Here is a 56,143-nt window from a genome sequence, read left to right as displayed (position 1 = left end):
CTCGCCAGGCTCGACGCCGTCGACGCCGGCATGGTCCAGCGGCGTCCGGGCGCGGTGAAGCAGTCGCTGGAGGCGCTGTGGGATCGCGTCGCGCCGCAGTTCGGCCAGTCCGGAGGCGTGGTCTTCTCCGGCGCCACCGGCGCTGGCGGCGTCACCGCCGAGGAGCTTGAGGTCATCGCCGCCCGCGCGCCCGGCGCCCGGACGTGGTTCACGGGAGACCTGTTCGGCCATCTGGTCGAACCGCAGTTTCCCGCTGGCGTGGGGCTGGCGGCGGCTGCGCTCGCCCGGGGGCTTTTTGATGAAGCCGTTGTTACCGGCGTGGGGCACAGACGCGGCGAGGGCGTCGCGCGCCTGTCGCGCGTCAGTTCGCGCTGACTTCCAATCAAACCGGCGGAGCGCTTCAAATGACAACGCCTCATCGGGACAGGGCCGGGCGACCTCTCGTGGCGGTGACCGGCATGGGCATCGTCACTTCGCTCGGCGAAGGCAAGGAAGACAACTGGGCGGCGCTCACGGCCGGCCGTTCCGGCGTTCACCGCATCAACCGCTTTCCGGTTGAAGGCCTGAAGACGACCATCGCCGCGACCGTCGATTTCATCGACGTCGATCCGCGCTGTGCGCCGATGCTGTCCCAGGAGATGGCCGTTCGCGCCGCCAGCGAGGCCATTGGGCAGGCGAATATCGGCGCGCCGGGCGACTTTCCCGGACCGCTGTTTATTGCGGTGCCGCCGGTCGAGATGGAGTGGCCGCACCGGCGGGCGCTGGCTGAAGCCGGCGCGGACGGGCAGCCGGTGACCTACGCCACGCTGCTCGCCGGCGCGCGCACCGGCAAGTTCACGTCCTGGTGCGACCTGTTCATGTTTGGCACTGTCGCCGAGAACGTCGCCCGCCGTTTCGGCGTGAAAGGCTCTCCCATCTCGCTGTCGACCGCCTGTTCGTCCGGCGCCACCTCCATCCAGCTGGGCGTCGAGGCGATCCGGCGCGGGGAAACCCAGGCGGCGTTGTGCATCGGCACCGACGGGTCCGTTCATCCCGAGTCGCTGATCCGTTTCTCGCTGCTCTCGGCGCTCTCGACCCAGAACGATCCGCCGGAGGGGGCGTCGAAGCCGTTCTCGAAGAATCGCGACGGCTTCGTCATGGGCGAGGGCGCGGCGGCGCTGGTGCTGGAGGACTATGACCACGCCCGCGCCCGGGGCGCGAAAATCCTCGGTTTCGTGCTGGGCTGCGGCGAAAAGGGCGACAGCTTCCACCGCACCCGGTCGAGCCCGGACGGAGCGCCGGCCATCGCCGCCATCGAGGGCGCGATCCGGGACGCCGGCCTCTCGCCGGACGATATCGATTATGTGAACGCCCACGGCACCAGCACGCCGGAAAACGACAAGATGGAGGCGCTCGGCCTGCTCGCCGTCCTCGGCGAGCGCATGAAGAACGTCCCGATCTCCTCCAACAAGTCGATGGTGGGGCACACCCTGACCGCAGCCGGCGCCGTGGAGGCGGTGGCCTCGCTGCTGACGATCGCCCATGGGCGGGCGCCGCCGACCATCAATTACAACGTGCCTGATCCGTCAATTCCGCTTGATGTCGTGCCCAATGTGGCGCGCGATGTGAACGTGCGGTACGTTCTGTCCAATTCATTCGGTTTTGGCGGCCAGAACACCTGTCTGGTGTTCGCGGGAGAGCCCTGCTGACGGTTTCGTCCGGCACGCGCCCGCGGGCGCGTCCCGGGCTTTTGATCTGTCGCATTTTCGCGGCGGAGCCTTGCCTCTACTTTCGCAACGTTGCGCCGGCAGGGCGATGGTTGAGACGCGGCGCCTCCGGCGCCGCGTTCATTTAAGGGAACATGCATGAGCAGGCGGGTTCTGGTTACTGGCGGCGGCAAGGGACTGGGCGCTGCGATCGTCCGGGCGCTGGCGGCGGCGGGATATGACGTCGATTTCACCTACCGCTCGTCTGGCGCGGTTTCCGCGGAGCTGGTCGCCGAGCTGGGCGGTCTCCATCCGCAGCAGACGTTCCGCAGCTTCGCCCTTGACCTTGCGGACCGGCAGGCGGTGGAGGCGTTTTGCGCGGCCCGTGAAGACGAGGTCTACTACGGCTACGTTCACAACGCCGGCCAGTCTTACGACACCCTCGCGGCGACGATGTCGCTCGACAAGGCCGACGCGGTCATGCAGGTCAACTTCTGGTCCCTGACGGCGATCGCCAAGGCGCTGCTGCGGGGCATGCTGCGCAACCGCTCCGGCCGCATCATCGCCATCGGCTCGATCACGGCGTTTCACGCCAACGCCGGCAATGGCGCTTACGCCGCCTCCAAGGGCGCCATCGCGTCCTGGCTGCGCACGCTCGCCATCGAAACGGCCCGGCGCGGCGTGACAGTCAACACGATTGCGCCCGGATACATCGATACCGACATGATGGCGCGCTACGCCCGGCACCGTGAGGCGCTGGAGAAGCAGATCCCGGTGGGACGTTTCGCCCGTCCGGACGAAGTGGCGGCCATGGCGGCGTTCCTCATGGGCGACTCCGCGTCTTACGTCACCGGCGCGGTCCTGCCGGTGGACGGCGGCCTTTCGGCGCAGATCAGCGCCCACCGGTCCTGACCGGCCTGGCGCGCGGCGGCCTTGTGGCCGTCGCGCCGGTTTTCACATGCAACGGGGCGAGGTCGCGACCGCGCGCGGCAGCTCCGCAGGATCACAGGCGCCCCGCTGGCGGGCGCGACAGGAAACGTCATGCGCGCATTGCAGCTATTTGGAGACCGTGATCTCCGCCTCACCGACATCGAGCCGCCGCCGCCGCCCGCCGCCGGCGAAGTACAGATCCGCACGCGCGCCATCGCCCTGAACTATCTCGACGTCTGGGGTTTCCGCGGCATGGCCTTCGCGCGCCGGAAGATGCCGCAGGTCGCCGGCGTCGAAGCCTCCGGCGAGGTGGTGGCCGTGGGCGCGGGCGTCTCCGGCTTCCGTCCGGGCGACAAGGTCGTCATGTATGGCGCCGAAACCTGCGGTCACTGCCGCGCCTGCCGTGAGGGCCGCGACAATCTCTGCGAGAATGTGGGCGGCATTCTCGGCTTCCATGTCGACGGCTTCGCCCGCGAGCTGATCAATCGTCCGGAGCGTCTGGTCATCAGGGTTCCGGACAACGTCAGCCTTGAGGACGCCGCATGCGCTCCCATCGGCTTCGGCACCGTGCAGCACATGCTGTTTGACAACGCCAGGCTGGAGCCGGGGGAGACCATCCTGGTCCATGCCGGCGGCTCGGGCATCGGCACCGCCGCCATCAAAATGGCCAAGGACATCGGCTGCTACGTGTTCACCACTGTTGGCGACGATGAGAAAGCCGAAAAGGCGAAGGCCCTCGGAGCCGATTTCGTCATCAACTACCGCAAGGACCGGTTTGAGGGCGTGGTGCGCAAGCAGACCGGCCGCAAGGGCGTGGACGTGGTGTTCGAGCACGTCGGCGTCGACACCTGGAACGGCAGCCTGTTGTGCCTGAAGCGCGGCGGCCGTCTGGTCACCTGCGGCTCGACCTCCGGCATCTCCACCACCATGAACCTCATGCAGCTGTTCCAGCAGCAGTACCGCATCACCGGTTCGTTCGGCTGCAGCATCGCCAACATCCGCCAGTCGCTGGACAAGATGGCCCGCGGCGTCACCCCGGTGATCGACTCCACCTTCGAGCTGCCGGATTTCCTCAAGGGGCTGGAGCGCCTTGAAGGCCGGCAGGCGTTCGGAAAGATTATCGTCCGGTTCTGATCGCACGCGTGATGGCGACGCCCGGACGCGGCGTCGCCTCCCTGTCCGCCGGCCGGCGCATGTTCCGCGTCCGCCCGGCCAACTCCGTGAGCAGGCTGATGACCACCGCCAAATCGCAAAAGACTGATCCCGGTCGTTTCTTCGAGCACTTCCGCATCGGCGAAGTCATTCGCCACGCCACGCCGCGCACGGTCACGACCGGCGACGTCGCGCTTTACACCGCGCTGTACGGGCCGCGCTTCGCCGTGCAGTCCTCGGACGAATTCGCCCGCAGCATCGGCTATGAGCGCAGCCCCGTAGACGACCTGCTGGTGTTCCACATTGTCTTCGGCAAGACCGTGCCGGACGTGTCGCTGAACGCCGTGGCCAACCTCGGCTATGCGGAAGGCCGTTTCCTGCGCCCGGTGTTTCCCGGCGACACCATCTCCACCGTGTCTGAGGTCATCGGTCTCAAGGAGAACTCCAACCGCAAGACCGGCGTCGTCTATGTCCGCTCCACCGGCTACAACCAGCGCGACGAGGCGGTGCTGCAGTACGTGCGCTGGGTGATGGTGCGCAAGGCGGACGAGAACGCCGCGCCGCAGGGCGAGCTCGTGCCCCAGCTCAGGAAGGCGGTTGCGGCGGAGGAGCTCGGCGCTGCGGTGCCGCCCATTCGCGTGGACGGCTGGAACGACGCGCTGTCCGGCAGCCCCTACCGGTGGGGCGACTATGAGGTGGGCGAGCGCATCGACCATGTCGACGGCATGACCGTGGAGGAGGCCGAGCAGCAGATCGCCACGCGCCTCTACCAGAACACCGCGAAGGTTCACTTTGACGGCTACGCCGCCAGGGACACCAGGTTCGGCAAGCGTCTCATCTATGGCGGCGTCGTCATTTCGCTCGCCCGCGCGCTGTCGTTTAACGGCCTTGGCAACGCCTTCCACGTCGCCGCGATCAACGGCGGCCGCCACGTGGCGCCGCTGTTCTCGGGCGATACGGTCTACGCGTGGTCCGAAGTGCTGGACAAGGCCGTGCTGCCGGGCCGCACTGACGTCGGCGCGCTGCGCCTGCGTCTCGTCGCCACCAAGAACCGTCCCTGCGCCGATCATCCGTACCGGAACGGCGAGGAGATGGATCCGTCGGTGATCCTCGATTTCGATTACTGGGTCGTGCTGCCGCGCTGACGCCGACAGCCAGACCGTCCGCCCGCCGCGCCGGTTCGGCGTGAGCCCGCGCGCCCGGCCAGGCCCGCCGCCTGGCCGGGTTTTCCTTATTGCCCCGTAAAGGCTGTGGCCAGCGGGGTCACGGCGCTGCGGGGCGATGCTGCGAATCAGGCGCAGCGCGCAGGTGGTCCACCAGCTGCCGGGCGAGGGGAGTGAGCCGGTCATAGCTGCGCACGCAAAGGTGCAGCTCCCGCTCCGCCCAGGCGTCGCTCAGCTGGATCACCTCAATGGCCATGACCTGCCGGGACCGCAGGGCGGTTGTCTCCGGCACCACGCCGACGCCGACGCCGCACTCCACCAGGCGGCAGACGCCGTCAAACGAGCGCAGCTGGACACGCAGGCGTATGGGCCGGCCGGCGCGGGCCGCCTTGCCGGCGAGAAACCGCTGCAGGGCGCTGTTCCTGTCCAGCCCCACGAACTCATGGCCCAGCGCGCTGGAGAAGGGGACGGGGCCGCCGGCGCGGACGGCCGCTTCCGCAAGCAGCGGATGATTGCGACCGGCGACCAGCACGAAACGGTCGCGCCGGAACGGAAAGGTTTCCAGCTCGCCGCTGTCCACCGTGCCGGCGACAATGCCGATTTCCGCCGCGCCCTCGGCGATCAGCCCGACGATTTCGCCCGAGAGACGCTCTTCCAGATCGACCGAGACGTGTGGATTGCGGGCAAGAAATGACGACAGCGCCTCCGGCAGAAACTCCGTGAGCGCGTTGGTGTTGGACAGCAGCCGGACGTGGCCGGCCAGTCCTTCGGCGTAACGCCCCATGTCTTCGCGCAGCCGCTCGGTCTGCTCCAGCAGCGTACGCGCATGTTGCAGCAGCGTCAGGCCCGCCTGCGTCAGGCGCACGCCCTGGCGGCTGCGCACAAACAGTTTCGTGCCAATGGCTTCTTCAAGGTTTCGCATGCGGGTGGACGCGGCGGCTAGGGCGAGATGGGTGCGCTCCGCGCCATGGGTGATTGAGCCCGCTTCGGCGATATTGCGGAACAGGATGAGGTCGGTGAGATCGAAACGCATGGTCCATCCTTCGCCGTTGACGAAGGATGGGTACATGAATTGCTCATTGTGCGCCAGACAATCCAGTTTAACCTCATTCTAAATAACTGCAGCCAGGGCGACGGTTGCGCGCCGTCGCGTCGGGGGCTGCCCGTCGCCGTCGCGGCGGCGGCGCGCGCCGCAGGGTTCATCCGGCATCCCCGGGGGAAGATGACCGGGCCGGAATGGACGACATGTTTCAGACGCGGCTTCCGCAACGAAATCGCTCGTTGCAGGTGCGTCTGACATTCGTTAGGAACCATTCCAAAATGGGCTGCCGCCTGCGCAGCCTTGAGGGCCGGCGCGCCGCCGGTTCCGGTCCGGGGCCGCGCCCCGGCTTTCATGTCATTTGCGGCTTACGCCGCGCGGGTTCAGTGGAGACGTCTTCATGGCGGAGGTTCAGGCGAAAGCGCCCGCAAGGCGGCTGGAGGAAATCCGGCCCCTGTCGCCGCATCTTCAGATCTACAAGTGGACATGGACCATGGCCATGTCTGTGTTTCATCGCCTCACGGGCATTGCGCTGTACTTCGGCACGATCCTGATCGTCGGCTGGCTCGCCGCTCTCGCCGCAGGTCCGGGGCCCTATGAGTGCGCCCGCTGGCTGATGACCTCCATCATCGGCAAGCTTGTGCTCATCGGCTACACATGGGCGCTGTTCCATCATCTGCTTGGCGGCGTGCGCCACTTCATCTGGGACACGGGCGCGGGCTTTGAGCGCAACGCGCGCATGACTCTCGCGAAGCTCACGCTGGTGGGCTCCATCGTGCTGACCGTCGTCTTCTGGGCGATCGTCGCGCTTGCGGGTTGAGGAGATTGGACATGGCTTCCGCACACCGGTCTTTCCGTACGCCGCGCGCCGCCATCACCGGCCTTGGCGCCGCCCATCACGGCACCGAGCATTTCTGGCGCCAGCGTCTCACGGCCATCGCCAATCTTCTGCTGACCGTTCCCTTCCTGTGGGTGCTGGCGCTCGCCTATGGCGCGGACTTCCAGAACGCCGCCGCGGTCATTTCGCATCCGCTTTCGGCGATCGTGCTGCTGCTGATGGTGATCTCGGCGTCCATTCACATGCGCCTCGGCATGGCGGTGGTGATCGAGGACTACGTGCCGGAGAAGGGGCGGCGGGCGGCTCTCGTCATCGCCAACACCTTCTTCTGCGCCCTGATCGGTCTGGTCGGCGTCTTCGCCGTTCTCAAGCTCAGCCTGGGCCGGTTCGTCTGATCGCCGCCGGCGGGCGCGCCCGCCGGAGCCTGATTGTCTGGATTCACGCATTCCTGGCGCGTGAAGCGCATGGCGCTTCCCTGGAAATGCATTTACGGGGTGATCGATGTCAGCCTCTGCTACCTTCAATATTAACGGCCGGGCCTACCCGATCACCGACCATACGTTCGACGTAGTCATCGTTGGCGGTGGCGGCGCGGGCCTGCGCGCCACGGTCGGTTGTTCCCAGGCCGGCCTGCGCACGGCCTGCATCACCAAGGTTTTCCCGACCCGTTCCCACACCGTGGCGGCGCAGGGCGGCGTCGCCGCCTCGCTCGGCAACATGGGCGAGGACAACTGGAAGTGGCACATGTATGACACCGTCAAGGGGTCGGACTGGCTCGGCGACCAGGACGCGATCGAGTATCTCGTTCGCAACGCGCCCGCCGCCGTCTACGAGCTGGAGCACTGGGGCGTGCCCTTCTCCCGCACCGAAGACGGCCGCATCTACCAGCGTCCGTTCGGCGGCATGACCACCGATTTCGGCAATGGTCCGCCGGCCCAGCGCACCTGCGCCGCCGCCGACCGCACCGGTCACGCCATGCTGCACACGCTGTATGGCCAGGCGCTGCGCAACTCGACCGAGTTCTTCATCGAATACTTCGCCATTGACCTGATCATGGACAATGGCGCGTGCCGCGGCGTCATCGCCATCAAGATGGACGACGGCACCATCCACCGCTTCCGGTCGCACCTGACCATCCTGGCCACGGGCGGCTACGGCCGCGCCTATTTCTCGGCCACGTCGGCGCACACCTGCACCGGCGATGGCGGCGGCATGGTGCTGCGCGCCGGCCTGCCGCTGCAGGACATGGAGTTCGTGCAGTTCCACCCCACCGGCATTTACGGCGCCGGCTGCCTCATCACCGAGGGCGCGCGCGGCGAGGGCGGCTACCTGACCAACTCCGAAGGCGAGCGTTTCATGGAGCGCTATGCGCCGTCCGCAAAGGATCTCGCCTCGCGCGACGTCGTATCGCGCGCCATGACAATCGAGATCCGTGAAGGCCGCGGCGTCGGCAAGAACAAGGATCACATCTACCTGCACCTCGACCACCTCGAGCCGGCGATCCTCGCGGAGCGCCTGCCGGGCATTTCCGAGAGCGCCAAGATCTTCGCCGGCGTCGACGTCACCCGTGAACCGATCCCGGTGCTGCCGACGGTGCACTACAACATGGGCGGCATCCCGACGAACTATCACGGCGAGGTGCTGACCAAGGTCGGCGGCGATCCGGACGCGGTGGTGCCGGGCCTGATGGCCATCGGCGAGGCCGCCTGCGTGTCGGTGCATGGCGCCAACCGCCTCGGCTCCAACTCGCTCATCGACCTGGTGGTGTTTGGCCGCGCCGCCGGCCTGCGCGCCGCCGAGCTGGTCAGGCCCGGCCAGAAGCACGCCGAACTGCCCGCTGACTCGGCCGATATGGCGCTGTCGCGTCTCGACCGCTTCCGCTACGCCAATGGCGGCACGCCGACGGCGGAGCTGCGCCTGCGCATGCAGAAGACCATGCAGTCCAACTGCGCGGTCTTCCGTACCGGCGAGGTGCTGGAAGAGGGCAAGAAACTCATCCACGAGGTCTGGCGGGCGGCGGACGACATCCGCGTCACCGACCGCTCGCTGGTCTGGAATTCGGACCTGATCGAGACGCTCGAGTTCGACAACCTCATCGCCCAGGCTGTCGTCACCATGGAGGGCGCGCTCAACCGCAAGGAGTCGCGCGGCGCCCACGCCCGCGAGGACTACCCGGAGCGCAACGACGAGGAGTGGATGAAACACACGCTCGTCTGGGCCGACGTGGACAGCCGCAAGGTGACCATCGATTACCGTCCGGTGCACACCTACACGCTGACGGACGAAATCGAGTACATCAAGCCGAAGGCGCGCGTGTACTGAGCATCCCGTCCGGAGCCCGGACGTTCGTTGACACGGCCAGGCGGAAAATTCCGCCCGGCCATGGCATTGCCGGCGCAGGCGGGGCAGCCCGCCGTCAGGCCAATGCCCCGTTCAATGGCTGGAGCGCCGCCGCGCGCATGACGCGCGCCGGCGCGCTCCGGAGACGAGATTGAGGCTGGACGCGAGATGGCCGAATTTTCACTGCCCAAGAACTCCCGGATTTCCGAGGGGAAGACCTGGCCGAAGCCTGCATCGGCCACCCGCATCACCACGTTCCGCATCTATCGCTGGAACCCGGACGACGGCAAAAACCCGACCATCGACACCTATTACGTCGACCGGGATGACTGCGGCCCGATGGTGCTCGACGCCCTGCTCTGGATCAAGAACAACGTCGACGCCACCCTGACGTTGCGGCGCTCCTGCCGTGAGGGCATCTGCGGTTCGTGCGCCATGAACATCAACGGCGCCAACACGCTGGCCTGCACCATCGGCATTGACGAATGCGCCGAAAACGGCGTGGTGCGCATCTATCCGCTGCCGCACATGCCGGTGGTCAAGGACCTGGTTCCCGACCTCACCACCTTCTACGCCCAGCATGCGGCGATCGAGCCTTACCTCAAGACCGTCACCCCGCCGCCGGAGAAGGAGTGGCGCCAGTCGCCGGAGGACCGCCAGAAGCTCGATGGCCTGTACGAGTGCATCCTCTGCGCCTGCTGCAGCACCTCCTGCCCCAGCTACTGGTGGAATGGCCAGCGTTACATGGGGCCGGCCGCCCTGCTGCAGGCCTATCGCTGGCTCATCGACAGCCGCGACGAGGACACCGGCGGCCGTCTCGACCGCCTGGAGGATCCGTTCCGCCTCTACCGGTGCCACACCATCATGAACTGCGCCAACGTCTGCCCCAAGCATCTGAACCCGGCGAAAGCCATCGCCGAGATCAAGAAGATGATGGTGGCGCGCCAGATCTGACGGGCGTTCCGCAACGCGATGAAAAAGCAACGGCGCCGGCCTTGTGTCCGGCGCCGCCTTGTATTGTAAAGGCGGGTACGTGATTATCCGCTGGAACGGCGCCGCGCCGGCCCTCGCGCGCGACCCGCCTCCCGAAAAAAAGGCGATCTGCCAGAAGGTTCGGAACGCACTGATGCGGCTCAAACTCTCTGAAACCAGCACGGGCCCGCGGGCCATCCGTATCGCCGCCGCCCTGTCTCTCGCATGTGCGCTCGCCGCCTGCCAGTCCGCCCGGTTTGACAGCGGTTACGGCGCTCCGCCGCCGCGCGCGGCGACGCCCGCGGCCTCCGACCTTGAGCCCGATATCGGAACCGGTCTCGGTGGTCGCGTTGAAACCAGCCCGCTGCCGCCGGCGCCGGGCGCCGTTACGGCGCCTGATCCCGCCCTGTCGCAGGGGCAGCCGCCCGGCTCCGCCACCGTCGCCGGTCTGCCGCCGCAGGCGGCGCCGACGACGCCCGCCGCGCCGCCGCCCGCGACGCGCTCCAGCGCGGTCGGCCGCTGGACGGCGAAGGAAGCCGCCGGCTCCTGCAGCGTCACCCTGTCTTCAACCCCGGCGCTCGATCTCTACCGCGCCAGCACGTCGGGCTGCTCCAGCAAGGATCTGCAGAGCGTCAACGCCTGGGAGTTCCGCGACGGAGAAATCTACCTTTACGCGCGCGGCGGCGTGGTGGCGCGGCTGCGCGACGCCGGCGGACAGTTCAACGGCGTGCTCGCCAAATCTGGCGCGCCGCTGACGCTCAGCAAGTAACAGCCTGCGGCCGCCGGCCCGCCGGCGGCCGGCGCGGGCGGTCTTCGGGATCACCATGCCATCGGGACACCACGCCGGCCCGGGATCAGTCCGGGCGCGATATGACGCGCTCGTCGCGGCGGGCGCCATCGAGCGCGATCCGGCGCAGCTCGACCTGGTGGCGCGCCTTGACGGTCTGGCGGCGCGCCTGCGGGCTCCAGGCGCCGCCGGCGGCGGGCTGCTGGGGCGCCTGTTCGGCCGCCGCCAGGAGCTGGCGGCGGCGCCGCGCGGCCTCTACGTCTGGGGGTTCGTGGGCCGCGGCAAGACCATGCTCATGGACCTCTTCTATGAGGAGGTCGCCGGGGTCAGCAAACGCCGGGCGCATTTCCACGAATTCATGGCCGACGCGCACGACCGGATCTTCGCCTTCCGCCAGAAGGTGAAGGAGGGCAGGACCCGGGACGTGGACCCCATTCCGGTCGTCGCGGCGCAGCTGGCCAGCGAGGCGCGGCTGCTGTGCTTCGACGAGTTCACCGTCACCGACATCGCCGACGCCATGATTCTCGGCCGCCTCTTCAGGGCGATGTTCGAGCGCGGCGTCACGGTGGTGGCGACGTCCAACGTCGAGCCAGGCCGGCTTTACGAGAATGGCCTCAACCGCGCGCTTTTCCTGCCGTTCATCGACCTGATCCTGGAGCGGATGGACGTGGTGCGGCTGGATTCGCGCACGGATTTCCGCCTGGAGAAGCTGGCCGGCGCGAGGGTGTTTCATCATCCGGCGGACGCCGCCGCGGCCGCCGCCCTGCGCGAGGCGTTTCACCGGCTCTCCGGCATGGCGCAGGGCCGTCATTCATCGCTGCCGGTCAAGGGCCGGCGGGTGGAGATCCCGGAAGCTGGTCCGGGCGTGGCGCGTTTCGGTTTCGCTGACCTGTGCGCCCGCGCATATGGCGCCTCCGACTACCGCGCCGTGGCGGAGAACTTCCACACCGTCATCATCGAGAACATCCCGGTGATGGGGCTTGAGAACCGCAACGAGGCGAAACGCTTCATCACGCTGGTTGATACGCTGTATGAATACAGGGTGAAGCTGCTGGCTTCGGCCGAGGCGCCGCCGGCGGAGCTGTATGTGGCGACGTCCGGGCGCGAGGCCTTTGAGTTCGACCGGACGGTGTCACGCCTGATCGAAATGCAGTCGGAAGCCTATCTTGCCCTGCCTCACGGCCGCCCGGCCGGCGAACCCGCGCCGGAGGCGGATGAGGCCGCCGCGGAGTAAGCCCGTCATGACGCCGCCGCCAGCCACGCCGGGAGCCGACCCACGCAACCGTCTGCTGGCGATCGCTGGCGAACATCTGCGGCGTTCCGGAAAGACGCGCGTGCGGCTGGTCGCCGTCGCCGAAGAAGCCGGCATGACCCACGCCAACGTCTACCGCTATTTCGCATCCCGGGAGGAGCTGCTGGACGCGGTGGCGGCGCTGGCGCTGAAGCCGGTGGAGCGGCTGCTTGCCGATCTTTCCGGCGCTCCGGACCCGGCGGATGACAAGCTTGAACGGATGATCTTCGCGCTGGCGCGCGGCTACCGCGACCTGCTCGACCGGGACCGCGAAGCCTTCATGCTGTTCGCGGACGCGGTGCGGGAGAATCGCGCCGTCGCCCGCCGGCATCTCGGGCGGGTTCGCCGGGCGTTTACGGAAGCGTTCGAGGACGGCATTTCCGAAGAACTGTTCGCCGTAAGCGATCGTGAGGCCGGCCTTGCCTTTCTCGTCGACGCGCTGCACCGCTTTATTCACCCGGTTTCGGTGGCGCAGGACGCGGACCGGCCGCGGAGCGTGATTGACGGGCGCCTGAAATCGGTGGCCGCGGTAGTGATGCGGGCGCTGCGCGGCGGTCTGGTCTGACAAATTACAATTTCTGTAATTTGTAACATGCGGGGCCATGGTCCGGTCCCGCCGGGTTCCGGAGCCGATTTTTGAAATTCTTTATCAATTTCAATCGATTGTGACAACGCCCAGCCGTTTCGCTCTTGCGCCGCTTCCGGTGAGGGCGTCCCTTCAGCGTTGAAAAACTGGAAAAATTCGCGTTACCGGAAACGGAACGTCCGCATGTCGGCTCTGGCCGGCGCCGTGGACCGCAGGCGTGGGGCGCTTCGGCGGCCGTTCCGTCGCCCGGTTTGCGCCCGGGCGCGGCCGATGGCGATGACACGCAGCCGGTCCTGCGCTATTCGACACGGGCTGATGCTTCCGGCCGGCTCCCTCCATCATCTGGAGGGCGACGGCGGGGAGGTCAGGACAGGCGATGCGCCGGACGGCGGGCGGGCCGGAGTTCCAGGCCTGCCCGGCGACTGGCGGCGTCGCATGCGCTCCGGGCGATCCGGAGCGGATGTTGCGACTGGCGCGGCTGCTTGCCGGCGAACCGGGCCGGGCGTGTTGTCGCCCGGCCTTGTGGCGTTGTCGAAGCACGCCGCGTCCGGCGCACCATCGGACCTGGGTCCGGGTGGCGCGCGGCGCCGGCCCGCCAGGCGACGCCTGGCCGCTGGCGCATCGCGCGCGGACGGCGCCCTGTGCGCCGTCCGGACCGGAACGGCGCCCTGATGGGGCCCGGAACCCGGTTGCATGGCCTTCATCCGGGCCGCTGCAATCACCACGGAAGCCCCATCGGGCATAGAGGGACGCTTCGTATGAATATCCACGAGTACCAGGCCAAGGCCGTCATCAAGGAGTTCGGCGCGCCGGTCTCCCGCGGCAAGGCGATTTTCTCCGCTGATGAAGCCGAAGCCGCTGCGCGTGAGCTCGGCGGTCCGTTGTGGGTCGTGAAGAGCCAGATCCATGCCGGCGGTCGCGGCAAGGGCAGGTTCAAGGAGGCTTCCGCCGGCGACAAGGGCGGCGTGCGCCTCGCCACCTCGGTCGAGCAGGTCCGCGAGTACGCCCAGCAGATGCTCGGCGCCACCCTCGTGACTGTGCAGACCGGCGAGGCCGGCAAGCAGGTGAACCGCCTCTACATCGAGGACGGCTCCGACATCGAGAAGGAGTTCTACCTCTCGATGCTGGTCGACCGCAGCACCGGCCGCATCGCCTTCGTGGTCTCCACCGAGGGCGGCATGGACATCGAGCAGGTCGCCCATGACACCCCCGAGAAGATCGTCACCTTCTCGGTCGATCCGGCCACCGGCATCATGCCGCATCACGGCCGCCGCGTCGCCAGGGCCCTGAACCTGACCGGCGACCTCGCCAGACAGGCGGGCAAGCTGGTGGAGTCGCTCTACGCCGCCTTCACCGCCAAGGACATGTCCCTGCTGGAGATCAACCCGCTGATCGTCACCAAGCAGGGCGAGCTGAAGTGCCTCGACGCCAAGGTCAGCTTCGACGGCAACGCGCTCTACCGGCATCCGGACATCATGGAGCTGCGTGACCTCACCGAGGAAGACCCGAAGGAAATTGAGGCCTCCAAGTACGACCTCGCCTATATCGCGCTGGACGGCACCATCGGCTGCATGGTCAACGGCGCCGGCCTCGCCATGGCCACCCTCGACATCATCAAGCTCTACGGCGAGGAGCCGGCCAACTTCCTGGACGTTGGCGGCGGCGCGTCGGAGGAGAAGGTGACCGCAGCGTTCAAGATCATCACCGCTGATCCGAACGTGAAGGGCATCCTCATCAACATCTTCGGCGGCATCATGAAGTGCGACGTCATCGCGCGCGGCGTCATCGCCGCGGTGAAGGCCGTCGGCCTCAAGGTTCCGCTGGTCGTGCGCCTCGAGGGCACGAACGTTGAGGAAGGCAAGAGGATTATCCGTGAGTCGGGTCTCAACGTGATTCCGGCGGACGATCTTGACGATGCGGCCCAGAAGATCGTGAAGGCCGTGAGGGAGCAGGGCTGATGGCCATTCTGATTGACAAGAACACCCGGATCCTGACCCAGGGCTTCACCGGCAAGACGGGCACCTTCCACTCCGAGCAGGCGATCGCCTACGGCGCGACCCTCGTCGGCGGCACCGCGCCGGGCAAGGGCGGCTCCACCCATCTGGGCCTGCCGGTGTTCGACACCGTCGCCGAGGCCGTTGAGAAGACCGGCGCCAACGCCAGCGTCGTCTACGTGCCGCCGCCGGGCGCCGCGGACGCCATCTGCGAGGCGATCGACGCCGGGATCCCGCTGATCGTCTGCATCACCGAGGGCATTCCGGTGCTCGACATGGTGCGCGTGAAGCGCGCCCTCGAGGGTTCGAATTCGCGCCTGATCGGCCCGAACTGCCCCGGCATCGTCACCGCCGGCGAGTCGAAGATCGGCATCATGCCGGGCAACATCTTCAAGCCCGGCAGCGTCGGCATCGTCTCCCGCTCCGGCACGCTGACCTATGAGGCGGTGTTCCAGACCTCCAACGAGGGGCTCGGCCAGACCACCGCCGTGGGCATCGGCGGCGACCCGGTGAAGGGCACCGAATTCATCGACGTGCTCGAGATGTTCCTCGCCGACCCCAAGACCGAGTCGATCGTCATGATCGGCGAGATCGGCGGCTCGGCCGAGGAGGAAGCGGCCCAGTTCATCAAGGACGAGGCCAGGCGCGGCCGCAAGAAGCCGATGGTCGGCTTCATCGCCGGCCGCACCGCTCCGCCCGGCCGCCGCATGGGCCACGCCGGCGCCATCATCTCCGGCGGCAAGGGCGGCGCCGAGGACAAGATCGAGGCCATGGAGTCCGCCGGCATCCGCGTGTCGCCGTCGCCGGCCCGCATCGGCAAGACCCTGGTTGAGGTCCTGAAGGGCTGACCAGCCCGGCAAGACTGGCGGCGATGACCATATCGTCGCCAGTTTTGGGGTTCAGTAACCCCATGGGGTTACGCTCCAGACTCGGCGAACCGGCCAGCGGCTGGCCGGTTCGCGCTCCGCATCCCGGACCGGAGGGACGCGGACAGGGACCGCGAGGTTCTGATGGCGCCACGCTGGCGTGGCGGCAGGTGCGTTCCGGCAGGGACAGACAGTTATGGCGCGACAGGACGACAACGCTCTTTTTGCCGATACGGCTTTTCTCTACGGAGGAAACGCCGCCTATCTTGAGCAGCTCCAGGCCAGGTACGAGAACGACCCGGCTTCCGTGGACGCCGAGTGGCGGGAGTTTTTCGGCAGGCTGAAGGACGATGCGTCCCTCGTGCGCAAGAACGCGGCGGGCGCGTCGTGGCGCCGGCCGGACTGGCCGGTGACCGGCGGCGGCGAGCTGGTGTCCGCCCTCGACGGCGACTGGCCGGCTGAAAAACAGGTTTCCGACAGGCTGCGCCAGAAGGCCCAGGAGAAGGGCGTGGAGCTCTCGGACGCCTCCGTGGCCCAGGCCACCCGCGACAGCGTCCGCGCCATCATGATGATCCGCGCCTACCGCATGCGCGGCCACCTGCACGCGGATCTCGACCCGCTGAAGCTGGCGCCGCGCGGCGATCACATCGAGCTGCATCCCTCGTCGTACGGCTTCGATGAATCCGATTACGACCGCAAGATCTTCATCGACAACGTGCTCGGCCTGGAGTTCGCGACGCTCCGCGAGATGCTGGAGATCCTGCGGCGCACGTACTGCCAGACCATCGGCTTCGAGTTCATGCACATCTCCGATCCGGCCGAGAAGGCCTGGATCCAGGAGCGCATCGAGGGGCCGGACAAGGAAGTCACCTTCACGCCGGAAGGCAAGCGCGCCATCCTCAACAAGCTCATTGAGGCTGAAGGCTTCGAGAAGTTCCTCGACCTCAAGTACACAGGCACCAAGCGCTTCGGCCTCGACGGCGGCGAGTCGATCATTCCGGCGCTGGAGCAGGTCATCAAGCGCGGCGGCGCCCTCGGCGTGCGCGAGATTTCGCTGGGCATGGCGCACCGCGGCCGCCTGAACGTACTCGCCCAGGTGATGGGCAAGCCCCACCGCGCCATTTTCCACGAGTTCAAGGGCGGTTCCTTCAAGCCGGACGACGTCGAGGGCTCGGGCGACGTGAAGTATCACCTCGGCGCTTCGTCGGACCGGGTGTTCGACGGCAACCAGGTGCACCTGTCGCTGGCGGCCAATCCGTCGCACCTCGAAATCGTCGACCCGGTGGTGCTCGGCAAGGTGCGCGCCAAGCAGGACCAGCTTGACGACCGCGTCGAGCGCTCCAGGGCGCTTCCGCTGCTGATCCATGGCGACGCGGCCTTCGCGGGCCAGGGCGTGGTGGCGGAGTGCTTCGGCCTCTCGGGCCTGAAGGGGCACCGCACCGGCGGCTCCCTCCACTTCATCATCAACAACCAGATCGGCTTCACCACCAATCCTCGCTTCTCGCGTTCGTCGCCCTATCCGTCCGACGTCGCGAAGATGGTGGAGGCGCCGGTCTTCCACTGCAATGGCGACGACCCGGAGGCCGTGGTGTTCGCGGCCAAGGTGGCCACCGAATTCCGGCAGCGCTTCCACAAGCCGGTCGTCGTCGACATGTTCTGCTACCGGCGGTTCGGGCACAACGAGGGCGACGAGCCCAGCTTCACCCAGCCGCTGATGTACAAGGCGATCCGCAACCACAAGACGACGCTGGACATCTACGCCGAGAAGCTGATTGCGGAAGGCGTGGTCACCCGCGAGCAGGTTGAGGAGCGCAAGGCCCAGTGGCGCGCCCATCTCGACGCCGAGTTCGAGGCGGCGCAGACCTACAAGCCCAACAAGGCTGACTGGCTCGACGGCCGCTGGTCCGGCATGAAGGCGGTGCGCGAGGACAGCGACGATCCCCGTCGCGGCCACACCGGCGTCGCCATCGAAACCCTGAAGCAGATCGGGGAGCGCATCACCCAGCTGCCGAAGGACTTTACGCCGCACCGCACCATCGTCCGCTTCCTCGAGAACCGCCGCAAGGCGATCGAGAGCGGCGAGGGCATCGACTGGGCCACCGCCGAGGCGCTGGCCTTCGGCTCGCTGCTGCTCGAGGGCCATCCGGTGCGCCTGTCCGGCCAGGACGTGGAGCGCGGCACCTTCTCGCAGCGCCATTCGGTGATCATCGACCAGGAGACCGAGCGTCGCTACAAGCCGCTCAACAACCTGGGCGAGGGCCAGGCGCGCTATGAGGTCGTCAACTCCATGCTGTCGGAGGAGGCGGTCCTTGGCTTCGAATACGGCTACTCGCTGGCCGAGCCCAACGCGCTGGTGATGTGGGAGGCCCAGTTCGGCGACTTCGCCAACGGCGCCCAGGTGGTCGTCGACCAGTTCATCTCGTCCGGCGAGCGCAAGTGGCTGCGCATGTCCGGCCTGGTGATGCTGTTGCCGCACGGTTATGAAGGCCAGGGGCCGGAGCACTCCTCGGCCCGCCTTGAGCGCTATCTCCAGCTGTGCGCCGAAGACAACATGCAGGTGGCCAACTGCTCCACGCCGGCCAGCTACTTCCACATCCTGCGCCGCCAGCTGAAGCGCGACTTCCGCAAGCCGCTGGTGCTGATGACGCCGAAGTCGCTGCTGCGCCACAAGCGCTGCGTGTCGTCCCTGGCCGAGATGGCGGAAGGCTCCACCTTCCACCGCATCCTCCATGACGACGCCGAGCGATATCCGGAGAGGAACGCCATCCGTCTGGTGAAGGACGAGCGCATCCGCAGGGTGATCGTCTGCACCGGCAAGGTTTATTATGACCTGCTGGAGGAGCGCGAAAAGCGCGGCGTCGACGACATCTATCTGCTGCGCGCCGAGCAGCTCTATCCGTTCCCGGTGAAGTCGGTGACCAGCGTCGTCAGCCGCTTCCCGAACGCCGAGCTGGTGTGGTGCCAGGAGGAGCCGAAGAACATGGGCGCCTGGACCTTCGTCCAGCCGTACCTTGAGTGGGTGCTGGAGCACTGCAACGCTCCGGTGAAGCGGCCGCGTTATGTCGGCCGTCCGGCGGCCGCGTCGCCTGCCGTTGGCCAGATGTCCAAGCATCTCGCCCAGCTGCAGGCGTTCCTCGACGACGCCTTCGCGTCCTGACCGGACGACGCGTCGTCCGTTGCGACGGCGCGTCCCGGGGATGTCGCGACGCCGCTGCGGGGCAGGACGCGGGTTCTGCTCCGGAACGGACGACGAAACTGGCGGCATGGGGCGGGAGACCCGATGCCCGATCCGAAATCTGACCGCGCCTGTCCTGGTCTGGTCGCATGGCGAGACGGCGGGCGGGTCGCTGAGAGAAAGACCGACTGATCATGGCGACCGAAATTCGCGTTCCAACCCTCGGCGAGTCGGTGACCGAAGCCACCATCGGCCGCTGGTTCAAGAAGCCCGGCGACGCGGTGACGGCTGACGAGGCGCTGTGCGAGCTCGAGACCGACAAGGTGACGCTCGAGGTGAACGCGCCGGCTTCAGGCGTTCTCGCCGAGATCGCCGCCCAGGAAGGCGAAACCGTCGCCCCCGGCGCCCTGCTTGGCATGATCGCGGAAGGCGCCGCCGCCGCTGCTTCCGCGCCCGCCCCGGCGAAGGCTCCTGCGCCTGCGCCGCAGCCGGCGCTTGCTCCGGCCCCCGCCGCCCAGCCGGCGGCGCATGGCCCGGCCGTGGCCCGCATCGCTGCGGAGACGGGCGTCAATCCGGCGTCGGTGCCCGGCGCCGGCAAGGATGGCCGCGTCACCAAGGGAGACATGCTGGAAGCGGTGAGCCGCCTGTCCGCCGCGCCGGCGCAGCCGGCCGGTCCGGCCGCCGTCCGCGCTCCGTCCGCGCCGGACGACTCCGCCCGCGAGGAGCGCGTGCGCATGACGCGCCTGCGCCAGACCATCGCCCGCCGTCTGAAGGAAGCCCAGCAGACCGCCGCCATGCTGACGACGTTCAACGACGTCGACATGACCGCGGTGATGGAGCTGCGCGCCCAGTACAAGGACGCCTTCGAGAAGAAGCATGGCGTTAAGCTCGGCTTCATGGGCTTCTTCGTGAAGGCCGCGGTGCAGGCGCTGAAGGAGATTCCGTCGGTCAACGCCGAGATCGACGGCGAGGACATCATCTACAAGAACTACTACCACATCGGCGTGGCCGTCGGCACGGACAAGGGCCTTGTCGTGCCGGTGGTGCGCGACGCCGACATGCTGTCGATCGCCGAGATCGAGAAGAAGATCGCCGACTTCGGCCGCCGCGCCCGTGACGGCCAGCTGAAGATCGAGGAGATGCAGGGCGGCACCTTCACCATCTCCAACGGCGGCATCTACGGCTCGCTGATGTCGACGCCGATCCTGAACGCGCCGCAGTCGGCCATTCTCGGCATGCACCGCATCGAGCAGCGCCCGGTCGTTTACAAGGGCCAGATCGTCGCCCGGCCGATGATGTATCTGGCGGTCAGCTACGACCACCGCATCATCGACGGCAAGGAGGCGGTCACCTTCCTCGTGCGCATCAAGGAAAATCTCGAGGATCCGGCCCGTCTGGTCCTCGATCTCTGAGCGTCACGCGCAAGTTGCGTCCTGCCTCCGGCGGGACGCGTCCGTTCACGCAGTTCCGAGAGAAGCACAATGAGCTACGATCTCGTCGTCATCGGTTCCGGCCCGGCCGGTTACGTCTGCGCCATTCGCGCGGCCCAGCTGGGGCTCAAGACGGCGGTGATTGAAAAGCGCAAGACGTTCGGCGGCACCTGCCTCAACGTCGGCTGCATCCCGTCCAAGGCGCTGCTGCACGCGTCCGAGGTGTTCGAAGAAGCCGGCCACGGCATGGCCGCCCTCGGCGTGAAGGTGGGCGAGCCTGAGCTCGACCTGGCGCAGATGATGGCGCACAAGTCCGAGACCGTCTCGGCCAACGTGAACGGCGTGTCCTTCCTGTTCAAGAAGAACCGGATCGACAGCTATATCGGGACCGGCCGGGTGCTGGGCGCCGGCAAGGTCGAGGTCACCGGCGCGGACGGCGCGACGCAGGTTCTTGAAACCCGCAACATCGTCATCGCCACCGGATCGGACGTCATGCCGCTGCGTGGCGTGGAGATCGACGAGAGGCGCATCGTCTCCTCCACCGGCGCGCTGGAGCTGGAGCAGGTGCCCGGCAAGCTGGTGGTGATCGGCGCCGGCGTCATCGGCCTCGAACTCGGCTCTGTGTGGCGCCGTCTTGGCGCTGAAGTGGAGGTTGTCGAGTTCCTCGACCGCATCCTGCCCGGCATGGACGGCGAGGTGGCCAGGCAGGCCCAGCGCCTGTTCGAGAAGCAGGGCATGGCTTTCCGCCTTGGCGCCAGGGTCACCGGGGCTGTCGCTTCCGGTGACGGCGTCACGCTGACCGTTGAGCCTGCGGCGGGCGGCGAGGCCGAGACCATCTCCGCCGACGTGGTGCTGGTCGCCATCGGCCGCCGCCCCTACACCGAAGGCCTTGGCCTGCAGGAGGCGGGCGTCGCCCTCGACGGGCGCGGCCGCGTCGTCATCGACTCCCGCTACCAGACCACCGTTCCGGGCATTTTCGCCATCGGCGACGTGGTGGCCGGCCCCATGCTCGCCCACAAGGGCGAGGATGAGGGCGTGGCGCTGGCCGAGCTGCTCGCCGGCAAGGCCGGCCATGTGAACTACGACGTCATCCCCGCGGTGGTGTACACCCGGCCGGAGATCGCCTCGGTCGGCAAGACCGAGGAGGAGCTCAAGGCCGCGGGCGTCGTCTACAACGTCGGCAAGTTTCCCTTCACCGCCAACGGTCGCGCCCGCGCCAGCCGCGCCACCGACGGTTTCGTCAAGATTCTGGCGGACCAGGCCACGGACCGGGTGCTTGGCGTCCACATCATCGGCGCCAATGCCGGCGAGATGATCCACGAGGCGGTGGTGCTGATGGAGTTCGGCGGTTCGGCCGAGGATCTGGCCCGCTCCACCCACGCCCATCCGACCCTGTCGGAGGCCGTGCGCGAGGCGGCCCTGGCGGTCGACAGGCGCGCCCTGCACATCTGACCGTCGCCTGCCGCGCCGCCCGCCTGGGCGCCGGCGCCGGAGTGACGCCCGGGACCGGAAGCCCCTTCGCTGGCGCGGAGGGGCTTTTCCGTCAGCGCGGCTGCGGCCGCGTCCGCCGGCGCTCATGCCCGCGGATGCGCCTGCCGGTAGGCGTCGAGAAGGCGGACGGCGTCGATCTTCGCATACCCCTGGGTCGTGGACAGGGAAGCGTGGCCGAGCAGCTCCTGGATGCTGCGCAGGTCCGCGCCGCCGCCCAGCAGGTGGGTGGCGAAGGAGTGGCGCAGCGCGTGCGGCGTGGCGCTGTCCGGCAGGTTGAGCGCGCCCCGCAGCTGCTGCATGGCCAGCTGGATGACGCGGGGCGAGAGCGGCCCGCCGCGCACGCCAACGAACAGGGGCCCGTCGTCCGGCAGTGGCCAGGGGCACTGCCTGATGTATGCGGCCACCAGAGCCGCGGCCTGCGGCAGCACGGGAGCGGTTCGCGTCTTGCGCCCCTTGCCGGTCACCGTCACGGAATCAACGCCGGGCACGGGCGCGTCGCGCCGTTTCAGCGACAGCGCCTCGCTGATGCGCAGGCCGCTGCCATAGAGCAGGGCGAGCACCGCCGCGTCGCGGGTGAGCGCCCATTCCGGCCGGTCGTCCCCGGCCCGTGATTCGGGGCGCGTCACGGCGACCGCGGCGCTCGCCGTCAGCGGCCGGGGCAGGTTGCGGTTGAGCCGGGGCCCGCGCACCGCCGAAATGGCGCTCAGCGTCGCAAGGTTCTCCCGTTCGCAGAAGCGGGCGAAGGAACGGATGGCCGAGAGCTGGCGCATCAGCGTGCGGTTGTCGACGCCGTCACGCCGCCGGGCCGAAAGAAAGGCGCGCAGGTCAGGCGGGCGCAGCCGCGCCAGCGCCGGCAGGGTTGGCGGCGCGCCCAGATGCATGGTGAGGAAACCGAGAAACTGCCGCAGGTCCCGGCCGTACGCTTCCAGCGTCAACGGCGAGAGCCGGCGCACGCTGGCCTGATGCTCCAGCCAGCGCTGGAACGCCTCCTGTACGTCGCCCGACATGATCATGGCCGGATGTCTCCTCTCGCCGCCGGCGCGCCGCATCGCCCGCAGGGGCGAATCGATGCTATCTGGACCGGATGAGCGCATCATCCGGCAATTTGATGAACGGGACGTCGCCAGCGGCCGGAGCCGGGACGCGGCGGCAGATCGTCGACGTGCTCGCGCCCCTCGCCCTCGACGCAGTCTGGTCCTATTACGCGCCGGCCGGCGACGCCCTGGCTGAAGGCGACGTGGTGCGCATTCCCTTCGGCGCGCGCGAGGCGTGGGGCGTGGTCTGGAGCGTGTGGCCGCCCGATGCGCCGCCGCCGGAGCGGCGGCTGAAAACCGTTCTCGGCCGGATTGACGTTCCGCCCCTGCCTGCGGGGCTGCGCCGGCTGCTGGACTGGGTGGCCCGCTACACGCTGGCGCCGCGCGGCCAGGTGCTGCGGCTGGCGATCCGCGCGCCGGAGCGGGTTCCGCCGGAGCCGCCGCGCGTCGGCGTCGTGCTTACCGGCAGGACGCCGGCCCGCATGACCGCGGCGCGAAAAAAGGCGCTGGAGGCGATGGCTGGCCGCGCGATCATGGACCGGCGCGAGCTGGCGAAGGCGGCGGGCGTCAGCGCCACGGTGATCAGCGGCCTCATCGACGACGGTTCGCTGGCGACCGCGCCCATGCCCGAGCTGCAGGCGCCGCGGCCGGACCCGGATCACGCGCCGGCGCAGCTGTCCGGCGCCCAGGCCGCAGCCGCCGAGGCGCTGCGCGCCGCGGTGCGCGACAACGCTTTCTCGGTGACCCTGCTGCAGGGCGTTACCGGCTCGGGCAAGACCGAGACCTATTTTGAGGCGGTGGCCGAAGCCTTGCGCCACGGCCGGCAGGCGCTGGTCATGTTGCCGGAGATCGCCCTGACGGCGCAGTTTCTCGACCGTTTCGCCGCCCGCTTCGGCGTTCGCCCGGCCGAATGGCACTCGGCGCTGACGCCCCGCCAGCGCGAACGCACCCTCGCGGGCGTGGCGAACGGGGACGTGCGCGTGGTCGCCGGGGCGCGCTCGGCCCTGTTCCTGCCCTACGCCAGCCTTGGCCTCATCGTCGTGGATGAGGAGCACGAGGCGGCCTACAAGCAGGAGGACGGCGTTCACTATCACGCCCGCGACATGGCGGTGGTGCGCGGTCGGATCGAAGGGTTTCCGGTGGTGCTCGCTTCGGCGACGCCGTCGCTGGAGAGCCTCGTGAACGCGGAGCGCGGCCGCTACCGGCTGCTGCAGCTGCCGGAGCGTTTCGGCCAGCGCGTGATGCCCGGGCTCAGCGTCGTGGACCTGCGTCGTCATGCGCCGCCGCGCGGAAAATGGGTTTCGGAGCCGCTGCTGGCGGCGGCGCGCGAGACGCTGGAGCGCGGCGAGCAGGTGCTTTTTTATCTCAACCGTCGCGGTTACGCCCCGGTGACGGTCTGCCGCTCATGCGGCCACCGGGCCGGTTGCCCCAACTGCTCGACGACGCTGGTCGAGCACCGCTTCCGCCGGGCGCTGATGTGTCACCACTGCGGCCATGTGGAGCGCCGGCCGGACGCATGCCCTGCGTGCGGCGAGGTCGATTCGCTGGTCCCCGCCGGCCCCGGCGTGGAGCGGCTGGCGGAGGAGGTCGCCGGCTATTTCCCGGGCGTTCCCATCGTCACCCTGTCCAGCGATCTCGCCGGCGGGACCGCCCGTATCCGTGAGGAGCTGGCGGCCGTCGCCGAGGGGCGGGTCCAGATCGTGGTCGGCACCCAGCTCATCTCCAAGGGCCACAATTTCCCGCAGCTCACCCTGGTCGGCGTGGTGGACGCCGACGTGGGGCTCGCCTCCGGCGATCCGCGCGGCGCCGAGCGCACCTTCCAGATGCTCCAGCAGGTGACCGGCCGCGCCGGCCGCGGCGACCGGCCGGGGCGGGCCATCCTGCAGACGCACCAGCCCGACCACCCGGTGATGACCGCCCTGCTTTCCGGAGACGCCGGACGGTTCTACCGGGAGGAGATGGCGCTGCGGCAGGCGGCGGGGCTGGCGCCGTTCGGGCGGCTGGCCGCGATCATCGTCGCCGGTCCGGACCGCAACGAAGCCGAGGCGCACGCCCGCGCCCTCGCCCGCGCCGCCCACGCCCTTTCCGCTTCCCGCACGGGGGACGGCGACATTCTCACCCTGGGGCCGGCCGAGGCGCCGCTCGCTGTGGTGCGGGGGCTGCATCGCTTCCGGCTGCTGTTCAAATGCGACCGGGGCGTCGACCTGCAGGGGTTCCTGCGCCGCATGCTGGCCCAGGCGCCGCCGCCGTCATCGCGCGTGCGGGTGACTGTCGACATTGATCCACAGAGCTTCCACTGAAAGCGGCGGTCGCGACGACCGGCCGGGTTGACGGCGCCGCCCGGAAAAGCCTGACTTCCGGCGTTACGGAGGCGCTGAATCACCATCGTCGCCCGCTGTCGCCCCGCGCAGCGCGCGGACGCGTTGCGCCAGACGCAATCTGGTTCGCCGCGGCCATGCGAAAATTGGGCGTAAACGTGACGCTCCTGCGACGTTGAAGCGTCTGCAGGCGGTTGCGCGTCCATAGTCACCATGATAGGTGACCTGCCAACGGGTCGCTGAAAACGCCTCCCGCTCCCTGTCCATGTGCTCGCGCGATGCGGCGCGTCACGCAAGGTGACGCTGCGCGTGCGAACGTGAGCCTGAAAGTGAGACGCCGACGTGGCCGAACAGCCTTCATTGACAGGTCCGATTTCAGGGGTCGCAGCCCGTTACGCCTCCGCCTTGCTTGAAACGGCGGCCGAGGCTGGCGCGGCGGCGATCGATCAGGTTGAAGCTGACCTCAGCCGATTCGACGCCCTGGTGAAGGAGAGCGCCGACCTGCAGCGCCTCGTCCGGAGTCCGGTGTTTTCGGCGGACGAGCAACTTGCGGCTGTCACCGCGATCCTTGATCGGTCCGGCATTAGCGGTCTTGCCGCCAATTTTCTGAAACTCGTCGCATCCCGTCGCCGGCTGTTCGCAGTCCAGCAGATGATTGCGGCGTACAAGGCGATGGTCGCAGCCCGCAAGGGCGTGGTCCGCGCTGACGTGACGCTGGCGAGCCAGCCCTCCGACCAGGTCATCGCCGACCTGAAGCAGGCGCTGCGCGATGTCGCCGGCGGCGATGTCGACCTGCATGTGAAAATCGACCCGTCGATCATCGGCGGGATTATCGTCAGGCTTGGCAGCCGGATGCTGGACGCCAGCCTGCGTAGCAAACTCAATTCGATCCGTCTCGCGATGAAAGAGGTCGGCTGATGGACATTCGGGCCGCAGAAATTTCCGCCATTTTGAAAGAGCAGATCAAGAACTTCGGTCGCGAGGCTGAGGTCTCCGAGGTCGGCCAGGTTCTGTCCGTCGGCGACGGCATCGCCCGCTGCTATGGCCTGGACAAGGTGCAGGCCGGCGAGATGGTCGAGTTCGAATCCGGCGTGCGCGGCATGGCGCTCAACCTTGAGAGCGACAACGTCGGCGTCGTGGTGTTCGGCAACGACCGCGAGATCGCCGAAGGCCAGACCGTGAAGCGCACCGGCGACATCGTCAGCGTGCCGGTCGGCAAGGGTCTGCTCGGCCGCGTCGTCGACGCCCTCGGCAACCCGATCGACGGCAAGGGTCCCATCCAGGCGACCGAGTTCCGTCAGGTCGACGTCAAGGCCCCGGGCATCATTCCGCGCAAGTCGGTGCATGAGCCGATGGCGACCGGCCTGAAGGCCATCGACGCGCTGATCCCGATCGGCCGCGGCCAGCGCGAGCTGATCATCGGCGACCGCCAGACCGGCAAGACCGCCATCGCGCTCGACACCATCCTCAACCAGAAGCCGCTCAACCAGGGCGACGACGAGTCGAAGAAGCTGTACTGCGTCTACGTCGCCGTGGGCCAGAAGCGTTCGACCGTCGCCCAGTTCGTGAAGGTGCTGGAGGAGAACGGCGCGCTCGAGTACTCGATCATCGTCGCGGCCACCGCTTCTGATCCGGCCCCGATGCAGTTCCTGGCGCCGTTCTCCGGCTGCGCCATGGGCGAGTACTTCCGCGACAACGGCATGCACGCCGTGATCGTGTACGACGACCTCTCCAAGCAGGCCGTCGCCTACCGCCAGATGTCGCTGCTGCTGCGCCGTCCGCCGGGCCGTGAAGCCTATCCGGGCGACGTGTTCTACCTGCACTCCCGCCTGCTCGAGCGCGCCGCCAAGATGAACGACGAGAACGGCGCGGGCTCGCTCACCGCCCTGCCGGTCATCGAGACCCAGGCCAACGACGTGTCGGCCTACATCCCGACGAACGTCATCTCGATCACCGACGGCCAGATCTTCCTTGAGACCGACCTGTTCTTCCAGGGCATCCGCCCGGCGGTGAACGTGGGTCTGTCGGTGTCGCGCGTGGGCTCCTCGGCCCAGACCAAGGCGATGAAGAAGGTCGCCGGCAAGATCAAGGGCGAGCTGGCGCAGTACCGCGAAATGGCGGCCTTCGCCCAGTTCGGCTCGGATCTCGACGCCACCACCCAGCGCCTGCTGAACCGCGGCGCCCGCCTGACCGAGCTGCTGAAGCAGCCGCAGTTCGCTCCGCTCAAGATGGAGGAGCAGGTCGCGGTCATCTACGCCGGCGTGAACGGCTATCTGGACCCGCTGCCGCTGTCGCGCGTCCGGGAGTTTGAGGAGACGCTGCTCGGCGCCCTGCGCGGCAAGCATGCGGACATTCTCGAGGCCATCCGCGTCACCAGTGACCTGAGCGACGAGGTCGCCGCGAAGCTTCAGGCCGTCGTCGAAGACGTGGCCCGGACCTTCGCCTGATTTGAAGGGCGCCAGGCATGGCCTCGCTGAAGGATCTCCGCAATCGAATCGCCTCGGTGAAGGCGACGCAGAAAATCACCAAGGCCATGCAGATGGTCGCGGCGGCGAAGCTCCGCCGCGCCCAGAGCGCGGCCGAGGCTGCGCGTCCGTTCGCCGAACGCATGGGGCAGGTGCTCGGCAATCTCGCCGCGGGCGTCGCCGGTCAGCCGGGGGCGCCGCGGCTTCTGGCCGGCACCGGCTCGGACAGGGTTCACCTCCTCGTGGTCTGCACGGGCGAGCGCGGCCTTGCCGGCGCGTTCAACTCGTCGATCGTGCGCCGCGCCCGTGAAGACGCACAGCGGCTCATCGCCGAGGGCAAGACGGTGAAGCTCCTGCTGGTCGGCAAGAAGGGCCATGACGCCCTGCGCCGCCAGTTCGAGGGTCATATCGTTGACTTCGTCGAGCTGCGCGGCGTCAAGGAGCTGACCTGGGACGTCGCCGACGGCATCGGTCGCAAGGTGCTCGACCTGTTCAACGCCGGCGAGTTCGACATCGCGACGCTGTACTACGCGCAGTTCCAGTCGGTGATCTCGCAGGTCCCGACCGCCCAGCAGATCATTCCGGCGCAGATCCCGCAGGATGGCGGCGCCGATCGCCTCGGCGGCGCGGTCTACGAGTACGAGCCGGGCGAGGAGGAAATCCTCGAGACCCTGCTGCCGCGCAACGTGACCGTGCAGATCCTGCGCGCGCTTCTGGAAAACAACGCGTCGTTCTACGGCGCCCAGATGACCGCCATGGACAACGCCACGCGCAATGCGGGCGAAATGATCCGCAAGCAGACGCTCGTGTACAACCGCACGCGTCAGGCGATGATCACGAAGGAACTGATCGAGATCATCTCCGGCGCGGAGGCGCTCTGAGCGAACTCATCAGGCCGGCGCGCGCCGCTCGGCGGTCGCGGAGCCGGCCAACGTCAATTCCAGTGCGACGCGCGGAGATCCGCAGCGCTCGACAATTCTGAAGGCGAGGCCCGTACGGGCTCGGACGGGAGCTTCCCATGGTTGCAACAACCTCCGCAGGACGCATCACGCAGGTCATTGGCGCCGTCGTCGACGTGCAGTTCGACGGCCACCTGCCGGCCATTCTCAACGCCCTTGAGACCACCAACCGGGGCAACCGCCTTGTGCTTGAGGTCGCTGCGCAGCTCGGCGAGAACACCGTGCGCTGCATCGCCATGGACACGACCGACGGCCTGGTGCGCGGCCAGTCGGTGGTGGACACCGGCAAGCCGATTGAAGTGCCGGTTGGCAACGGCGCGCTCGGCCGCATCATGAACGTGATCGGCGAGCCCGTGGACGAGGCCGGCCCGGTGCAGGCCGAGGCCTACCGCGCCATTCACCAGCCGGCCCCGAGCTACTCCGAGCAGTCGACCGAGGCACAGATCCTCGTCACCGGCATCAAGGTGGTGGACCTGCTCGCTCCTTACGCCCGTGGCGGCAAGATCGGCCTGTTCGGCGGCGCCGGCGTGGGCAAGACCGTGCTCATCCAGGAGCTGATCAACAACATCGCCAAGGCGCACGGCGGCTACTCGGTGTTCGCCGGCGTGGGCGAGCGCACCCGCGAGGGCAACGACCTCTATCACGAGATGATTGAGTCGGGCGTGAACGTCGACCCGCGCAAGAACAACGGTTCGACCGCCGGCTCCAAGTGCGCGCTCGTGTTCGGCCAGATGAACGAGCCTCCGGGCGCCCGCGCCCGCGTGGCCCTCACCGGCCTGACCATCGCCGAGCACTTCCGTGACCAGGGGCAGGACGTGCTGTTCTTCGTGGACAACATCTTCCGCTTCACTCAGGCGGGTTCGGAGATGTCGGCGCTGCTCGGCCGCATCCCGTCGGCCGTGGGTTACCAGCCGACCCTGGCCACGGAGATGGGCGCCCTGCAGGAGCGCATCACCACCACCACCAAGGGTTCGATCACTTCGGTTCAGGCCATTTACGTGCCGGCCGACGACCTGACCGACCCGGCTCCGGCCACCTCCTTCGCCCACCTGGACGCCACCACGGTGCTTTCGCGCAGCATCGCCGAGAAGGGCATCTATCCGGCGGTGGACCCGCTCGACTCCACCTCGCGCATGCTGTCGCCGCTGATCGTCGGCGAGGAGCACTACAACGTCGCCCGCCAGGTGCAGCAGGTGCTGCAGCGCTACAAGGCCCTGCAGGACATCATCGCCATCCTTGGCATGGACGAGCTGTCGGAGGAGGACAAGCTGATCGTGGCCCGCGCCCGCAAGATCGAGCGCTTCCTCAGCCAGCCGTTCCACGTCGCCGAGGTGTTCACCGGCTCGCCCGGCCAGTTCGTGCCGCTTGAGGACACGATCGCCGGCTTCAAGGGCCTGGTCGAGGGCAAGTACGACCACCTGCCGGAGGCCGCCTTCTATATGGTCGGCACCATCGAGCAGGCTGTCGAGAAGGCCAAGAAGCTCGCCGCCGAGGCCTGAGCATGACGGGCCCCGCGACCGCGCGGGGCCTCCCGTCCTGCGGGCGGCGCGTGGCCCGCTGAGACGCTTCTCACTTGCTGTATCGTCTGGCGGGACACGCCAGAAGCCATTTTGGAGCAGCGCCCCATGGCGGAAAATTTCCACTTTGAACTGGTCGCCCCGGAGCGCCTGCTGTTCTCGGGCGAGGTCGAGGCGGTGATCGTGCCGTCGGTCAACGGCGACATCACCGTGCTGGCGAAACATGCTCCGCTGATGGCCGTTCTGAAGCCGGGCGTCATCACTGTCGAGACTCCTGGCAAGGCGCAGGCCATTTTCGTTCGCGGCGGCTTCGCCGACGTTCGTCCGGAAGGGCTCACCATTCTCGCCGAGCAGGCAGTGCCGGTTGAGGAGCTTACCGACGAACTGATCGACGTGGTGATCAAGGAGGCCGAGAAGGCCGTTGACGCCGCCACCGACGACGACCAGCGCCGCATCGCGCTGGAGCGCCTTGGCCAGCTGCAGGAAGTCCGGGGTTTACTGAACAGCTGACCGTTGGGCGGAACGACCGTTTTGACGCAGGCCGGATCCGGGATTTTCTCGCCGATCCGGTATACATGAACCCGGCCGCCGAGGCCGGGTTTTTTCTTGACGGCTTCTCTCGCCGGCGATCCGCAAACGAACGGGCGACAGTCAATGGACATCATGGGATTCGCCAATCCCGCCATTTTCATGCGCTGGAGCGGCAGGGCGCTGCCCTGGCTGGCCGGCGCCGGCGCGGCCATGCTCGCCGCTTCGCTGTGGCTGGCGTTTCGCGCTCCGGCCGATTACCAGCAGGGCGAGACGGTGCGCATCATGTTCGTCCACGTTCCGGCGGCGTGGCTTTCCCTGTTCATCTACGTGCTGATGTCCGCCTCCGCCCTCGGCACGCTCGTGTGGCGCCATCCCCTGGCCGACGTGTCGCAGAAGGCGGCCGCGCCCATCGGCATGGTTTTCACGCTGCTGTGCCTTGTCACCGGCTCAATCTGGGGCAAGCCGATGTGGGGGACATGGTGGGTGTGGGACGCGCGCCTCACCTCGGTGCTGGTGCTGTTTCTGATGTATTGCGGCATTCTCGCCCTGTGGCGGGCGATTGAAGATCCGGCGCGCGCGGCGCGGGCGGCGGCTGTGCTCACGCTCGTGGGCTTCGTCAACGTGCCGGTCATCAAGTTCTCGGTGGACTGGTGGAATACGTTGCACCAGCCCGCCTCCGTGCTGCGGCTCGATGGCCCGGCGCTGCATCCGGCGATGCTCTGGCCGCTGCTGGCGATGGCGGTCTCGCTGACAGTGGTGATGCTGGCCATGCACATGGCGGCCATGCGCACCGAGATTCTGGCGCGACGCGTGCGTGCGCGGCGCATCATGCTGCTCGACCGGCTCGCCCGGCGGAATGCGGCGGCGGGAGGACGCTGATGGCGGGGGGAACAGATCCATATCTCGGCTATGTGGCCGCAGCCTACGGGGCGGCGTTTCTGGCGCTGGGCGGCCTCACGCTGTGGCTGGCGATATCCGCGCGGGCCGTGCGCCGCGAGGCCGCCGCGCTGGAGGAGCAGATCGCGCGGGCGGGCCTTGCGCGCGCCGGCACGGAGAGCGGGACATGAGCGGTGAAGCCGGCCGGCGCGGCGGCGGGCGCGCCCTGCTGTTCATTCCTCTTGTCGCCTTCCTGTGTCTCGCCGTGTTTCTCGGCCTGCGGCTGCTGTCCGGGCGGGATCCGTCGGTGGTTCCGTCCGCCCTTGTCGGCAGGCCGGCGCCGGCGCTTCAGCTGCCGCCTCTCGAGGCGGACGGCCGGCCGCTGCGGCCCGCGCCCAGTGCGGCGCTGCTCCGCGATGGCAAGGTTTCGGTGATAAATTTCTGGGCGTCGTGGTGCGCGCCATGCCGCCTGGAGCATCCGCTGCTGATGGAGCTGGCGCGGCGGGGGGACGTTCAGGTCGTCGGGGTGAACTACAAGGACGCGGCGGAGAACGCGCGCCGGTTTCTTGGCCAGCTGGGGGACCCTTTCGTCGCCATCGGCGTCGACCGGCAGGGGGCGGCGGCCATTGAATGGGGCGTGTACGGCGTACCGGAGACGTTCATCGTCGACAGCGCCGGGGTGGTGCGTCATCGCCACGTCGGGCCGCTGACCGCGGAGGCGCTCGCCGGCTCCTTCGGCAGGGCGCTGCAGGAGGCCGCAACGCCGCGGAAATGACGGGGTGGGGCAGGGCATGGCGAGACTGGCGCATTCTGAAGGGCGGGAGCTGCTCCGGCAGGCTGATCTCGACGCCGAGCGTCAGGTCAGCTATGTGCGCATCGCCACCGCCACGCTGCTGTACCTGCTGATCCGGCTCCTCGCCGATCCCGAGGATTTCACCGCGCAGTCATCCGCCGCCATGCTGCGTACGGCGGAGGCGACGCTGGCGCTGCTGTTCCTCTCCGGCGTGGCGGCCCTTGCGCTGGTGTGGAGCGGCATGTGGCGGGCGTGGATGACTTACCTCACCGTCACGCTGGATACCGTGGTGGTGCTCGCCAATCTCGCCATCACCGCCGCCTTCACGCCGCTGAGCGGCGATTTCATCAGCGCCTATCCGGCGGCCGCCGCCATCCCGCTGGTGCTCATGACCTCGACCGTGCGCATGCGGCCGGAGGTGCAGGCGTACTGCGCGCTGCTGATCCTCGCCGGCGTCCTGCTGATTGCGCTGGGCAACGGCCACCTGACCTATGAGGAGCGCAAGAAAATCGTCGGGCCGCTGGCGGCCATGTTCGGCGAAAACGCCAACGCCACGCGTCTGCTGATTCTCGCCGGCATGGGCGGCGTCACCTGGGTGGCTGCGGTGCGCGGCCGCAACCAGCTGCTGCGCGCCGTCGATGAAACCCGGCGACGCCTGAACCTTGGCCGTTACCTGCCGTCGGAGCTGTCGCACATCCTCGCCACCAGCAGCATGGACGAGCTGAAAAAAGGCAGCCGTCGCAACGTCGGCCTGATGTTCGTCGACATCCGCAACTCCACCGCCATGGAGGAAAGCCTCGACGCGCCGACCCTGAGCGTGATGATCAATGACTTCCGGGAGCGCCTGACGCGAATCGCCCAGAAGCACGACGTCATCATCGACAAGTTCATCGGCGACGGAGCCCTGCTGGTCTCAGGCATCCTTGAAACGCGTCCCGACGACGCCAGGCGGATTGTCGAGTGCGGCAAGGAGATCCTGCTCGCCATCCATGAATGGTCGCGTCGGCGCGAGGCGCAGGGAGCCCCGCCGGTGCGCGTCGGCGTCGGCGTTCACTACGGCGAGGCTTTCGTCGGCGCCGTCGGCAACGACGACCGGCTGGAATTCACGGTGCTGGGCGACGCCGTCAATGTCGCCGCCCGTCTCGAGCAGATGACCAAGACCGCCGGCACGCCCATGCTGGTTTCCGGCGACGCGCTCGCCGCCGCCGGTCTGGCCGGCGAAGAGTCGGCGGCGGAATACCGGTTCGTCGGCACGCAGCTGCTGCGCGGCCGCACCGAGCCGGTGCCGGTCTACGCGCCTGCCGTGGCTGACCGGATCGTCGGCCCGGCGCCGGTCACTCAATGAGCGAGCCGCTGTCTTTCTGCGGTTCGCTCTCACCTTCCGGGAGGGCGTAACGGATCAGGAGCGGCGTCTGGGCGAGAGCGAACAGCAGGGTGAGCGGCATGATGCCGAACACCTTGAAATTCACCCAGGCGTCAGTAGAGAAGTTGCGCCAGACAATCTCGTTCAGAAGCGCGAGCACGAGGAAAAACACGCCCCAGCGCAGGGTGAGCCTGCGCCAGCCCTCGTCGGTCATGCGGATCATCGTGTCCAGCGCCACGTGCAGCAGCGACCGGCCGCAGGCCAGCCCGCCCAGCAGCGTCACGCCGAACAGGCCGTTCACGATGGTCGGCTTCAGCTTGATGAAGTGGTCGTCGCGCAGCGCCAGGGTCAGTCCGCCGAACACCAGCACCACCACGGCGGAGACCAGCGGCATCAGCGGCAGTTTGCGCACCAGGGCGTAGTGTATCGCCAGCGCGGCGACGGTCGCCGCCATGAACACGGCCGTGGCGACGAAAATGCCCGCCTGTTGCGGCGCCAGGGCCGGCGCGGCTGCGCCAGGCAGCGGCGCGAAAAGCTGGGGGCGCGCGTTGGCGAGGAAAAACGCGCCAAGCGGCCCGAGCTCAAGAACAAATTTCACCAGAGGCGAGATGGGGCGGGCAGGGGCAGGCACGTCAGGTCGCTCCTTGGCGTGAGGGGGGCCGGAACCGCCGGACGACGGCAGTGCGGCTTGACGACTCAGAAGTCAGAGGCGATGCCGTTGTTCTCCCAGTCGTTGTAGCGGACGGGATCTGGCCCGCCGCGCCCGCCGAGCTCAACCCTGCTGGCGAGTTCACGGGCGCGCTGCTCCATCGCCGCCCGTCTGGCCTGCGCTTCCGCCAGCGCCCGCTGGGCGGAGGGAGACAGCGGCTTGCGCGGCGTGGCCGCTTCCGGAGCCGGAGCGTTCCCGGAGGCGTCGGAAGGGGGCGTATCGGTCATGACGTCGGTCTCTCCTGCTGACAGGGCGCTGGTATCCCACATTTGGGCCGCGAAAAAGGCGGTTTGCGTCCGCTGCGTCGTGAAAGGGGCCTTTCCGGCGCCGGAGGCCTTGCCGCAGTGATATGGCGCTTCCCACATTGGAGACGGAGTCTCCAGGGAGAAACTGCATGAACTTCGCCAAAACCGCGCTGTTGCTGGCGGCGCTCACCGCGCTTTTTGGTGTGGTCGGCTATCTGCTGGGCGGGCCAACGGGAATGATGGTCGCGCTCGCCGTGGCCATCGCCATGAACCTGTTCACCTACTGGAACTCTGACCGGCTGGCGCTGGCCGCGTATGACGCCCGCGAGGTCACGGCGCAGACGGCGCCGGAGCTGGTGCGGATGACGCATGAACTGGCCCGCCGGGCCAGCATTCCTCCGCCGCGGGTGTATGTCATCGACAGTCCGCAGCCGAATGCTTTCGCCACCGGGCGCAGTCCGGAGAACGGCGCCGTCGCGGTGACGACCGGCCTCATGCATGCGCTCTCGCGCGAGGAGCTGGCCGGCGTCATCGCCCATGAGCTCGCCCATATCCGCAATCGCGACACTCTCATCATGACGGTGGCGGCCACCATCGCCGGCGCCATTTCATCCATCGCCCAGTTCGGCTTCCTGTTCGCCGCGCACCGTCAGGACAACAACGGGAACGGGCCCGGCCCCATCGCGGGTCTGGTCATGGCCATTCTGGCGCCGCTCGCCGCCATGATTATCCAGATGGCGGTGAGCCGTTCGCGCGAGTATGAAGCGGACAGGCTGGGCGCCGAGATATGCGGGGAGCCAGTATGGCTCGCGTCCGCGCTCGGGCGTATTGAGCAGGGCGTCCACGCCGTCGTCGACGAGCGCGCGGAGGCGCATCCCGCCACTGCGCCGCTGTTCATCATCAACCCGCTTTCGGGACGCGGCATGGACAACCTGTTCTCCACCCACCCGTCAACGGCAAACAGGATCAACGAATTGCAGAAACTGGCCAGAGCGTGGGGCAGGAGCTGGAGCATGGGCGCTCCGGCGGCGGGCGGTTTCCGGAGCGGCGCGTCGGCCAATCCGTGGGCGCGCAGGAGCGGACCGTGGGGTTGAGGCCGCATGCGCGCGCCGCCGCCGGGCGCGCGCCGCGCCGCGCCGGCCGGCCCGCGTCCGCGCCCGGCCTTGCGTCCCGCAGGGCGGCCGCCGCGACTGTCAGGCAGCTGCTTGATCCGTCCGCCCGTGGCGTAACGCTGGAGCAGGCGTTCGACGCGGCCGCCGCCGGGCTGGACAGCCGCGACCGCGCTTTCGCCCGCGCCATCGTGACCACGACGCTCCGGCGGCTCGGGTCTGTCCGCCGTGTGCTCGGCGCGCTGATGGACAGGGGCTTCCCGCGCAAGTGCGGTTCGCTGGAGGCGGTGATGGTCACGGCCGCGGCGCAGATCCTGTTCATGGAGGCGCCAGATCATGCGGCGGTCGACAGCGCCGTCACCCTCGCCCGTCTCGACCGTAACGCCGCGCCGTTCGCCGGGCTGGCGAACGCCGTGCTGCGCAAGGTCGCCGCGCGCAGGGAGGAGGCGGCGTCGTACGATCCGCTTGAGGTCGATACGCCGGACTGGCTGGCCGCCCGCTGGCGCGCCGCCTGGGGCGAGGATACGGCGCGGGCCATCGCCGGCGCGCTGCGACTTGAGCCCTCGCTGGACGTGACCGTGCGCGGCGACGCCGGTGAATGGGCGGCGCGGCTGGACGGCGTGACGCTCGATCTGGCGCCCGCCGGCGCCGTCACGCGCACCGTCCGGCTGCGCACCCTGCGGAATGTCGACGAATTGCCCGGCTATGCCGAGGGGATGTGGTGGGTGCAGGACGCCGCCGCGGCGCTGCCGGCGTTGCTGCTCGGCGTGCGCCCGGGGGAAAGGGTGGCCGACCTGTGCGCCGCCCCCGGCGGCAAGACCGCGCAGCTCCTGACCGCAGGCGGCGAGGTTCAGGCGTTCGACCGCTCGGCCGGGCGCATGCAGCGGCTCGCCGAAAACATGCGCCGGCTCGGCTTCAGCCCCGCCATGCATGTTCTGGATCTCACGGAAGCGGAAACGGCGGCCATCCCCGGCGCGCCGTTTGACGCCGTGTTGCTGGACGCGCCCTGCACGGCCACCGGCACCATCCGTCGCCATCCCGATGTGGCGTGGACCAAGCGCCCCGCCGACATCGAACCGGTCGCCGCCCTGCAGGCCAGACTGCTGGACGTCGCCGTGGCGCTGCTGAAGCCTGGCGGCCGGCTGGTCTATTCCACCTGTTCGCTGGAGCCGGAGGAGGGCGAGGAGCAGATCCGCGGCCTGCTGGCGCGCAATCCCCGCGTGCAGCGGCTGCCGGTGACGGCGGACGAGCTGCCGGGGCTGCCGCAGGCGATCACCGCGCTCGGGGACATTCGCACCCTGCCGTCGATGCTTCCACATCCGGAGCCGCGACTGGCGGGTCTCGACGGATTTTTCGCCGCCAGACTTGTGCTGGCGCCCTGACGGTCGCTACCTCGGTCGCCGGCGCCTGTGGCCAGGCGTCGCGATGCGCCGGCCGCGGCTGCTGTCCGTAATGAGGCCGCCGGGCGTCCGGCGCGATTGGCGATTGGCGCGGGCGCTGTATTGTGGTCTCACCATCGTGGGCAATTCTGGGGCCAGCGGCAGGACCGGAAGGGACGTGACGCGTGGGGGGCAAGGGCGAAAGAATGCGGCTTTATGCGCTGCTGGCGCGCGAGGGATTGCGCTGCGCGCTCTCGCTGGCCCGGGCGCTGGTTCTGCGGCTGTTTCCCGCGCCGGTGCGCGCGCCGGAACAGCTGCTGGTGGCGCCGCAGGACCTGCGCACCGCCGACCCGACGCTCGCCGCCGACTATTACGCCGGATTCTTCGCCTTCGCCGGACGGGTGGTCGAAACGCGCGGCGAATCGCCGTTCGCCGTGACGCCGCCCAGCCAGGCCTGGGACGAGGAGCTGTGCGGCTTCTCCTGGTTGCGGCACCTGCGGGCGGCGAACACGGACATCGCCCGCGCCCATGCCCGCAGCCTCGTTGAGGACTTCCTTGAACATGACGGCGACCGGCGCGGCGCCGGCGCCGCGCCGCGGGTGGCGGCCCGGCGGCTGATCTCCTTCCTGTCCCAGACGCCGCTTTTGCTGGAAGGCGCGGACCAGAATTTCTACAGCCGCTTCATGCGGACCATTGGCCGCTCCGTCGCCCAGTTGCGCGCCGCCGCCGGCCCCGACGTGACGGCGGACGACCGGCTGCTCATCGCCATCGCCCAGTGTTTCGCCGGCCTGTGCCTCGGCGCGCCGCCGCGCGCCCAGGCCCGTTCCGACGCCGCCCTCTCCGCCCTGCTCAACCGGCACGTGCTGCAGGATGGCGGGCACGTCAGCCGCAATCCCCGCCGGCTGATCGAACTGCTGGCGGACCTCCTGCCGCTGCGGCAGACCTACACGGCGCGCGGTCTGGAGCCGCCGATGGCGCTGATCACCGCCATCGATCGCATGATGCCGATGCTGCGCCTGTTCCGTCACGACGATGGCTCGATCGCCCTGTTTAATGGCATGGGAGCGTCGGAGCCGGACCTGCTGGCCACCATCCTCGCCTATGACGATACGCATGCCCGCCCCATGACGCATGCGCCGTGGAGCGGCTATGAGCGCGTCGCCGCGGGGCGGGCGCTGCTGATCGCCGACGTCGGCGCGCCGCCGCCGCGACCCTTCTCCGCCGAGGCGCACGCCGGCTGCCTGTCGTTCGAATTTTCCTGCGCCGGCTCGGCGCTGGTGGTCAATTGCGGCGCCAGTCCCGTGGATGCGCCGGCGGCGCGGCTGGCGGCGCGCTCCACCGCGGCGCATTCAACCGTCACGGTCGCCGACAGCTCGTCCTGCCGCTTCGCCGGAGCGCCTCAGGGCGACTGGCTGGCGGCGGCGATTGAGCGGCTGGTCGGGCCGCTGGTGCTCTGCGGGCCGACGCAGGTGCGGGCCGAGCGTTCCGGCGACGCCGCAGGCTTCCGCCTCGCGGCCAGCCATGACGGCTACCTGTCCCGCTACGGCGTCATTCATGAGCGGCGTTTCTGGCTGCCCGCGGCGGGCGACGGGCTTCACGGCGTCGACCGGCTGGAGCGTTCCGGCGGCGGCGAGGTGTCCGCCGTCATACGCTTTCATCTCCACCCCTCCGTACAGGCGACGCCCGATCCGGATGGCCAGGCGGTCAGCCTGGTCACGCCGGACGGGCAGCACTGGCGCTTTGAAGCGCCGGGCCATGTGACGCATATTGACGAGAGCGTGTGGTTCGCGGCGCCGGGCGGCCCGCGTCCCTCGCGCCAGCTGGTCATCGACATGCTCGTGCCGGAGAACGTCGCCTTCACCGAGATTTCATGGCGTTTCACGCGCGTCGCCTGGGAGCGGCCCGACGTCATGGAGGATCTGCCGGCGGAATGACGGCCCGGCCGGCCTGGGAGCCATGCGCTGGCCATTGTTGGATCAGGGCCGCATCCGTGCTATCGCGCGCCCTTTGGCGGAGCCGCGCGCCGGCGTCCGCTTCGCCGCAGCATGCTTTCGACCGCCTTCGACGTCGCGGCCTGATGGCGTTGGACAACACACGGAACTTACATGTCGAACGAACTGCGTCGCGTGACCCGCGCACTTCTCTCCGTGTCGGACAAGACCGGCCTTATCGACTTCGCCCGTGCGCTGGTGGCGCGCGACATCGTGCTGATCTCCACCGGCGGCACCCGCAAGGCCATCGCTGACGCCGGCCTGCCCGTGACCGACGTTTCCGAAGTCACCGGCTTCCCGGAAATGATGGACGGCCGCGTCAAGACCCTGCACCCGGCGGTGCACGGCGGCCTGCTCGCCATCCGGAACAATCCGGAGCATCAGGCGGCGATGCTGGCCAACGGCATCGGTCCCATCGACCTGCTCGTCGTCAACCTGTATCCGTTTGAGGCCACCGTCGCGTCCGGCGCCGGTTACGACGACTGCATCGAGAACATCGACATTGGCGGTCCGGCCATGATCCGCGCCGCGGCCAAGAACCATGGCGATGTGGCGGTGGTGGTCGACATCGCCGACTACCAGACGGTGCTCGACGACCTGGCGGCCAATGACGGCGCCACCACCCTCGCCCTGCGCCGGCGGCTGGCCCAGAAGGCCTATGCCCGCACCGCCGCCTATGACGCCGCCATCTCCAACTGGCTCGCCGGCCAGATTGGCGAGAACAGCCCGGCGTTCCGCGCCATCGGCGGCGAGCTGGCGGAGGCCATGCGCTATGGCGAAAATCCGCACCAGGTCGCCGCTTTCTATCGCGGTCCCGAGCGGCGCTTTGGCGTCGCCACGGCGCGCCAGCTGCAGGGCAAGCAGCTCTCTTACAACAACATCAACGACACCGACGCCGCCTTCGAATGCGTGGCCGAATTTGATTCCGCCCGCACCGCGGCGGTGGCCATCATCAAGCACGCCAACCCCTGCGGCGTCGCCGAAGGCGCCACGCTGCTCGAGGCCTATGAGAGGGCGCTGCGCTGCGACCCCGTCTCGGCCTTCGGCGGCATCGTGGCCCTTAACCGGCCGCTGGACGCCGAAGCCGCGCGCAAGATCGTGGAGATTTTCACGGAGGTGATCATTGCTCCGGACGCCAGCGAGGAGGCGATCGCCATCGTCGGCGCCAAGAAAAACCTGCGGCTGCTGCTCACCGGCGGCCTGCCGGATCCGCGCGCGCCCGGCCTCGCCGTGCGCACCGTCGCCGGCGGTTTCCTCGTCCAGGGCCGCGACAACGCCGTGGTCGACGACATGGACCTGCGCGTGGTCACCAAACGCCAGCCCACAGCGCGCGAGCTGGCTGACATGCGCTTCGCCTTCCGCGTCGCCAAGCACGTGAAGTCCAACGCCATCGTCTACGCCAGGGACGGCGCCACGGTGGGCATCGGCGCCGGCCAGATGAGCCGCGTCGATTCCTCGCGCATCGCCGCCTGGAAGGCCGCCGAGGCCGCGAAACTCGCCGGTCTGCCCGAGAGCCTGGCGGTGGGATCGGTGGTCGCCTCCGATGCGTTCTTCCCCTTCCCCGACGGCCTGCTGGCGGCGGCGGAGGCAGGCGCCACCGCGGTGATCCAGCCCGGCGGCTCCATGCGCGACGACGAGGTGATCCGGGCCGCCGACGAGGCGGGCCTGGCGATGGTCTTCACCGGCCATCGTCATTTCCGTCACTGACGGCGCAGGGCCCGGCGCGGGGCGTCGGCCATGACTGGGACCGGGCCCATGCTTACCTTCGTTCTCGGCGGCGCGCGCTCCGGCAAGAGCCGCCACGCCGAGGCGCTTGTCGAAGCGCTGCCGCCGCCCTGGGTCTATGTGGCGACGGCGCAGGCGGGCGACGCAGAGATGCGCGAGCGCATCGCCCATCACCGCCAGCGCCGGCGCGCCGGCTGGCGCACTGTCGAGGCGCCGCGCGACCTTGTGACCGCGCTGGCGGACATCCCCGACGGACAGCCGGCGCTGGTCGACTGTCTCACCCTGTGGCTGACCAACCTGCTGCTGGCGGACGCCGACCTCTCCGCCGAAACCGCCCGCCTCGTCGGCGCGCTTGCCCGCCCGAGGGGGCCCTGGTTCGTGGTGGCGAATGAGGTCGGTCTCGGCATCGTGCCGGACAATGCACTGGCGCGGCGCTTCCGTGACGAGGCCGGGCGCCTGAACCAGGCGGTCGCCGCGGTCGCCGGCCGGGTGCTGTTCATGGCCGCCGGCCTTCCCCTGCAGCTCAAGGGCTGACTGCGCCCGCCGCGCGTCCGGCTGACGGGCGTTGCATCCAGGCGCCGTTGCGCTCACTGTTGGCGCGGGGCGCGGTCGCGCCGGCGCGCGCGACCGGTTTGGATGGAGGAAAAGCCATGGGCGGCGGCAAAAAGGCGGAAAAGAACGTGAAAAAGGCGCACGGCGAGGCGGTTGCGGCCGCGGCGCCGCCGCCGCGCCAGCGGGATGAGGCGCTCATGGCGCTGAAGCTTCCGCCGGGCGAACTTTCGCCGGAGATGCAGGCCTATTTCCGCAAATGTGAGGAAAAGCTGGGCTACGTTCCCAACGTTTTGCAGGCCTATGCCTTTGACGACGCCAAGCTGAAGGCGTTCTCAACCTTTTACAATGACCTGATGCTGGCGCCCTCGGGCCTCTCGAAGCTCGAGCGGGAGATGATCGCCGTGGTGGTCTCCAGCATCAACCGCTGCTTCTATTGCCTGACCGCCCACGGGGCGGCCGTGCGGCAGCTGTCCGGCGACCCGGTATTGGGGGAGCTGATGGTGATGAACTATCGCGCCGCCCGCCTGGACAGGCGCCGTCGCGCCATGCTCGATTTCGCCGCCAAACTCACCGAAACGCCGGACAAGATCGTTGAGGCCGATCGCGAGGCCCTGCGCGAGGCGGGCTTTTCTGATCGCGATATCTGGGACATCGCCGCCGTGGCCTCATTCTTCAACATGAGCAACCGGATGGCGTCGGCCGTCGACATGCGGCCAAACCACGAATACCACGGCGCCTTCCGCGCGGATGCGCAATGACGCGCGTTTCCGGCGCGGCGTCGTTACCTGCGAGGTAATGGCGCCGGCGCCGGCGCCGTGATGTTCTGTCCCGGAGCAGACATTCGCAGGGGAGGGCGGCGTCATGGCGGCGACATCCGGCGGCGTGGGCGCGCAACTGAAGGAATGGCGCGCGCGCCGGCGCATGAGCCAGCTTGATCTGGCGTGCGAGGCGGGCATCTCCACCCGCCATCTGAGTTTCGTGGAGACCGGCCGCGCCCAGCCCTCGCGCGAGATGCTGCTGCTGCTGGCGGAGCGGCTGGCCATTCCGTTGCGCGAGCGCAACGCCCTGCTGGTGGCGGCCGGCTATGCGCCCATGTTTCCCGAGCGTAGCCTGGACGATCCTGATCTCGCCGCGGCCCGCGCCGCCATCGCGCAGATCCTGAAAGTCCATGATCCGTGGCCGGCGCTGGCGGTCGACCGTCACTGGAACATGGTGACGGCCAACGCCGCCGTGCCGCCGCTGCTCGCCGGCGTCGCGCCCGCCCTGCTTGCGGCGCCGGTGAACGTGCTGCGCCTGTCGCTGCATCCGGAGGGGCTCGCCCCGCGCATCCTCAACTATCACGAGTGGCGGGACCACATCCTGCACCGGCTGCGCCGGCAGATCGACCAGTCGGCGGATGCAGGGCTTGCGGCGCTGCATGACGAACTGCAGGCCTATCCCGCTCCGGTCTCATCGCGGCCGCGCCGCCACGCGCCCGGCATCGTGGCGCCGCTGCAGCTGGCGGTCGATGGAACCGCGCTCTCCTTCATCAGCGTCACCACAGTGTTCGGCGCGCCGCTGGACGTCACGCTTTCCGAGCTGGCGATGGAAACTTTCTTTCCAGTGGACGAGACGACCTCCAATTACCTCCAGGCGCAGGCGGCGGCGCGCGAGCGCGATCCGCAGGCCGTGGAGATGTAGGCGTCTCCAGGACCTTGCGCCCGGAGAAAAAACGCCCGCGTCCAGGACGCGGGCGACGGAACGGCGGCCTCCCGCCGCAGCGCGATGAGGGGCCTTCAGGAGGCTTTCAGGGCGCGCGCCAGCAGCCGCGTCATGCGCGCGGCGAAGGCCGCCGGATCGGAAACCTGGCCGCCGTCGACAATCGCGGCCTCGTCCAGCAGCAGATGGGCGATGTCGGCGCGGAATGACCCGTCGGCCCTGGCGGCCGCGGCCAGGGTGGGCACCAGCTCGTGGCCGGCGTTGATCTCCAGAACCGGCTTCGACGCGTGTTGCAGCCGGCCGGCGCCGGAAAGCAGCCGCTCCAGATGCCGGTCATAGGCCCCGCCCGGGGCGACGAGGCAGACGAGACTGTCCGTGAGACGGGTCGAAGCCCGCACGTCGGTGACCGCGTCGCCCAGCGTTTCCTTCACCATCTGGATGAACGCCGCGGCCTCTTCGCTGGTCTCGCCCGCCGCCTTCGTTCCGCCGTCGAGCAGCGGAATCAGGTCGAGATCGGCCGCGCCCTGGGTGACGGAGCGGAACGGCTTGCCGTCAAAGCCGGGGGCGCCCATGGTCCAGAAGCTGTCGACCGGGTCGGTCAGCAGCAGCACCTCCACGCCGCGGGCGCGAAAGCCCTCCAGATGCGGCGAATTCTCCAGCTTCGCGCCGGGGTCGCCGGTCAGGTAGTAGATCGCCGTCTGGTTCTCGCGCATGTCGGCGACATACTGCTTCAGCGAACGCAGTCCGCCGTTGCTGGCGGTGGTGCGGAACCGGGCGAGGCCGAGCAGCCGCTCCTGGCGCGCAAAGTCCTCGTGCAGGCCTTCCTTGATGACCGCGCCGAAATTGTCCCACAGCGCGCCATACGCCTCGGCGTCGTTTTCGGCGAGCTTCTCCAGCTCGCTGAAAACGCGGTTGGTGACGTTCTGGCTGATGGCCCGCAGCACCGGGCTGCTCTGGATCATCTCGCGCGAGATGTTGAGCGGCAGGTCGGCCGAATCCACCACGCCGCGCATGAAGCGGAAATAACGCGGCAGCAGCCCGGCGTCGTCAGTGATGAACACCCGCTTCACATAGAGCTTCACCCGGCCCTTGCGCTCCGGGTCCAGCAGGTCGAACGGCCGGGTGGAGGGCGCGAACAGCAGGGCGCTGAACTCGTGGCGGCCTTCGGCGCGATAGTGGATGGTCAGCGCCGGCTCGTCGAACATGCCGCCGACCGTGCGATAGAACTCCCTGTACTCTTCTTCCTTCACCTCGCTGCGCGGACGGGTCCACAGGGCGCTGCCGTCCACGACCTCCTCGTCCACCTGTTCGCCGGCGCCGCCGTCCTTTTTCTCCCCGGCGTCCTTCTCCGCGGCGTCCTCCGCCTTGCGGCGGAAGCGCAGGTGGACCGGCACCGGCACATGGCCGGACTGGTTTTCGATGTGGCGGCGCACGTTATGGGCGTCCAGCCACTCATCAGCGTCCGCCATCAGCCGCAGCGTCACGCGCGTGCCGCGGGCGGGCGCCTCCTCCAGCGGGATCTCGGAAACCGTGTATTCGCCCTTGCCGTCAGACGACCAGCGGGCGGCGACGTTCTCTCCGGCCTTGCGGGAGCAGACGTCCACCTGGTCGGCCACCATGAAGGCGGAATAGAAGCCGACGCCGAACTGGCCGATCAGCTGCGCTTCACTTGTCGCGCCGGTTTCGCCGTCGCCATCCTTTGCGTCAGCAGCGTCCGCCGCCGCTTTATCCGCGCCGGTCCGCCCGCCGTTCAGCTGCTCCAGAAAGGCGCGGGTGCCGGAGCGGGCGATGGTGCCCAGCGCCTCCGCCATTTCGCCGGCGGTCATGCCGATGCCGTTGTCCTCGACCGTCAGCGTGCGCGTGTCCGGATCGAGCCAGATGTCGATGCGCATCTGGGCCGGGCCGTCGCCGAGCAGCTCCGGCCGGGCGATGGCCTCATAGCGAAGTTTCTCGCAGGCGTCGGCGGCGTTGGAGATCAGCTCGCGCAGGAAGACGCTTTTGTCCGAGTAAACGGAGTGCACCATCATGTGGAGAAGGCGCGCGACGTCCGCTTCAAACGCGCGCTTCCCGACGGTCCGGCTTTCAGTTGTGACAGTCATGCACAGTCCCCGAATGTTCGCGACGGATCGGCTGGCGGGCGCGGGCTCCCGCCGCACGCTCCACGGCATGTTTCCGGGCAGGCAGATGGCCGGCGAAGCAAGGCTTTTCAAGAGAGACGCGCCGGTTCAGGGGCTGCGCGTCAGGACGCCCGGCCTGGCCGCCGCCGTGTTGCGGACACGCCGGGGCGCATATGGAAAGGCCGGGGCGCGGGGCCCCGGCCGGACAGGCGTTCGCCGTGCGGCAATGGCCGCCGGCGGGACGTCAGGAGGCGCACTCCTTGCGCACGCGCTCCATCGCCTGGGTGAATCCCTTGAGCGAATATTCGTCGGAGGTGTTGTTGCCGCGCTGCGACTGCACCTTGATCACCAGCCTGGAGCCGCGGGCCATGGCCGCGACGGTCTGGCCTTCCTGGGACGGATCCTTGAGCCACGCGCCGGAGCCGCGGGTCACCACCGGCTGGCTGGCGCCGTCGATGACCACCTCGCCGTCCTGGTTGGGCTTGGCGTTGAAGCCGAGCACCCAGGCGATTTCATTGCGGACGCCCTCCGCCGGACGGGCTGACACGAACAGATAGCCTGGATCCCGGTTCAGGCCTTTCGGCAGCCGCGCCTTGGGGTGCGCCAGCGCGTAGCACACCTTGCTCCGGCCGGTCTTCGCCACATACACCGCCCAGTCGCCGTAGGCGCCGACCGCCTGCCCGCCTCCCGGGGACGCGGCGCTGGCCTGGGCCGCGCCGCGCGGCTGGGCGTTGCTGCGCGCCTGGGCATGGGCGTCGGCGGCAAGGCCGGTGACAAGAAGGGTGGAGAGCAGCGCGCTGGCGGAAAATGCGGCGCAGCGCAACAGTCGGTCCGGACGTATCATCGAATGATCAGGTCCCCTGCGGTGTGAGCCCGAAGGGCATCGGAAAAATGGATGGCGCAGACACCGCCGCGGCGCCTGCCCCGGCGATGCTGGTGCGAACGCCCCATGATAACGGCGAGATCCTTATCAGGGCGTTAGGAAGTTTCGTCCGGACGACGAAAATTTAATAGCGCCGTCCGCGGAATCCGAACACACGCCGCCATTTGCCGGCGTCGCTCGCCTCATGTGCGTCAATCACTGGCGGTTCGCCGGCGTCTGCTGGCGAACCGGCGAGGGTCTGGGCCGCCATCTCCCGGTGTTTCGGCTGGATGGCCGCGCTCACGGACGCGATCGCCAGCGCCAGCACGGCGGCGTCGTCGGTGAAGCCCACCAGCGGCAGCAGGTCCGAGACCGCGTCCAGCGGCAGGATGAAATAGCCCAGCGCGCCGAACAGGATCATGCGCACGCGCAGCGGCGTCTGCGGATCGCGGGCGCAGTGATAGGCGGCCACCAGGTCGTGGGCGAACGGCGTGTTGCGGGCGATGCGCCGCAAGGCCCGCCAGAAATTCTGGCGGACATGCGCTTCACTGGCGTGTTCGCCGCCGTCCTCCCCGCTGGCGGCGCGACGGATCGCCTCCATCTCCGCCTGGGTGAACGGCCGGTTCAGGAAACTGGACATGGCGACGTCGTGTCTCCCCTGACGTTACGGCGGGCCCGTTCGTCTCGGGGAACGAAGGAGCCGGCGGGGCGCGGCGACGCGCCGGACTGCCCTGCAGGATCCCGCGCCAGAGCCGCTTCCGCGCAGAATTGGGTCCGCTGGCAAAAAATTCAAGGACTTGACGGCGCATGACGGACCGTAACGGCAGGAGAACGCCGTTCAGTCCAGCGGATAGACGGCTTCCGCAACGTAAGGCCCGCCGCCGACGGAATCGCGCGACGAATACAGCACGAAACGGCGGGCGGTGTAGACGTAGCGCGGAAAACCGCCCCGCACGGCCAGATAGCCGGCCACGTCCAGCGGCGAGCCGTTGCGTAGCCGCGCCAGGGTGATGTGCGGCGTGAACTTGCGCGTTTCCGCCGGCAGGCCAACCTTGCGCATCCGCCGCTCAATGTCCGCCTGCAGCTCGACGAGGCCAGGATCCGGCGCGACCCGTGCGAAGATGGTCCGCGGCCGTTTGCCGCCGAAGGCGTCGATCCCCTCAACCGTCACGGTGACCGGCGCGCGGCGCACCTCGTCAAGGGTTCCGGCCACCTCACGCGCGACCACGTGATCCACGTCGCCGATGAAGCGCAGGGTGATGTGGTAGTCCTGCGGCTCGATCCAGCGCGCGTCATGGAGTCCGCCGCGGGCGCGCGACAGCAGCGCGGCGAGCTCTTCCGGAGTCTCGAGTCCGATGAACAGGCGCGGCATGGCTGGAACTCCGCTGGGGCGTCGTGGCGAACGGGCCCGACCGGATCCTGGACCCGCAGGGGGGGCGGCGCAATGGCGCCGCCTCACCGGCCCTGAATGGCTGACAGGAACTTTTCGACCGTCGGCAGGATGTTGGCCACCATCACCTGCACCCCGTCGGGGTTGGGATGCATGCCGTCGTCCAGCAACAGCCGGCGCTCGCCCGCCACGCCTTCGAGGAAGAACGGGTACAGCAGCAGCTGATGCCGTTGCGCAAGGTCAGCGTATATCGTCCCGAACTGCGTCGCATAGCGTCCGCCGAGGTTGGGCGCCGCGCGCATGCCCGCCAGCATCACCGGGATGTTCCGGGCCTTCAGCCGGGTGATGATCTCGTCCAGCGCCTTTCGGGGAATGGACACGTCCACGCCGCGCAGCATGTCATTTGCGCCGAGCTCCAGAATGACGCCGGAAACGCCGTCGGGAACGGACCAGTCCAGCCGCTCCAGCCCGCCGGTGGTGGTGTCGCCGGAGACCCCGGCGTTGACGACCTTCACATTGTAACCGCGGGCGCGCAGCGCCTGCTCCAGCACCGCCGGAAACGCCTTGTCGCCGGGGATGTTGTAGCCGGCGCTCAGGCTGTCGCCGAGCACCACGATGGTCAGCTCCTGCGCCTGCCGCCCGGGATGCGCCGGGGCGGCGGCCGCGCTTTCGGCCGGCGTGGTCGCGGCGGGCGCCTGCGACGTGGCGGGCGGCGTTTCCTGGGCCATGGGGGCGGGCGCGCTGATGAGGCTGAAGGCGAGCGCGGCGGCGCAGGACATGCCGGCGCCCCGCGGCCGGAGCACGCGCCGGAGCTGGCGCAGCAGGGACTTCATGCGCTTTTCTCTCCCGGTATCCTGAATGGGGCCGTCATGCGAGGCTGGCGCCGGCGCGGCCGCCGACCCATATGGGAAGGATCGCGCCGGCTGCTTCAGCATGGCGGATGGAAGCAGCTGGCGGAAGTGGAACACGGGAATGGGGCAGCCTGGAGGTCGCGTCGGGACGGACAGATCCGCTGACATGGCGGTCGAGCTGGAGGATGTGCATCTTTCCCTCGGTCGCGGCGCGGCGCGGGTGCATGTCCTGCGCGGCGTGTCTCTCAGTGCGCGACGGGGTGAAATCCTGGCTCTGACCGGTCCGTCCGGTTCAGGCAAGTCGACGTTGCTCATGGTGCTCGCCGGGCTGGAGCGGCCGGACAGCGGCCGCGTGCGCGTGGCGGGCGAAGACCTCACCGCCATGTCCGAGGATGAGCTGGCCCGCTTCCGGGGCCGCAACATCGGCGTCGTGTTCCAGTCGTTCCACCTCGTGCCGACCATGACGGCCCTGGAGAACGTGGCGCTGCCGCTGGAGCTGGCAGGCGAGCGCGACGCCTTCGACCGGGCGCGGGCCGAGCTGGCCGCCGTCGGCCTGGCGCAGCGCGCCGGTCACTACCCTTCCCAGCTTTCCGGCGGCGAACAGCAACGCGTGGCGGTGGCGCGGGCCATAGTCGCCAATCCGCCCCTGCTGGTGGCGGACGAGCCCACGGGAAATCTCGACGAAGCCACCGGCGCGGGCATCATCGACCTGCTGTTTTCGCTGCGTCGCGAGCGCGGGTCGACCCTGGTGATCGTCACCCATGACAGCAGCCTGGCGGCGCGCTGCGACCGGGTGACGCGCATCCGCTCCGGCCGCATCGAGGCGCCGCAGCTGGCGGGCGCACAGGCATGATGCTGCGGGGCTTCGCGGGCGCGTGGGCGCTCAACATCCGGCTGGCGCTGCGCGAGCTGCGCGGCGGCCTGCGCGGTTTCGGCGTGTTCCTCGGCTGCATCATCCTGGGCGTCGCCGCCATCGCCGCGGTGTCGAGCGTGTCGCGCGCCCTCACCGAAGGGCTGGCGCGCGAAGGGCGCGCCATTCTCGGCGGCGATCTCGCCGTCACTTTCGTGCAGCGCGAGCCGGATGCGACCGAACGCGCCTGGCTGGAGCGGCTTGGCCGCGGAACGGTTGTCGCCGGCATGCGCGCCATGGCCCGCGCCCCGAAAGGCGACGACGGGGACGCCGCCATGGTCGAGCTGAAGGCCGTGACCGGCGGCTATCCGCTCGTGGGCGCGCTGCGCTTCGAGCCGCCGCTCGATCTTGCTGACGCCCTTGCGGAGAAAAACGGCGTGCGCGGCGCCGTGGCGGAGCCCGCGCTGTTCGCCCGGCTGGACGTGCGGCCCGGTGACCGCATCCACATTGGCGACACGGAAGTCGAGCTGCGCGCCCGGCTGCTGGAGGAGCCGGACAAGCTGGGCGGCGGCTACGGCTTCGGTCCGCGCCTGATGGTGAGCCAGGACACGTTGCGCGCCAGCGGACTGCTGCAGCCGGGCAGTCTCGTGCGCTGGACGTGGCAGGTGCTGTCGCCGCCCGGCGCCAATGACGACGCGGCCCTGGCGGCGACCTTGCAGCGCATCCGGGAACAGTGGGACGGCTCAGGCTGGCAGGTGCGTTCCCGCCAGTCGGCTGCGCCGGAGTTCGAGCGCAATGTCGAGCGTTTCGCCCAGTTCTTGTCGCTGGTGGGGCTCACGGCCCTGCTGGTGGGGGGCGTCGGCGTCGCCAACGCCACGCGCGGCTTCATCGACCGGCAGCGGCGCAGCATCGCCACGCTGAAAACCCTAGGCGCGTCCGGCGGGCGCGTCGTCGCCATCTACCTCGCCCAGGTGATGCTGGTGGCGCTGGCGGGCGTCGTCGTCGGGCTGGCACTTGGCGCCATGGCGCCGTTCGCGGCCGTGTGGCTGGCGGGCGACCTGCTGCCCGTGCCCCTGGCCCCGACCCTTGCGGCGCGGGAGCTGGCCCTTGCCGCCGCTTACGGTCTCGTGACGGCCTTCGTCTTCGCCATCGCGCCGCTGGGACGGGCCCGCGACGTGCCGGCCACCGCCCTGTTTCGCGACGTGGACGGGGAGGAGCGTCGCCGCGTGCGGCCGCGGTATCTGGCGGCCATGCTCGCCGGCCTCGCCGTGCTGGCCGCCATTGCGATCGGCGCGTCGTTCGACCGGCGGCTGGCCACGGCGTTCGTCGTGGGGGCCCTGCTTGCCTTCCTGCTGTTGCGGGGGGTGGCGCTGGGGCTGATGGCGCTGGCGCGGCGGCTTCCACGTCCGCGCCGGGCCGCGCCGCGGCTGGCGCTGGCCAATGTCCACCGGGAAGGCGCGCTGACGCCGTCGCTGGTGCTTTCGGTGGGTCTTGGCGTCACCCTGCTGGTGACGCTGACGCTGGTGCAGACCAATATCCGCGACCAGCTCGCCCGCTCGACGGCCGGCGCGGCGCCGGACTTCTTTTTCGTCGACATCCCGTCGGCGCGCGTTCCGGAGTTCCGGGAGCTGGTGCAGAAACTGGCGCCGGGCGCGACGTTCGAGCGGGCGCCGATGATGCGCGGCCGCATCGTTTCGGTGAACGGGCGGCCGGCGGACCAGCTGAAGGTTCCCCAGGACGTGGCGTGGGTGCTGGACGGCGACCGCGGCGTCACCTTCTCGGAGAAGCCGCCGGAAAACGCGCGCATCGTTCGCGGCGCGTGGTGGCCCGCGGACTATGCGGGGCCGCCGCTGGTCTCCCTGGAGCAGCGCGTGGCGCGCGGCCTTGGCGTCGATGTGGGCGGCGAGATCGTCATCAACGTCATGGGGCGGGAGATCCGCGCCCGGGTGGCCAGCCTGCGCGCCGTGGAGTGGCGCACCCTCGGGATCAATTTCGTCATGGTGTTCTCGCCCAACGCCTTCAGGGGCGCGCCCCATACCGCCCTGGCCACGCTGCGCCTGCCGCCGGACGCGCCGTCCGGGACCGCGGACCGGATCGTGCGCGAAAGCGCCCGCATTTTCCCGATGGTCTCCTCCCTGCGGGTCAGGGAGGCGCTGGACGCGGTGGAGGACATCGTCGGCAAGCTCTCCCTGGCCATCGGCGGGGCGGGCGTGGTGTCGCTGGCGGCGAGCGTGCTGGTGCTGGCCGGCGCCCTGGCGGCGGGACAGCGCGCCCGGCTTTACGACGCGCTCATCCTCAAGACCCTGGGCGCGACCCGTGGGCGGCTGCTTCTGGCTTATGCGCTGGAATATGGCGGGCTCGCGCTGGTGACCAGCGTTTTTGGCCTGCTGGCCGGCGTCGTGGCGGCGTGGTTCGTGGTGACCGGCCCCATGCGCCTGCAGTTCACGCTGGGCTGGCCTGAACCGCTGCTTGTCATCGCCGTCGCGGTGATCGCCGTCACCGTGCTGGGGCTCGCCGGCACGTGGCGCATTCTCGGCCAGTCGCCGGCGCGGCGCCTGCGCGCGGTCTGAAGGGGCCGGCGCGCGCCGGCAGTATTCCTGGATGGACGTTAACTTCCGCTCTTGTATTATCGTCCGGGGACGACCACCTGTATTGCCGGTACGCACGGACGGACCGGCGGGCGGTGGCGTCCGTACAGCAGAATTCGAGGGGTCTGATGTCGAACTGGAACCGTGGCGCTCCTGAGATTAACCGGGGGTATGCCCAGACCGGGACTGTAGCGCTCGATCAGGGCCTGCGGTCCTACATGCTTGGGGTCTACAACCATATGGTTGTGGGTCTCGCCATCACCGGCCTCGTCGCCATTGGCGTCTACATGCTGGCGGTGACGGCCGACCCGTCGCAGGCGGTGGCGCGCGCCGGTTCGCTGATGCTGACCAGCATCGGCTACGGCCTGTTCGTCAGCCCGCTGAAATGGGTGGTCATTCTTGCGCCGCTGGCGTTTGTCTTCTTCCTTGGCGCGCGCATGGACCGGATGCAGGCGTCCACCGCGCTCGGGCTGTTTTACGCCTTCGCGGGCCTGATGGGCCTGTCGCTGTCGTCGGTGTTCCTTGTATACACCCACGCGTCCATCGCCCGGGTGTTCTTCATCACGGCGGCGGCTTTCGGCGGTCTCAGCCTCTACGGCTACACCACGAAGCGTGACCTGTCGGCTTTCGGCACCTTCCTCGTGATGGGCCTGATCGGCGTCGTCATCGCCTCGCTGGTCAACCTGTTCCTGCAGTCGAGCGCGTTCCAGCTTGCGATCTCGGTCGTGGGCGTGCTGGTGTTCTCCGGCCTGACCGCCTGGGATACGCAGCGCATCAAGGAGATGTACTACGAGGCCGACGGTTATGAGACGGCCGCCAAGAAGTCCATTCTCGGCGCGCTGATGCTCTACCTCGACTTCATCAACCTGTTCACGATGCTGCTGCAGCTGTTCGGCTCGCGCAACGACTGACAGGCGCGTCCGGCGCCGCATGGCGCGGAACGCAGCAGGCCCCGGTTTCCCGGGGCCTTTTTCTTTATCCCTTCACCAGCCTGAGCGGCCTGTCGATCACCGCCAGAACGCGCTTCAGGTCGTTGCCGCGTTTCAGGATGCGTCCGTCCGCTTCGCTGACGCTCCAGGCCCCCTGGCGCCGCTCCAGCCGCGGGCATTTCACCACGGCGTACAGCGGGGCCTCCGACGTGCGCCGGAAGATCGAGAACACGGCGCGGTCCTTCTGGAAGTCAATGGCGTAGTCCCGCCAGGCGCCGGTCGCGACGTGCCTGCCATACAGGTCCAGCAGCGCGTTCAGCTCGAGGCGGCTGAAGCTCACCTGCGGCGCGCCCGCGGCCGGCGGGGCGGCTCCGGCGGGCGCTGGCGCCGCACGCGCGCGCGGAAGCACGATCACCGCCGCCGGAGCGCGTCCGGCGGGTTGCAGCTGACTGTCATCATCACGCGGATCAGCTCCGGTCATCACCCCGTCCAGCCCGTTGAAACGCAGCGCCACGGCATGGGCTGCTCCGGTCGCCAGTCTGACGTCAAACGTGGCGGAGGTAAACAGGAGCGGGCGCCTGGCGGGGTGCGGGCGTGCGCCGGACCGGCTGGTGATTGATAGTTATAACAGTATACCATGACAACAATTATGTTGTATTTCGTAAATACGATGTCATAATAGACTGGTGTAATGGTAATTCAACTGAATGTTATTTAGATATCGTCGCAACGACACGATTTGGCCTTGCGCCTGCCGTAAAGGTAGTGGAAATAACATGCCGTCCCGGCGGTCCCGCGGATGCGCCCGGGTTTATCAGCCCCCCAGCCCCACCGGGCGTTATCCGCAGGACCGTCGGGCGACAAAAAAACAGGGCCAGCATTGCTGGCCCTGTTTTTGTTCGCGCGGGAGCGTCCGTCTCCGGTCGCCCGCGCCGCCGCCATGGCGGGCGCGGGCGGCTTCGCCTCAGGAGAGCTTCTCCAGCTCGGCGACGATGGCGTCGCCCATGCCGGAGGTCGAGACCACATTGGCGCCCGGGCCGGCGATGTCGCGGGTGCGCAGGCCGGCGGCCAGCACGTTGGCGATGGCCTGGTCCAGCCGGTCCGCCGCCTCGCCGAGGCCGAACGAATAGCGCAGCGCCATGCCCAGCGAGCCGATCATGGCGATCGGGTTGGCGAGGCCCTGGCCGGCGATGTCCGGGGCGGAGCCGTGCACCGGCTCGTAGAGCGCCTTGCGCTTGCCGGTCACCGGATCTTCCGCGCCCAGCGAGGCGGAGGGCAGCATGCCCAGCGAGCCGGTGAGCATGGCGGCGACGTCGGAGAGAATGTCGCCGAACAGGTTGTCGGTGACGATCACGTCGAACTGGCGCGGATTGCGCACCAGCTGCATGGCGCAGTTGTCGGCCAGCACGTGCTCCAGCGCCGCTTCCGGATATTCCTCGCGGTGGACGCGGGTCACCACCTCGTGCCACAGCACGCCGGTGCGCATCACGTTGCGTTTCTCCGCCGAGGCGACGCGGTTGCGCCGCCTGGCGGCGAGATCGAAGGCGACGCGGGCGATGCGCTCGATCTCGTGGGTGTGATAGAGCTGGGTGTCCACGGCGCGCTTCTCGCCGTTCTCCAGCGTCACGATCTCTTTCGGCTCGCCGAAATACACGCCGCCGGTCAGCTCGCGCACGATCATGATGTCGAGGCCTTCCACCAGCTCGCGCTTGAGCGAGGAGGCGTCGGCCAGCGCCGGGTAGCAGATCGCCGGACGCAGGTTGGCGAACAGGCCGAGATCCTTGCGCAGGCGCAGCAGTCCCGCCTCCGGACGGACTTCATAGGGCACGTTGTCCCACTTGGGGCCGCCGACGGCGCCGAACAGCACCGCGTCCGCCGCCTGGGCGCGCGCCATAGCTTCTTCCGTGATGGCGACGCCGTGTGCGTCATAGGCGCAGCCGCCGACCAGATCCTTTTCGATCTCGAATTTGGCGACGCCCGCGCGGTCAAACCAGCGGACGAGCTTTTCGACTTCAAGGTTGACTTCCGGACCGATGCCGTCGCCAGGAAGCAGGAGAAGGTTGAACGATGCCATGGACGCCTCTCACGGGATATGGTCACGCCGGGTTTAGGCCCTGCGCGCGGCCGCTGGCAAGGTCTCCGTGACGGCAGGGCGCGTCCCGGGGGGCGGAGCGGGCGCACAAAAAGGGGGAGGCGGGCGCATGCCCGCCTCCCCGCGTCCACGATCGCAGGACCGGTCAGTTGCCGCCTTCCACCAGACGGCGGGCGATGACCTGGGCCTGGATCTCCGCCGCGCCCTCGAAGATCGAGAGAATGCGGGCGTCGCACAGCAGGCGGCTCGCGGCGTACTCCAGCGCGAAGCCGTTGCCGCCGTGGATCTGCACGGCGTTGTCGGCGTTCGACCACGCGATGCGGGCGGCGAGCAGCTTGGCCATGCCGGCCTCCAGGTCGCAGCGCTTGCCCTGGTCCTTGGCGCGGGCCGCGAAATAGGTGAGCTGGCGGGCGATCATCAGCTCTGCGGCCATCATCGCCAGCTTGTCGGAGACGCGCGGGAAGCTGATGATCGGCTTGGCGAACTGGATGCGTTCCTGGGCGTAGCGCAGGCCAACCTCCAGCGCCGCCTGGGCCACGCCCACGGCGCGCGCCGCCGTCTGGATGCGGGCCGCCTCGAAGGTCTGCATCAGCTGGCGGAAGCCTTCGCCCTCGACGCCGCCGAGCAGGTTCGACGCCTTCACCTTGAATCCGTCGAAGGCCAGCTCGTACTCTTTCATGCCGCGATAGCCGAGCACCTCGATCTCGCTGCCGGTGAGACCCTCGACCGGGAACGGATTGGCGTCATCGCCGCGCGGCTTCTCGGCCAGCAGGATGGAGAGGCCGCGGTAGCCAGGCACGTCAGGCTTCGTGCGCACCAGCATGGTCATCAGGTCGGCGCGGACCGGATGGGTGATCCAGGTCTTGTTGCCATAGACCTTCCACACGGCGTTCTCGCCCTCGCCCTCCCTGACGGCGCGGGTGCGCAGCGAGGCGAGGTCGGAGCCGGTGTTGGGCTCGGTGAACACCGCGGTGGGCAGGATCTCGCCCGAGGCGATCTTCGGCAGCCAGTACTGTTTCTGCTCCTCGGTGCCGCCGCCGAGAATCAGCTCCGCGGCGATCTCCGAGCGGGTGCCGAGCGAGCCGACGCCGATATAGGCGCGGGAGAGCTCCTCCGAGACCACGCACATGGAGACCTTGGAGAGACCCATGCCGCCGTACTGCTCGGGAATGGTGAGGCCGAACACGCCCAGCTGGGCCATGCCGGCGATCACCTCCAGCGGGATGTACTGGTTCCTGAGGTGCCATTCATGGGCGTAAGGAACGACCTCGGCGTCGGCGAAGCGCTTCATCTCGGAGCGGATCGCCTCCAGCGTGTCGTCCAGGCCGGTGGCGCCGATGCTGGAGCCGCCGTCCATGTCCTTCATCAGCGTGACGAGGCGCAGGCGCGCGGCCGGCGTGTTGCCGGTGGCGATGATCTCGTCGATCGCCGCCGTGCGCAGGCCCGCCGCGGTCGCGGCGT

The 56,143-nt window shown here is 68.8% G+C and carries 49 protein-coding genes (2 of these 49 running past the window's edge); 37 read left to right on the top strand and 12 right to left on the bottom strand.

Going from position 1 to position 56,143, the window contains the following annotated elements; all coding sequences use genetic code 11:
• The 5 genes from ACFFJB_RS12630 to ACFFJB_RS12610 form a co-directional block, all read left to right on the top strand.
• Nucleotides 1-375, top strand: the end of a protein-coding gene (locus tag ACFFJB_RS12630; RefSeq protein ID WP_376831712.1) for a beta-ketoacyl-ACP synthase. The gene continues 780 nt to the left of window position 1, outside the view; 375 of the gene's 1,155 nt are visible here — the last part of the coding sequence; its start codon lies off the left edge, out of view; its stop codon occupies nucleotides 373-375.
• Between the two features lie 29 nt (nucleotides 376-404).
• Nucleotides 405-1,688, top strand: coding sequence for a beta-ketoacyl-ACP synthase (locus ACFFJB_RS12625; protein WP_376831710.1), 1,284 nt, complete (start codon nucleotides 405-407; stop codon nucleotides 1,686-1,688).
• Between the two features lie 156 nt (nucleotides 1,689-1,844).
• On the top strand, nucleotides 1,845-2,597 hold the full coding sequence (locus ACFFJB_RS12620; protein ID WP_376831708.1) for an SDR family NAD(P)-dependent oxidoreductase: 753 nt from the start codon (nucleotides 1,845-1,847) through the stop codon (nucleotides 2,595-2,597).
• A 129-nt stretch (nucleotides 2,598-2,726) separates the two neighbouring features.
• Entirely contained in the window at nucleotides 2,727-3,749 is a 1,023-nt protein-coding gene (locus tag ACFFJB_RS12615) for a zinc-binding dehydrogenase (RefSeq protein WP_376831706.1), read from the top strand.
• A 98-nt stretch (nucleotides 3,750-3,847) separates the two neighbouring features.
• Entirely contained in the window at nucleotides 3,848-4,912 is a 1,065-nt protein-coding gene (locus tag ACFFJB_RS12610; RefSeq protein ID WP_376831704.1) for a MaoC family dehydratase, read from the top strand.
• Between the two features lie 118 nt (nucleotides 4,913-5,030).
• Here ACFFJB_RS12610 and ACFFJB_RS12605 read toward each other — a convergent pair whose 3' ends face one another.
• Complete coding sequence (locus ACFFJB_RS12605) at nucleotides 5,031-5,963, bottom strand: LysR family transcriptional regulator (protein ID WP_376832694.1); 933 nt, start codon at nucleotides 5,961-5,963, stop codon at nucleotides 5,031-5,033.
• Between the two features lie 406 nt (nucleotides 5,964-6,369).
• On the opposite strand from ACFFJB_RS12605, the gene sdhC reads away from it, so the two are divergent.
• From sdhC to lpdA, 12 genes are all read left to right on the top strand, one after another.
• On the top strand, nucleotides 6,370-6,789 hold the full coding sequence (gene sdhC, locus ACFFJB_RS12600) for a succinate dehydrogenase, cytochrome b556 subunit (RefSeq protein ID WP_376831702.1): 420 nt from the start codon (nucleotides 6,370-6,372) through the stop codon (nucleotides 6,787-6,789).
• 11 nt (nucleotides 6,790-6,800) lie between these two features.
• Nucleotides 6,801-7,202, top strand: a complete 402-nt coding sequence (gene sdhD / locus ACFFJB_RS12595) for a succinate dehydrogenase, hydrophobic membrane anchor protein (protein WP_376831700.1) — start codon at nucleotides 6,801-6,803, stop codon at nucleotides 7,200-7,202.
• A 106-nt stretch (nucleotides 7,203-7,308) separates the two neighbouring features.
• Nucleotides 7,309-9,129, top strand: coding sequence for a succinate dehydrogenase flavoprotein subunit (gene sdhA / locus ACFFJB_RS12590; protein WP_376831698.1), 1,821 nt, complete (start codon nucleotides 7,309-7,311; stop codon nucleotides 9,127-9,129).
• A 186-nt stretch (nucleotides 9,130-9,315) separates the two neighbouring features.
• Nucleotides 9,316-10,101, top strand: coding sequence for a succinate dehydrogenase iron-sulfur subunit (locus tag ACFFJB_RS12585; protein WP_376831696.1), 786 nt, complete (start codon nucleotides 9,316-9,318; stop codon nucleotides 10,099-10,101).
• 172 nt (nucleotides 10,102-10,273) lie between these two features.
• Complete coding sequence (locus ACFFJB_RS12580; RefSeq protein WP_376831694.1) at nucleotides 10,274-10,888, top strand: AprI/Inh family metalloprotease inhibitor; 615 nt, start codon at nucleotides 10,274-10,276, stop codon at nucleotides 10,886-10,888.
• A 55-nt stretch (nucleotides 10,889-10,943) separates the two neighbouring features.
• Entirely contained in the window at nucleotides 10,944-12,140 is a 1,197-nt protein-coding gene (gene zapE / locus ACFFJB_RS12575; RefSeq protein ID WP_376831692.1) for a cell division protein ZapE, read from the top strand.
• Nucleotides 12,141-12,147: 7 nt separating this feature from the next.
• Nucleotides 12,148-12,762: a TetR/AcrR family transcriptional regulator gene (locus tag ACFFJB_RS12570; protein ID WP_376831690.1), complete on the top strand. Its 615-nt coding sequence runs from the start codon at nucleotides 12,148-12,150 to the stop codon at nucleotides 12,760-12,762.
• A gap of 779 nt (nucleotides 12,763-13,541) precedes the next feature.
• Nucleotides 13,542-14,741: an ADP-forming succinate--CoA ligase subunit beta gene (gene sucC / locus ACFFJB_RS12565; RefSeq protein WP_376831688.1), complete on the top strand. Its 1,200-nt coding sequence runs from the start codon at nucleotides 13,542-13,544 to the stop codon at nucleotides 14,739-14,741.
• Nucleotides 14,741-15,625: a succinate--CoA ligase subunit alpha gene (sucD, locus tag ACFFJB_RS12560; protein WP_376831686.1), complete on the top strand. Its 885-nt coding sequence runs from the start codon at nucleotides 14,741-14,743 to the stop codon at nucleotides 15,623-15,625. The genes sucC and sucD overlap by 1 nt, the downstream gene beginning before the upstream one ends.
• A gap of 214 nt (nucleotides 15,626-15,839) precedes the next feature.
• Nucleotides 15,840-18,800: a 2-oxoglutarate dehydrogenase E1 component gene (locus ACFFJB_RS12555; protein WP_376831684.1), complete on the top strand. Its 2,961-nt coding sequence runs from the start codon at nucleotides 15,840-15,842 to the stop codon at nucleotides 18,798-18,800.
• Nucleotides 18,801-19,012: 212 nt separating this feature from the next.
• Nucleotides 19,013-20,230, top strand: coding sequence for a 2-oxoglutarate dehydrogenase complex dihydrolipoyllysine-residue succinyltransferase (odhB, locus tag ACFFJB_RS12550; protein ID WP_376831682.1), 1,218 nt, complete (start codon nucleotides 19,013-19,015; stop codon nucleotides 20,228-20,230).
• A gap of 69 nt (nucleotides 20,231-20,299) precedes the next feature.
• Entirely contained in the window at nucleotides 20,300-21,700 is a 1,401-nt protein-coding gene (lpdA, locus tag ACFFJB_RS12545) for a dihydrolipoyl dehydrogenase (protein ID WP_376831680.1), read from the top strand.
• 122 nt (nucleotides 21,701-21,822) lie between these two features.
• Here the strand turns inward: lpdA and ACFFJB_RS12540 are convergent, their stop codons facing one another.
• On the bottom strand, nucleotides 21,823-22,752 hold the full coding sequence (locus ACFFJB_RS12540) for a tyrosine recombinase XerC (protein ID WP_376831678.1): 930 nt from the start codon (nucleotides 22,750-22,752) through the stop codon (nucleotides 21,823-21,825).
• Between the two features lie 95 nt (nucleotides 22,753-22,847).
• Between ACFFJB_RS12540 and ACFFJB_RS12535 the strand changes: the two genes are divergently transcribed.
• The 10 genes from ACFFJB_RS12535 (at nucleotide 22,848) to ACFFJB_RS12490 (ending at nucleotide 33,577) form a co-directional block, all read left to right on the top strand.
• A complete protein-coding gene (locus ACFFJB_RS12535; RefSeq protein WP_376831676.1) occupies nucleotides 22,848-25,073 on the top strand; it encodes a primosomal protein N' in 2,226 nt (741 codons plus the stop codon).
• A gap of 360 nt (nucleotides 25,074-25,433) precedes the next feature.
• Nucleotides 25,434-26,009 carry a F0F1 ATP synthase subunit delta gene (locus tag ACFFJB_RS12530; protein WP_376831674.1) on the top strand — a complete coding sequence of 192 codons (576 nt, stop codon included), beginning with the start codon at nucleotides 25,434-25,436 and terminating at the stop codon, nucleotides 26,007-26,009.
• Nucleotides 26,009-27,538, top strand: coding sequence for a F0F1 ATP synthase subunit alpha (atpA, locus tag ACFFJB_RS12525; RefSeq protein ID WP_376831672.1), 1,530 nt, complete (start codon nucleotides 26,009-26,011; stop codon nucleotides 27,536-27,538). Before ACFFJB_RS12530 ends, atpA begins: the two co-directional genes overlap by 1 nt.
• A 17-nt stretch (nucleotides 27,539-27,555) precedes the next feature.
• Entirely contained in the window at nucleotides 27,556-28,437 is an 882-nt protein-coding gene (locus tag ACFFJB_RS12520; protein ID WP_376831670.1) for a F0F1 ATP synthase subunit gamma, read from the top strand.
• 137 nt (nucleotides 28,438-28,574) lie between these two features.
• Nucleotides 28,575-30,014 carry a F0F1 ATP synthase subunit beta gene (gene atpD / locus ACFFJB_RS12515; protein ID WP_376831667.1) on the top strand — a complete coding sequence of 480 codons (1,440 nt, stop codon included), beginning with the start codon at nucleotides 28,575-28,577 and terminating at the stop codon, nucleotides 30,012-30,014.
• Between the two features lie 126 nt (nucleotides 30,015-30,140).
• Nucleotides 30,141-30,542 (top strand): F0F1 ATP synthase subunit epsilon, encoded by a 402-nt coding sequence (locus ACFFJB_RS12510; protein ID WP_376831666.1) that lies wholly within the window; start codon nucleotides 30,141-30,143, stop codon nucleotides 30,540-30,542.
• A 144-nt stretch (nucleotides 30,543-30,686) separates the two neighbouring features.
• Nucleotides 30,687-31,442 (top strand): heme ABC transporter permease, encoded by a 756-nt coding sequence (locus tag ACFFJB_RS12505; protein ID WP_376831665.1) that lies wholly within the window; start codon nucleotides 30,687-30,689, stop codon nucleotides 31,440-31,442.
• Nucleotides 31,442-31,630, top strand: a complete 189-nt coding sequence (gene ccmD, locus ACFFJB_RS12500; RefSeq protein ID WP_376831664.1) for a heme exporter protein CcmD — start codon at nucleotides 31,442-31,444, stop codon at nucleotides 31,628-31,630. Before ACFFJB_RS12505 ends, ccmD begins: the two co-directional genes overlap by 1 nt.
• Nucleotides 31,627-32,214, top strand: a complete 588-nt coding sequence (locus ACFFJB_RS12495; protein ID WP_376831663.1) for a DsbE family thiol:disulfide interchange protein — start codon at nucleotides 31,627-31,629, stop codon at nucleotides 32,212-32,214. The genes ccmD and ACFFJB_RS12495 overlap by 4 nt, the downstream gene beginning before the upstream one ends.
• A 16-nt stretch (nucleotides 32,215-32,230) precedes the next feature.
• The gene (locus ACFFJB_RS12490; RefSeq protein WP_376831662.1) at nucleotides 32,231-33,577 is read left to right on the top strand and encodes an adenylate/guanylate cyclase domain-containing protein; all 1,347 of its coding nucleotides are present in this window, start codon (nucleotides 32,231-32,233) and stop codon (nucleotides 33,575-33,577) included.
• On the opposite strand, the gene ACFFJB_RS12485 is transcribed toward ACFFJB_RS12490, so the two are convergent.
• Both ACFFJB_RS12485 and ACFFJB_RS12480 read right to left on the bottom strand, forming a co-directional pair.
• Entirely contained in the window at nucleotides 33,567-34,226 is a 660-nt protein-coding gene (locus ACFFJB_RS12485; RefSeq protein ID WP_376831661.1) for a septation protein A, read from the bottom strand. The two genes, ACFFJB_RS12490 and ACFFJB_RS12485, sit on opposite strands and share 11 nt — an antisense overlap.
• A 65-nt stretch (nucleotides 34,227-34,291) precedes the next feature.
• Nucleotides 34,292-34,531: a DUF1674 domain-containing protein gene (locus tag ACFFJB_RS12480; RefSeq protein WP_376831660.1), complete on the bottom strand. Its 240-nt coding sequence runs from the start codon at nucleotides 34,529-34,531 to the stop codon at nucleotides 34,292-34,294.
• Nucleotides 34,532-34,698: 167 nt separating this feature from the next.
• On the opposite strand from ACFFJB_RS12480, the gene htpX reads away from it, so the two are divergent.
• The 7 genes from htpX (at nucleotide 34,699) to ACFFJB_RS12445 (ending at nucleotide 42,985) form a co-directional block, all read left to right on the top strand.
• The gene (htpX, locus tag ACFFJB_RS12475; protein ID WP_376831659.1) at nucleotides 34,699-35,643 is read left to right on the top strand and encodes a zinc metalloprotease HtpX; all 945 of its coding nucleotides are present in this window, start codon (nucleotides 34,699-34,701) and stop codon (nucleotides 35,641-35,643) included.
• A complete protein-coding gene (locus ACFFJB_RS12470; RefSeq protein ID WP_376831658.1) occupies nucleotides 35,634-37,040 on the top strand; it encodes an RsmB/NOP family class I SAM-dependent RNA methyltransferase in 1,407 nt (468 codons plus the stop codon). The genes htpX and ACFFJB_RS12470 overlap by 10 nt, the downstream gene beginning before the upstream one ends.
• A 203-nt stretch (nucleotides 37,041-37,243) precedes the next feature.
• Entirely contained in the window at nucleotides 37,244-38,971 is a 1,728-nt protein-coding gene (locus ACFFJB_RS12465) for a heparinase II/III family protein (RefSeq protein ID WP_376831657.1), read from the top strand.
• Nucleotides 38,972-39,142: 171 nt separating this feature from the next.
• A complete protein-coding gene (gene purH / locus ACFFJB_RS12460) occupies nucleotides 39,143-40,735 on the top strand; it encodes a bifunctional phosphoribosylaminoimidazolecarboxamide formyltransferase/IMP cyclohydrolase (RefSeq protein ID WP_376831656.1) in 1,593 nt (530 codons plus the stop codon).
• A gap of 48 nt (nucleotides 40,736-40,783) precedes the next feature.
• The gene (gene cobU, locus ACFFJB_RS12455) at nucleotides 40,784-41,287 is read left to right on the top strand and encodes a bifunctional adenosylcobinamide kinase/adenosylcobinamide-phosphate guanylyltransferase (protein WP_376831655.1); all 504 of its coding nucleotides are present in this window, start codon (nucleotides 40,784-40,786) and stop codon (nucleotides 41,285-41,287) included.
• Nucleotides 41,288-41,502: 215 nt separating this feature from the next.
• Nucleotides 41,503-42,063: a peroxidase-related enzyme gene (locus ACFFJB_RS12450; protein WP_376832692.1), complete on the top strand. Its 561-nt coding sequence runs from the start codon at nucleotides 41,503-41,505 to the stop codon at nucleotides 42,061-42,063.
• Between the two features lie 103 nt (nucleotides 42,064-42,166).
• Entirely contained in the window at nucleotides 42,167-42,985 is an 819-nt protein-coding gene (locus ACFFJB_RS12445) for a helix-turn-helix domain-containing protein (RefSeq protein ID WP_376831654.1), read from the top strand.
• A 95-nt stretch (nucleotides 42,986-43,080) separates the two neighbouring features.
• On the opposite strand, the gene htpG is transcribed toward ACFFJB_RS12445, so the two are convergent.
• The 5 genes from htpG to ACFFJB_RS12420 all read right to left on the bottom strand — a co-directional run bounded on the left by htpG (nucleotide 43,081) and on the right by ACFFJB_RS12420 (nucleotide 48,100).
• Nucleotides 43,081-45,102, bottom strand: coding sequence for a molecular chaperone HtpG (gene htpG / locus ACFFJB_RS12440; RefSeq protein WP_376831653.1), 2,022 nt, complete (start codon nucleotides 45,100-45,102; stop codon nucleotides 43,081-43,083).
• Nucleotides 45,103-45,364: 262 nt separating this feature from the next.
• Complete coding sequence (locus ACFFJB_RS12435; protein ID WP_376831652.1) at nucleotides 45,365-45,943, bottom strand: invasion associated locus B family protein; 579 nt, start codon at nucleotides 45,941-45,943, stop codon at nucleotides 45,365-45,367.
• Nucleotides 45,944-46,127: 184 nt separating this feature from the next.
• Nucleotides 46,128-46,622 carry a YkvA family protein gene (locus ACFFJB_RS12430; RefSeq protein WP_376831651.1) on the bottom strand — a complete coding sequence of 165 codons (495 nt, stop codon included), beginning with the start codon at nucleotides 46,620-46,622 and terminating at the stop codon, nucleotides 46,128-46,130.
• A gap of 198 nt (nucleotides 46,623-46,820) precedes the next feature.
• Nucleotides 46,821-47,354 carry an RNA 2',3'-cyclic phosphodiesterase gene (gene thpR / locus ACFFJB_RS12425; RefSeq protein ID WP_376831650.1) on the bottom strand — a complete coding sequence of 178 codons (534 nt, stop codon included), beginning with the start codon at nucleotides 47,352-47,354 and terminating at the stop codon, nucleotides 46,821-46,823.
• A gap of 83 nt (nucleotides 47,355-47,437) precedes the next feature.
• Complete coding sequence (locus ACFFJB_RS12420) at nucleotides 47,438-48,100, bottom strand: arylesterase (RefSeq protein WP_376832690.1); 663 nt, start codon at nucleotides 48,098-48,100, stop codon at nucleotides 47,438-47,440.
• Between the two features lie 289 nt (nucleotides 48,101-48,389).
• On the opposite strand from ACFFJB_RS12420, the gene ACFFJB_RS12415 reads away from it, so the two are divergent.
• The 3 genes from ACFFJB_RS12415 to ACFFJB_RS12405 all read left to right on the top strand — a co-directional run bounded on the left by ACFFJB_RS12415 (nucleotide 48,390) and on the right by ACFFJB_RS12405 (nucleotide 52,572).
• Complete coding sequence (locus tag ACFFJB_RS12415) at nucleotides 48,390-49,076, top strand: ABC transporter ATP-binding protein (RefSeq protein WP_376831649.1); 687 nt, start codon at nucleotides 48,390-48,392, stop codon at nucleotides 49,074-49,076.
• Nucleotides 49,073-51,643 carry an ABC transporter permease gene (locus ACFFJB_RS12410; protein WP_376831648.1) on the top strand — a complete coding sequence of 857 codons (2,571 nt, stop codon included), beginning with the start codon at nucleotides 49,073-49,075 and terminating at the stop codon, nucleotides 51,641-51,643. Before ACFFJB_RS12415 ends, ACFFJB_RS12410 begins: the two co-directional genes overlap by 4 nt.
• Nucleotides 51,644-51,789: 146 nt before the next feature.
• Nucleotides 51,790-52,572: a Bax inhibitor-1/YccA family protein gene (locus tag ACFFJB_RS12405; protein ID WP_376831647.1), complete on the top strand. Its 783-nt coding sequence runs from the start codon at nucleotides 51,790-51,792 to the stop codon at nucleotides 52,570-52,572.
• A 64-nt stretch (nucleotides 52,573-52,636) separates the two neighbouring features.
• Here the strand turns inward: ACFFJB_RS12405 and ACFFJB_RS12400 are convergent, their stop codons facing one another.
• The 3 genes from ACFFJB_RS12400 to ACFFJB_RS12390 form a co-directional block, all read right to left on the bottom strand.
• On the bottom strand, nucleotides 52,637-53,071 hold the full coding sequence (locus ACFFJB_RS12400; protein ID WP_376832689.1) for a DUF2794 domain-containing protein: 435 nt from the start codon (nucleotides 53,069-53,071) through the stop codon (nucleotides 52,637-52,639).
• 483 nt (nucleotides 53,072-53,554) lie between these two features.
• Nucleotides 53,555-54,664, bottom strand: coding sequence for a 3-isopropylmalate dehydrogenase (leuB, locus tag ACFFJB_RS12395; RefSeq protein WP_376831646.1), 1,110 nt, complete (start codon nucleotides 54,662-54,664; stop codon nucleotides 53,555-53,557).
• Nucleotides 54,665-54,827: 163 nt separating this feature from the next.
• Nucleotides 54,828-56,143, bottom strand: partial view of an acyl-CoA dehydrogenase family protein gene (locus ACFFJB_RS12390; RefSeq protein ID WP_376831645.1) — the 3' portion only. It continues 379 nt past the right edge of the window; 1,316 of the gene's 1,695 nt are visible here — the last part of the coding sequence; the start codon falls outside the window, past its right edge — the gene reads right to left on this strand; the stop codon is at nucleotides 54,828-54,830.

It is taken from the genome of Camelimonas abortus, assembly GCF_042432745.1.
In the GTDB taxonomy this organism is placed as follows: Bacteria; Pseudomonadota; Alphaproteobacteria; order Rhizobiales; family Beijerinckiaceae; genus Camelimonas; species Camelimonas abortus.
Note: the sequence above shows the minus strand (reverse complement) of the source record. Positions and strands in the feature narration are given on the sequence as shown.

Excerpts from the sequence above, each read along its gene's own strand:
- ACFFJB_RS12520 (WP_376831670.1), top strand. The coding sequence starts at position 27,556 with ATGGCCTCGCTGAAGGATCTCCGCAATCGAATCGCCTCGGTGAAGGCG.
- cobU (WP_376831655.1), top strand. The coding sequence starts at position 40,784 with ATGCTTACCTTCGTTCTCGGCGGCGCGCGCTCCGGCAAGAGCCGCCAC.
- ACFFJB_RS12605 (WP_376832694.1), bottom strand. The coding sequence starts at position 5,963 with ATGCGTTTCGATCTCACCGACCTCATCCTGTTCCGCAATATCGCCGAA.
- ACFFJB_RS12555 (WP_376831684.1), top strand. The coding sequence starts at position 15,840 with ATGGCGCGACAGGACGACAACGCTCTTTTTGCCGATACGGCTTTTCTC.
- ACFFJB_RS12465 (WP_376831657.1), top strand. The coding sequence starts at position 37,244 with ATGCGGCTTTATGCGCTGCTGGCGCGCGAGGGATTGCGCTGCGCGCTC.
- ACFFJB_RS12445 (WP_376831654.1), top strand. The coding sequence starts at position 42,167 with ATGGCGGCGACATCCGGCGGCGTGGGCGCGCAACTGAAGGAATGGCGC.
- leuB (WP_376831646.1), bottom strand. The coding sequence starts at position 54,664 with ATGGCATCGTTCAACCTTCTCCTGCTTCCTGGCGACGGCATCGGTCCG.
- sucC (WP_376831688.1), top strand. The coding sequence starts at position 13,542 with ATGAATATCCACGAGTACCAGGCCAAGGCCGTCATCAAGGAGTTCGGC.
- thpR (WP_376831650.1), bottom strand. The coding sequence starts at position 47,354 with ATGCCGCGCCTGTTCATCGGACTCGAGACTCCGGAAGAGCTCGCCGCG.
- ACFFJB_RS12490 (WP_376831662.1), top strand. The coding sequence starts at position 32,231 with ATGGCGAGACTGGCGCATTCTGAAGGGCGGGAGCTGCTCCGGCAGGCT.
- ACFFJB_RS12625 (WP_376831710.1), top strand. The coding sequence starts at position 405 with ATGACAACGCCTCATCGGGACAGGGCCGGGCGACCTCTCGTGGCGGTG.
- ACFFJB_RS12505 (WP_376831665.1), top strand. The coding sequence starts at position 30,687 with ATGGACATCATGGGATTCGCCAATCCCGCCATTTTCATGCGCTGGAGC.
- ACFFJB_RS12620 (WP_376831708.1), top strand. The coding sequence starts at position 1,845 with ATGAGCAGGCGGGTTCTGGTTACTGGCGGCGGCAAGGGACTGGGCGCT.
- atpA (WP_376831672.1), top strand. The coding sequence starts at position 26,009 with ATGGACATTCGGGCCGCAGAAATTTCCGCCATTTTGAAAGAGCAGATC.
- atpD (WP_376831667.1), top strand. The coding sequence starts at position 28,575 with ATGGTTGCAACAACCTCCGCAGGACGCATCACGCAGGTCATTGGCGCC.
- ACFFJB_RS12580 (WP_376831694.1), top strand. The coding sequence starts at position 10,274 with ATGCGGCTCAAACTCTCTGAAACCAGCACGGGCCCGCGGGCCATCCGT.
- htpG (WP_376831653.1), bottom strand. The coding sequence starts at position 45,102 with ATGACTGTCACAACTGAAAGCCGGACCGTCGGGAAGCGCGCGTTTGAA.
- ACFFJB_RS12420 (WP_376832690.1), bottom strand. The coding sequence starts at position 48,100 with ATGGCCCAGGAAACGCCGCCCGCCACGTCGCAGGCGCCCGCCGCGACC.
- ACFFJB_RS12610 (WP_376831704.1), top strand. The coding sequence starts at position 3,848 with ATGACCACCGCCAAATCGCAAAAGACTGATCCCGGTCGTTTCTTCGAG.
- ccmD (WP_376831664.1), top strand. The coding sequence starts at position 31,442 with ATGGCGGGGGGAACAGATCCATATCTCGGCTATGTGGCCGCAGCCTAC.
- htpX (WP_376831659.1), top strand. The coding sequence starts at position 34,699 with ATGAACTTCGCCAAAACCGCGCTGTTGCTGGCGGCGCTCACCGCGCTT.
- sucD (WP_376831686.1), top strand. The coding sequence starts at position 14,741 with ATGGCCATTCTGATTGACAAGAACACCCGGATCCTGACCCAGGGCTTC.
- ACFFJB_RS12410 (WP_376831648.1), top strand. The coding sequence starts at position 49,073 with ATGATGCTGCGGGGCTTCGCGGGCGCGTGGGCGCTCAACATCCGGCTG.
- ACFFJB_RS12400 (WP_376832689.1), bottom strand. The coding sequence starts at position 53,071 with ATGACCGGAGCTGATCCGCGTGATGATGACAGTCAGCTGCAACCCGCC.
- sdhC (WP_376831702.1), top strand. The coding sequence starts at position 6,370 with ATGGCGGAGGTTCAGGCGAAAGCGCCCGCAAGGCGGCTGGAGGAAATC.
- sdhA (WP_376831698.1), top strand. The coding sequence starts at position 7,309 with ATGTCAGCCTCTGCTACCTTCAATATTAACGGCCGGGCCTACCCGATC.
- ACFFJB_RS12570 (WP_376831690.1), top strand. The coding sequence starts at position 12,148 with ATGACGCCGCCGCCAGCCACGCCGGGAGCCGACCCACGCAACCGTCTG.
- ACFFJB_RS12535 (WP_376831676.1), top strand. The coding sequence starts at position 22,848 with ATGAACGGGACGTCGCCAGCGGCCGGAGCCGGGACGCGGCGGCAGATC.
- sdhD (WP_376831700.1), top strand. The coding sequence starts at position 6,801 with ATGGCTTCCGCACACCGGTCTTTCCGTACGCCGCGCGCCGCCATCACC.
- odhB (WP_376831682.1), top strand. The coding sequence starts at position 19,013 with ATGGCGACCGAAATTCGCGTTCCAACCCTCGGCGAGTCGGTGACCGAA.
- ACFFJB_RS12480 (WP_376831660.1), bottom strand. The coding sequence starts at position 34,531 with ATGACCGATACGCCCCCTTCCGACGCCTCCGGGAACGCTCCGGCTCCG.
- purH (WP_376831656.1), top strand. The coding sequence starts at position 39,143 with ATGTCGAACGAACTGCGTCGCGTGACCCGCGCACTTCTCTCCGTGTCG.
- ACFFJB_RS12495 (WP_376831663.1), top strand. The coding sequence starts at position 31,627 with ATGAGCGGTGAAGCCGGCCGGCGCGGCGGCGGGCGCGCCCTGCTGTTC.
- ACFFJB_RS12615 (WP_376831706.1), top strand. The coding sequence starts at position 2,727 with ATGCGCGCATTGCAGCTATTTGGAGACCGTGATCTCCGCCTCACCGAC.
- ACFFJB_RS12585 (WP_376831696.1), top strand. The coding sequence starts at position 9,316 with ATGGCCGAATTTTCACTGCCCAAGAACTCCCGGATTTCCGAGGGGAAG.
- ACFFJB_RS12430 (WP_376831651.1), bottom strand. The coding sequence starts at position 46,622 with ATGTCCAGTTTCCTGAACCGGCCGTTCACCCAGGCGGAGATGGAGGCG.
- ACFFJB_RS12510 (WP_376831666.1), top strand. The coding sequence starts at position 30,141 with ATGGCGGAAAATTTCCACTTTGAACTGGTCGCCCCGGAGCGCCTGCTG.
- ACFFJB_RS12405 (WP_376831647.1), top strand. The coding sequence starts at position 51,790 with ATGTCGAACTGGAACCGTGGCGCTCCTGAGATTAACCGGGGGTATGCC.
- ACFFJB_RS12540 (WP_376831678.1), bottom strand. The coding sequence starts at position 22,752 with ATGATCATGTCGGGCGACGTACAGGAGGCGTTCCAGCGCTGGCTGGAG.
- ACFFJB_RS12415 (WP_376831649.1), top strand. The coding sequence starts at position 48,390 with ATGGCGGTCGAGCTGGAGGATGTGCATCTTTCCCTCGGTCGCGGCGCG.
- lpdA (WP_376831680.1), top strand. The coding sequence starts at position 20,300 with ATGAGCTACGATCTCGTCGTCATCGGTTCCGGCCCGGCCGGTTACGTC.
- zapE (WP_376831692.1), top strand. The coding sequence starts at position 10,944 with ATGCCATCGGGACACCACGCCGGCCCGGGATCAGTCCGGGCGCGATAT.
- ACFFJB_RS12450 (WP_376832692.1), top strand. The coding sequence starts at position 41,503 with ATGGCGCTGAAGCTTCCGCCGGGCGAACTTTCGCCGGAGATGCAGGCC.